60 protein-coding genes, 2 tRNA genes, 1 other RNA gene and 1 pseudogene (1 of these 64 only partly in view) are annotated in these 54,801 nt (G+C 69.1%); 33 read left to right on the top strand and 31 right to left on the bottom strand.

Annotated features, from left to right (window positions below):
- The 4 genes from ACFU97_RS22175 to ACFU97_RS22160 form a co-directional block, all read left to right on the top strand.
- On the top strand, window positions 1-126 hold the 3' end of the coding sequence (locus ACFU97_RS22175; RefSeq protein WP_384259068.1) for a glycosyltransferase. It extends 1,401 nt beyond the left edge of the window; 126 of the gene's 1,527 nt are visible here — the last part of the coding sequence; its start codon lies off the left edge, out of view; it ends in the stop codon at window positions 124-126.
- Window positions 123-2,339 (top strand): glycosyltransferase family 39 protein, encoded by a 2,217-nt coding sequence (locus ACFU97_RS22170; RefSeq protein WP_384259066.1) that lies wholly within the window; start codon window positions 123-125, stop codon window positions 2,337-2,339. Before ACFU97_RS22175 ends, ACFU97_RS22170 begins: the two co-directional genes overlap by 4 nt.
- A 65-nt stretch (window positions 2,340-2,404) precedes the next feature.
- Window positions 2,405-3,802, top strand: a complete 1,398-nt coding sequence (locus tag ACFU97_RS22165; RefSeq protein WP_384259064.1) for an MFS transporter — start codon at window positions 2,405-2,407, stop codon at window positions 3,800-3,802.
- 131 nt (window positions 3,803-3,933) lie between these two features.
- Entirely contained in the window at window positions 3,934-4,689 is a 756-nt protein-coding gene (locus ACFU97_RS22160; protein WP_384259062.1) for a TetR/AcrR family transcriptional regulator, read from the top strand.
- A gap of 26 nt (window positions 4,690-4,715) precedes the next feature.
- Here ACFU97_RS22160 and ACFU97_RS22155 read toward each other — a convergent pair whose 3' ends face one another.
- From ACFU97_RS22155 to ACFU97_RS22140, 4 genes are all read right to left on the bottom strand, one after another.
- A complete protein-coding gene (locus ACFU97_RS22155) occupies window positions 4,716-5,186 on the bottom strand; it encodes a PPOX class F420-dependent oxidoreductase (protein WP_384259060.1) in 471 nt (156 codons plus the stop codon).
- A gap of 48 nt (window positions 5,187-5,234) precedes the next feature.
- Complete coding sequence (locus ACFU97_RS22150) at window positions 5,235-6,056, bottom strand: YceI family protein (RefSeq protein ID WP_384259058.1); 822 nt, start codon at window positions 6,054-6,056, stop codon at window positions 5,235-5,237.
- Between the two features lie 98 nt (window positions 6,057-6,154).
- Window positions 6,155-8,701, bottom strand: a complete 2,547-nt coding sequence (locus tag ACFU97_RS22145) for an MFS transporter (RefSeq protein ID WP_384259056.1) — start codon at window positions 8,699-8,701, stop codon at window positions 6,155-6,157.
- Window positions 8,702-8,714: 13 nt separating this feature from the next.
- Window positions 8,715-9,215, bottom strand: coding sequence for a MarR family winged helix-turn-helix transcriptional regulator (locus ACFU97_RS22140; RefSeq protein WP_384259053.1), 501 nt, complete (start codon window positions 9,213-9,215; stop codon window positions 8,715-8,717).
- A gap of 205 nt (window positions 9,216-9,420) precedes the next feature.
- On the opposite strand from ACFU97_RS22140, the gene ACFU97_RS22135 reads away from it, so the two are divergent.
- Entirely contained in the window at window positions 9,421-9,624 is a 204-nt protein-coding gene (locus tag ACFU97_RS22135; RefSeq protein ID WP_384259051.1) for a hypothetical protein, read from the top strand.
- Between the two features lie 12 nt (window positions 9,625-9,636).
- Here ACFU97_RS22135 and ACFU97_RS22130 read toward each other — a convergent pair whose 3' ends face one another.
- The 9 genes from ACFU97_RS22130 to ACFU97_RS22090 form a co-directional block, all read right to left on the bottom strand.
- On the bottom strand, window positions 9,637-10,395 hold the full coding sequence (locus ACFU97_RS22130) for a hypothetical protein (RefSeq protein ID WP_384259049.1): 759 nt from the start codon (window positions 10,393-10,395) through the stop codon (window positions 9,637-9,639).
- A 54-nt stretch (window positions 10,396-10,449) separates the two neighbouring features.
- Window positions 10,450-11,340 carry an RNA polymerase sigma factor SigF gene (locus tag ACFU97_RS22125; protein WP_384259046.1) on the bottom strand — a complete coding sequence of 297 codons (891 nt, stop codon included), beginning with the start codon at window positions 11,338-11,340 and terminating at the stop codon, window positions 10,450-10,452.
- A 304-nt stretch (window positions 11,341-11,644) separates the two neighbouring features.
- The gene (locus ACFU97_RS22120; RefSeq protein ID WP_384259044.1) at window positions 11,645-12,496 is read right to left on the bottom strand and encodes an RNA polymerase sigma factor SigF; all 852 of its coding nucleotides are present in this window, start codon (window positions 12,494-12,496) and stop codon (window positions 11,645-11,647) included.
- 170 nt (window positions 12,497-12,666) lie between these two features.
- Window positions 12,667-12,960 (bottom strand): Dabb family protein, encoded by a 294-nt coding sequence (locus ACFU97_RS22115; protein WP_384259042.1) that lies wholly within the window; start codon window positions 12,958-12,960, stop codon window positions 12,667-12,669.
- A gap of 12 nt (window positions 12,961-12,972) precedes the next feature.
- Complete coding sequence (locus ACFU97_RS22110) at window positions 12,973-13,149, bottom strand: hypothetical protein (protein WP_384259040.1); 177 nt, start codon at window positions 13,147-13,149, stop codon at window positions 12,973-12,975.
- Between the two features lie 84 nt (window positions 13,150-13,233).
- A tRNA-Ser gene (locus ACFU97_RS22105) sits at window positions 13,234-13,318 on the bottom strand.
- Window positions 13,319-13,385: 67 nt separating this feature from the next.
- Window positions 13,386-13,811 (bottom strand): tRNA adenosine(34) deaminase TadA, encoded by a 426-nt coding sequence (gene tadA, locus ACFU97_RS22100; protein WP_384259359.1) that lies wholly within the window; start codon window positions 13,809-13,811, stop codon window positions 13,386-13,388.
- Window positions 13,812-13,870: 59 nt separating this feature from the next.
- Window positions 13,871-14,398, bottom strand: a complete 528-nt coding sequence (locus ACFU97_RS22095; RefSeq protein WP_384259357.1) for a hypothetical protein — start codon at window positions 14,396-14,398, stop codon at window positions 13,871-13,873.
- A 241-nt stretch (window positions 14,399-14,639) separates the two neighbouring features.
- The gene (locus tag ACFU97_RS22090) at window positions 14,640-14,834 is read right to left on the bottom strand and encodes a hypothetical protein (protein ID WP_384259038.1); all 195 of its coding nucleotides are present in this window, start codon (window positions 14,832-14,834) and stop codon (window positions 14,640-14,642) included.
- 96 nt (window positions 14,835-14,930) lie between these two features.
- On the opposite strand from ACFU97_RS22090, the gene upp reads away from it, so the two are divergent.
- A complete protein-coding gene (gene upp, locus ACFU97_RS22085) occupies window positions 14,931-15,566 on the top strand; it encodes a uracil phosphoribosyltransferase (protein WP_384259036.1) in 636 nt (211 codons plus the stop codon).
- Between the two features lie 93 nt (window positions 15,567-15,659).
- On the opposite strand, the gene ACFU97_RS22080 is transcribed toward upp, so the two are convergent.
- Together ACFU97_RS22080 and ACFU97_RS22075 are read right to left on the bottom strand one after the other, a co-directional pair.
- The gene (locus ACFU97_RS22080) at window positions 15,660-16,310 is read right to left on the bottom strand and encodes a LytR C-terminal domain-containing protein (RefSeq protein ID WP_384259034.1); all 651 of its coding nucleotides are present in this window, start codon (window positions 16,308-16,310) and stop codon (window positions 15,660-15,662) included.
- Window positions 16,311-16,422: 112 nt separating this feature from the next.
- Window positions 16,423-16,719, bottom strand: a complete 297-nt coding sequence (locus ACFU97_RS22075) for a type II toxin-antitoxin system VapB family antitoxin (protein ID WP_003999914.1) — start codon at window positions 16,717-16,719, stop codon at window positions 16,423-16,425.
- A gap of 104 nt (window positions 16,720-16,823) precedes the next feature.
- Between ACFU97_RS22075 and ACFU97_RS22070 the strand changes: the two genes are divergently transcribed.
- Window positions 16,824-18,425 carry a helicase HerA-like domain-containing protein gene (locus tag ACFU97_RS22070; protein ID WP_384259031.1) on the top strand — a complete coding sequence of 534 codons (1,602 nt, stop codon included), beginning with the start codon at window positions 16,824-16,826 and terminating at the stop codon, window positions 18,423-18,425.
- A gap of 21 nt (window positions 18,426-18,446) precedes the next feature.
- On the opposite strand, the gene ACFU97_RS22065 is transcribed toward ACFU97_RS22070, so the two are convergent.
- The 6 genes from ACFU97_RS22065 to ACFU97_RS22040 form a co-directional block, all read right to left on the bottom strand.
- The gene (locus ACFU97_RS22065) at window positions 18,447-18,572 is read right to left on the bottom strand and encodes a hypothetical protein (protein ID WP_384259028.1); all 126 of its coding nucleotides are present in this window, start codon (window positions 18,570-18,572) and stop codon (window positions 18,447-18,449) included.
- 48 nt (window positions 18,573-18,620) lie between these two features.
- On the bottom strand, window positions 18,621-18,935 hold the full coding sequence (locus ACFU97_RS22060) for a hypothetical protein (protein ID WP_384259026.1): 315 nt from the start codon (window positions 18,933-18,935) through the stop codon (window positions 18,621-18,623).
- A 72-nt stretch (window positions 18,936-19,007) separates the two neighbouring features.
- Window positions 19,008-19,679: an HdeD family acid-resistance protein gene (locus tag ACFU97_RS22055; RefSeq protein WP_384259024.1), complete on the bottom strand. Its 672-nt coding sequence runs from the start codon at window positions 19,677-19,679 to the stop codon at window positions 19,008-19,010.
- 60 nt (window positions 19,680-19,739) lie between these two features.
- Window positions 19,740-20,333, bottom strand: a complete 594-nt coding sequence (locus tag ACFU97_RS22050; RefSeq protein WP_384259021.1) for an HhH-GPD-type base excision DNA repair protein — start codon at window positions 20,331-20,333, stop codon at window positions 19,740-19,742.
- Window positions 20,334-20,358: 25 nt separating this feature from the next.
- Entirely contained in the window at window positions 20,359-21,849 is a 1,491-nt protein-coding gene (locus ACFU97_RS22045; protein WP_384259019.1) for an FG-GAP and VCBS repeat-containing protein, read from the bottom strand.
- Between the two features lie 75 nt (window positions 21,850-21,924).
- Complete coding sequence (locus ACFU97_RS22040) at window positions 21,925-22,635, bottom strand: siderophore-interacting protein (protein WP_384259017.1); 711 nt, start codon at window positions 22,633-22,635, stop codon at window positions 21,925-21,927.
- Window positions 22,636-22,713: 78 nt separating this feature from the next.
- Between ACFU97_RS22040 and ACFU97_RS22035 the strand changes: the two genes are divergently transcribed.
- From ACFU97_RS22035 to ACFU97_RS22005, 7 genes are all read left to right on the top strand, one after another.
- Complete coding sequence (locus ACFU97_RS22035) at window positions 22,714-24,843, top strand: penicillin acylase family protein (RefSeq protein WP_384259015.1); 2,130 nt, start codon at window positions 22,714-22,716, stop codon at window positions 24,841-24,843.
- Window positions 24,836-25,444, top strand: coding sequence for a GNAT family N-acetyltransferase (locus ACFU97_RS22030; RefSeq protein WP_384259013.1), 609 nt, complete (start codon window positions 24,836-24,838; stop codon window positions 25,442-25,444). The genes ACFU97_RS22035 and ACFU97_RS22030 overlap by 8 nt, the downstream gene beginning before the upstream one ends.
- The gene (locus ACFU97_RS22025; protein ID WP_384259010.1) at window positions 25,441-25,908 is read left to right on the top strand and encodes a cupin domain-containing protein; all 468 of its coding nucleotides are present in this window, start codon (window positions 25,441-25,443) and stop codon (window positions 25,906-25,908) included. The genes ACFU97_RS22030 and ACFU97_RS22025 overlap by 4 nt, the downstream gene beginning before the upstream one ends.
- Complete coding sequence (locus ACFU97_RS22020) at window positions 25,905-26,663, top strand: SDR family NAD(P)-dependent oxidoreductase (RefSeq protein ID WP_384259008.1); 759 nt, start codon at window positions 25,905-25,907, stop codon at window positions 26,661-26,663. The genes ACFU97_RS22025 and ACFU97_RS22020 overlap by 4 nt, the downstream gene beginning before the upstream one ends.
- Window positions 26,664-26,943: 280 nt before the next feature.
- Complete coding sequence (locus tag ACFU97_RS22015) at window positions 26,944-28,275, top strand: ABC transporter substrate-binding protein (RefSeq protein ID WP_384259005.1); 1,332 nt, start codon at window positions 26,944-26,946, stop codon at window positions 28,273-28,275.
- Between the two features lie 8 nt (window positions 28,276-28,283).
- The gene (locus tag ACFU97_RS22010) at window positions 28,284-29,261 is read left to right on the top strand and encodes a carbohydrate ABC transporter permease (protein ID WP_384259003.1); all 978 of its coding nucleotides are present in this window, start codon (window positions 28,284-28,286) and stop codon (window positions 29,259-29,261) included.
- A complete protein-coding gene (locus ACFU97_RS22005; RefSeq protein ID WP_384259001.1) occupies window positions 29,258-30,148 on the top strand; it encodes a carbohydrate ABC transporter permease in 891 nt (296 codons plus the stop codon). Before ACFU97_RS22010 ends, ACFU97_RS22005 begins: the two co-directional genes overlap by 4 nt.
- 36 nt (window positions 30,149-30,184) lie before the next feature.
- On the opposite strand, the gene ACFU97_RS22000 is transcribed toward ACFU97_RS22005, so the two are convergent.
- Window positions 30,185-30,670: a MarR family winged helix-turn-helix transcriptional regulator gene (locus tag ACFU97_RS22000; RefSeq protein WP_384258999.1), complete on the bottom strand. Its 486-nt coding sequence runs from the start codon at window positions 30,668-30,670 to the stop codon at window positions 30,185-30,187.
- Window positions 30,671-30,779: 109 nt separating this feature from the next.
- Between ACFU97_RS22000 and ACFU97_RS21995 the strand changes: the two genes are divergently transcribed.
- Window positions 30,780-32,144 carry a pyridoxal phosphate-dependent decarboxylase family protein gene (locus ACFU97_RS21995; RefSeq protein ID WP_384258997.1) on the top strand — a complete coding sequence of 455 codons (1,365 nt, stop codon included), beginning with the start codon at window positions 30,780-30,782 and terminating at the stop codon, window positions 32,142-32,144.
- Between the two features lie 39 nt (window positions 32,145-32,183).
- Here ACFU97_RS21995 and ACFU97_RS21990 read toward each other — a convergent pair whose 3' ends face one another.
- Both ACFU97_RS21990 and ACFU97_RS21985 read right to left on the bottom strand, forming a co-directional pair.
- Entirely contained in the window at window positions 32,184-32,342 is a 159-nt protein-coding gene (locus ACFU97_RS21990; RefSeq protein WP_384258994.1) for a hypothetical protein, read from the bottom strand.
- A 30-nt stretch (window positions 32,343-32,372) separates the two neighbouring features.
- Window positions 32,373-33,479 carry a glycosyltransferase family 2 protein gene (locus ACFU97_RS21985; RefSeq protein WP_384258992.1) on the bottom strand — a complete coding sequence of 369 codons (1,107 nt, stop codon included), beginning with the start codon at window positions 33,477-33,479 and terminating at the stop codon, window positions 32,373-32,375.
- A 538-nt stretch (window positions 33,480-34,017) separates the two neighbouring features.
- Here ACFU97_RS21985 and ACFU97_RS21980 point away from each other — a divergent pair.
- The 3 genes and pseudogenes from ACFU97_RS21980 (at window position 34,018) to ACFU97_RS21970 (ending at window position 38,736) form a co-directional block, all read left to right on the top strand.
- Entirely contained in the window at window positions 34,018-35,142 is a 1,125-nt protein-coding gene (locus ACFU97_RS21980; RefSeq protein ID WP_384258990.1) for an endonuclease NucS domain-containing protein, read from the top strand.
- A gap of 594 nt (window positions 35,143-35,736) precedes the next feature.
- Window positions 35,737-35,943: pseudogene (locus tag ACFU97_RS21975) on the top strand (helix-turn-helix domain-containing protein); the annotation flags it as partial.
- 207 nt (window positions 35,944-36,150) lie between these two features.
- On the top strand, window positions 36,151-38,736 hold the full coding sequence (locus ACFU97_RS21970) for a tetratricopeptide repeat protein (protein ID WP_384259354.1): 2,586 nt from the start codon (window positions 36,151-36,153) through the stop codon (window positions 38,734-38,736).
- Between the two features lie 102 nt (window positions 38,737-38,838).
- On the opposite strand, the gene ACFU97_RS21965 is transcribed toward ACFU97_RS21970, so the two are convergent.
- From ACFU97_RS21965 to ACFU97_RS21950, 4 genes are all read right to left on the bottom strand, one after another.
- Window positions 38,839-39,138, bottom strand: coding sequence for a hypothetical protein (locus ACFU97_RS21965; RefSeq protein WP_384258988.1), 300 nt, complete (start codon window positions 39,136-39,138; stop codon window positions 38,839-38,841).
- 51 nt (window positions 39,139-39,189) lie between these two features.
- Complete coding sequence (locus ACFU97_RS21960; protein ID WP_384259352.1) at window positions 39,190-40,383, bottom strand: IS110 family transposase; 1,194 nt, start codon at window positions 40,381-40,383, stop codon at window positions 39,190-39,192.
- A 694-nt stretch (window positions 40,384-41,077) separates the two neighbouring features.
- Window positions 41,078-41,581 carry a hypothetical protein gene (locus ACFU97_RS21955; RefSeq protein WP_384258986.1) on the bottom strand — a complete coding sequence of 168 codons (504 nt, stop codon included), beginning with the start codon at window positions 41,579-41,581 and terminating at the stop codon, window positions 41,078-41,080.
- 35 nt (window positions 41,582-41,616) lie between these two features.
- Entirely contained in the window at window positions 41,617-42,699 is a 1,083-nt protein-coding gene (locus ACFU97_RS21950; RefSeq protein ID WP_384258984.1) for a DUF1152 domain-containing protein, read from the bottom strand.
- Between the two features lie 81 nt (window positions 42,700-42,780).
- Here ACFU97_RS21950 and ACFU97_RS21945 point away from each other — a divergent pair, with 81 nt between their 5' ends.
- The 3 genes from ACFU97_RS21945 (at window position 42,781) to ACFU97_RS21935 (ending at window position 45,050) form a co-directional block, all read left to right on the top strand.
- Window positions 42,781-43,521 (top strand): GntR family transcriptional regulator, encoded by a 741-nt coding sequence (locus tag ACFU97_RS21945; protein WP_384258982.1) that lies wholly within the window; start codon window positions 42,781-42,783, stop codon window positions 43,519-43,521.
- Window positions 43,522-43,797: 276 nt separating this feature from the next.
- Window positions 43,798-44,235, top strand: coding sequence for an ATP-binding protein (locus tag ACFU97_RS21940; RefSeq protein ID WP_384258980.1), 438 nt, complete (start codon window positions 43,798-43,800; stop codon window positions 44,233-44,235).
- Window positions 44,236-44,321: 86 nt separating this feature from the next.
- Window positions 44,322-45,050, top strand: a complete 729-nt coding sequence (locus ACFU97_RS21935; RefSeq protein WP_384258977.1) for a GntR family transcriptional regulator — start codon at window positions 44,322-44,324, stop codon at window positions 45,048-45,050.
- Between the two features lie 87 nt (window positions 45,051-45,137).
- Here the strand turns inward: ACFU97_RS21935 and ACFU97_RS21930 are convergent, their stop codons facing one another.
- Window positions 45,138-45,656, bottom strand: a complete 519-nt coding sequence (locus ACFU97_RS21930; RefSeq protein WP_384258975.1) for a hypothetical protein — start codon at window positions 45,654-45,656, stop codon at window positions 45,138-45,140.
- A gap of 1 nt (window position 45,657) precedes the next feature.
- On the bottom strand, window positions 45,658-46,311 hold the full coding sequence (locus tag ACFU97_RS21925) for a hypothetical protein (protein WP_384258973.1): 654 nt from the start codon (window positions 46,309-46,311) through the stop codon (window positions 45,658-45,660).
- A gap of 298 nt (window positions 46,312-46,609) precedes the next feature.
- Here ACFU97_RS21925 and ACFU97_RS21920 point away from each other — a divergent pair, with 298 nt between their 5' ends.
- The 10 genes from ACFU97_RS21920 to ACFU97_RS21875 all read left to right on the top strand — a co-directional run bounded on the left by ACFU97_RS21920 (window position 46,610) and on the right by ACFU97_RS21875 (window position 52,841).
- A complete protein-coding gene (locus ACFU97_RS21920) occupies window positions 46,610-46,960 on the top strand; it encodes a hypothetical protein (protein WP_384258971.1) in 351 nt (116 codons plus the stop codon).
- 5 nt (window positions 46,961-46,965) lie between these two features.
- On the top strand, window positions 46,966-48,339 hold the full coding sequence (locus ACFU97_RS21915) for an FtsK/SpoIIIE domain-containing protein (protein WP_384258969.1): 1,374 nt from the start codon (window positions 46,966-46,968) through the stop codon (window positions 48,337-48,339).
- Between the two features lie 83 nt (window positions 48,340-48,422).
- Window positions 48,423-49,055: a DUF2637 domain-containing protein gene (locus tag ACFU97_RS21910; RefSeq protein ID WP_384258967.1), complete on the top strand. Its 633-nt coding sequence runs from the start codon at window positions 48,423-48,425 to the stop codon at window positions 49,053-49,055.
- Between the two features lie 19 nt (window positions 49,056-49,074).
- Window positions 49,075-49,269, top strand: a complete 195-nt coding sequence (locus ACFU97_RS21905; protein ID WP_384258964.1) for a hypothetical protein — start codon at window positions 49,075-49,077, stop codon at window positions 49,267-49,269.
- Window positions 49,266-49,457 (top strand): mobile element transfer protein, encoded by a 192-nt coding sequence (locus ACFU97_RS21900; RefSeq protein ID WP_384258962.1) that lies wholly within the window; start codon window positions 49,266-49,268, stop codon window positions 49,455-49,457. Before ACFU97_RS21905 ends, ACFU97_RS21900 begins: the two co-directional genes overlap by 4 nt.
- Window positions 49,458-49,467: 10 nt before the next feature.
- The gene (locus ACFU97_RS21895) at window positions 49,468-49,662 is read left to right on the top strand and encodes a hypothetical protein (protein WP_384258959.1); all 195 of its coding nucleotides are present in this window, start codon (window positions 49,468-49,470) and stop codon (window positions 49,660-49,662) included.
- A 14-nt stretch (window positions 49,663-49,676) separates the two neighbouring features.
- Complete coding sequence (locus ACFU97_RS21890) at window positions 49,677-49,922, top strand: SpdD protein (protein WP_384258957.1); 246 nt, start codon at window positions 49,677-49,679, stop codon at window positions 49,920-49,922.
- A gap of 130 nt (window positions 49,923-50,052) precedes the next feature.
- Entirely contained in the window at window positions 50,053-51,357 is a 1,305-nt protein-coding gene (locus tag ACFU97_RS21885; protein WP_384258955.1) for a replication initiator, read from the top strand.
- Window positions 51,350-51,583, top strand: coding sequence for an excisionase family DNA-binding protein (locus ACFU97_RS21880; protein WP_384258953.1), 234 nt, complete (start codon window positions 51,350-51,352; stop codon window positions 51,581-51,583). The genes ACFU97_RS21885 and ACFU97_RS21880 overlap by 8 nt, the downstream gene beginning before the upstream one ends.
- A gap of 10 nt (window positions 51,584-51,593) precedes the next feature.
- Window positions 51,594-52,841, top strand: a complete 1,248-nt coding sequence (locus ACFU97_RS21875; protein ID WP_384258950.1) for a tyrosine-type recombinase/integrase — start codon at window positions 51,594-51,596, stop codon at window positions 52,839-52,841.
- 79 nt (window positions 52,842-52,920) lie between these two features.
- On the opposite strand, the gene ACFU97_RS21870 is transcribed toward ACFU97_RS21875, so the two are convergent.
- Window positions 52,921-53,008 (bottom strand) — tRNA-Ser (locus tag ACFU97_RS21870).
- A gap of 73 nt (window positions 53,009-53,081) precedes the next feature.
- Between ACFU97_RS21870 and ffs the strand changes: the two genes are divergently transcribed.
- Window positions 53,082-53,176: signal recognition particle sRNA small type (gene ffs, locus ACFU97_RS21865), an RNA gene on the top strand.
- 71 nt (window positions 53,177-53,247) lie between these two features.
- Window positions 53,248-54,801, top strand: a 1,554-nt coding sequence (locus ACFU97_RS21860) for a DNA polymerase III subunit gamma and tau (RefSeq protein ID WP_384258948.1), incomplete at its 3' end; no start/stop codon positions are given.

The raw sequence follows: 54,801 nt of genomic DNA, 5'->3' as shown, positions 1-54,801 counted from the left end.
GCGCACCAGCACCACGAGACGACCCAGATCCGCGCCGGTGAAGTCGCGGACCGCAGCTGGGAGGACGCCACCCTGCACCTTCAGCCGGTGCGTCCGACCGAGACCGATCCGAAGGACCCCCGATGACCACCCACTTCGACCGGACGACCCACGACGGGGGACCCGCACCGTCCTCCTGGGGCCCGCCTCCCACGGCCGCCCCCTCTGCCACGGCCACCCCGTCCGCCCCGGCCACGGCGGAGCCGGTGTTCCCCACCGCGCCCCAGGCGGGCGAGCCCCGGCAGCCCTTCGTGCGCAGACTCTGGCGCGGCCGCCCCGAGGACCCGCGCTGGGTGCGCCCGGCCTTCCTCGGCCTGCTGGCCGCCACCCTCCTGCTCTACCTCTACAACCTGAGCGCCTCCGGCTACGCCAACTCCTTCTACTCGGCGGCCGTGCAGGCCGGCAGCACGTCCTGGAAGGCGTTCTTCTTCGGCTCGCTGGACGCCGGCAACGCCATCACCGTGGACAAGCCCCCGGCCTCCCTGTGGCCTATGGAGCTCGCCGTCCGGATCTTCGGCCTCGACTCCTGGGCGATCCTGGTCCCCGAGGTCCTGATGGGCGTCGCCACGGTCGCCGTCGTGTACGCGGGTGTACGGCGCCGGTTCAGCCCCGCCGCCGGTCTGATCGCGGGCGCGGTGCTCGCGCTCACTCCGGTCGCGGCGCTGATGTTCCGGTTCAACAACCCGGACGCGATGCTGGCGCTCCTGATGGCGGTCGCCTGCTACATGGTGGTCCGCGCGGTCGAGGACGGCCGGACGAAGTGGCTGGTGTGGGCCGGCGCCGCGATCGGCTTCGCGTTCCTCGCCAAGACCCTGCAGGCCTTCCTGATCCTCCCGCCGCTCGCGATCGTGTACGCGGTCTGCGCGCCGGTGCCGGTGAAGAAGCGGCTCGGCCAGCTGGCGCTCGCCACCGGCGCGCTGGTCGCGGCCGGCGGCTGGTGGGTCGCGATCGTCGAGCTGTGGCCGGCGTCCTCGCGCCCCTACATCGGCGGTTCGCAGAACAACAGCTTCCTCGAACTGACCTTCGGCTACAACGGGTTCGGCCGCCTGAGCGGCGACGAGACCGGCAGCGTGGGCGGCGGTGGCGGCGGCACCGGCTCCGGCATGTGGGGCGAGACCGGATGGAACCGGATGTTCAACTCCGAGATCGGCAGCCAGATCTCGTGGCTGCTGCCGAGCGCGCTGATCCTCCTGGCCGCCGGCCTCGTCGCGACCCGGAAGCTCGGGCGGACGTCCGCCACCCGCGCCTCGTTCCTGGTCTGGGGCGGCTCGCTGCTGATGACGGTGATCGTCTTCAGCTACATGGCGGGCATCTTCCACCAGTACTACACGGTGGCCCTCGCGCCCTACATCGCGGCCGTGACCGGCATGGGGTCCGCGCTCCTGTGGGAGAAGCGGCGCGAGACCTGGGCCTCGCTCACCCTCGCGGCCGCGGTCGTGGCCGGTGCCGCCTGGGGCTATGTGCTCCTCAACCGCACCTCGGACTACCTGCCCTGGCTGAAGTACCTGGTCCTGATCGGCGGTCTGGCCGCCGCGCTCGGCCTGATCTTCGCGGGCCGCGTCAGTCGCCAACTCGCCCTCGGGGCGGCGGCGGTGGGCCTGGTGGCCGCGCTGGCCGGCCCGACCGCGTACACCCTCAGCACCCTTCAGGAGGGCCACACCGGCTCCATCGTCACGGCCGGTCCGTCCGGCGCGAGCATGATGGGCGGCGGCCCGGGCGGCGGTGGCATGCGCGGCGGCTTCGGCGGCGGCGGAATGCCGGGCCAGAACGGCCAGAACGGCCAGAACGGCCAGAACCAGCAAGGCCGGCAGGGGCAGCAGAACGGCAACGGCAGCACCCGGAACGGCAACGGCTTCCCGGGTGGCGGCTTCGCCGGCGGCATGCCGGGCCAGAACCGGCAGGGCGGCCCTGGCGGCGGCGGTGGCGGCGGCCTGCTGAACGGCGCGAGCGTCAGCTCCCAGGCGAAGAAGCTGCTGGAGAAGGACTCCTCGCAGTACACCTGGGTCGCCGCGGCCATCGGTGCCCAGAACGCGGCGAGTTACCAGCTCTCCACCGGCGACCCGGTGATGGCGATCGGCGGCTTCAACGGCACCGACCCGTCCCCGACGCTGGCCCAGTTCAAGCAGTACGTGGCGGACGGGAAGATCCACTACTTCGTCTCGTCGGGCACCGGCGGCGGCATGGGCGGCAGCAGCAGCGGCAGCTCCTCGCAGATCACGTCGTGGGTCGAGAAGAACTTCAAGAAGGTGACGGCCGGTTCGGCCACCTTCTACGACCTGACGCAGAAGGCGAGCGGCTGACGCGGCGCACGAGCGGTCGGCAACGTTGTTGTACACCGTATGGCTAGTGCCATACGGTGTACAACATGTCCGCTCTCCAAGGCCACCCCCAACGCTGGCTGATCCTCGGTGTCATCTGTCTGGCGCAGCTGACCGTGCTGCTCGACAACACCGTCCTGAACGTGGCGATCCCCTCCCTCACCAGGGAGCTGCACGCCGAGACGTCCGACATCCAGTGGATGATCAACGCCTACTCCCTCGTCCAGTCCGGCCTGCTGCTGACCGCGGGCGGCGCCGCCGACCGCTACGGCCGCAAGAAGATGCTGATCGTGGGGCTGGTGCTGTTCGGCGCCGGTTCGCTGGTGGCCGGACTCTCCGACACCACAGGGCAGTTGATCGCGGCGCGGGCCGGCATGGGCGTGGGCGGCGCACTCCTGCTGACGACCACGCTCGCCGTGGTGATGCAGATCTTCACGGCCGAGGACCAGCCCAGGGCCATCGGCATCTGGGCCGCGGTCAACGCGCTCGGTTTCGCCGCCGGACCGCTGATCGGCGGCTTCCTGCTGAACCACTTCCGGTGGGGCGCGATCTTCCTGATCAACCTGCCGGTCGCGGCGCTCGCCCTGGTGGCCGTCGTGCTCCTGGTCCCCGAGTCCAGGAACCCCCGCGGCGACCGCCCGGACCTCCTCGGTGCCCTGCTCTCCACGATCGGCATGGCCTCGCTGGTGTTCGCGATCATCTCCGGCCCCGGGCACGGCTGGACGTCGGGACGCGTCCTGCTCACGGCGGCCGTCGCCCTCGTGGTCCTGACGGTGTTCGCGTACTGGGAGAGCCGCGTCCCGTACCCCATGCTCGACCTGCACTTCTTCCGGGACCGGCGGTTCACGGGCGCCGTCACCGGAGCGGTACTGATCACCTTCGGCATGGGCGGCGCTCTCTTCCTGCTCACCCAGCACCTGCAATTCGTCCTCGGCTACGGCCCCTTGGAGGCCGGTCTGCGCACGGCGCCGCTCGCGCTGACCGTCGTGGCCCTGAACTTCTCGGGCCTGTCGGCGAAGTGGTCGGCCAGGCTCGGCACGCCGGTGTCGATCGCGCTGGGCATGGTCCTGATGGCGGCGGGTCTGGTGTCCATCGCCGTACTGGACACGGGCCATTACGCCGGGACGCTGGTGGGGCTGCTGCTGATCGGCGGCGGCTGCGCGATCGCCAACCCGGCGATGGCACACGCCATCATGAGCGCGATACCTCCGGAGAAGGCGGGGGTGGGCGCCGGGATCAACGGGACGCTCGCGGAGTTCGGCAACGGCCTGGGGGTGGCGGTGCTCGGCGCCGTGCTGACGTCGCGGACACCCTCCGCGGGGCTGTCCGCGGGGCTGCGGACCGGTCAGCTGGTCGGTGCCGTCGCCGTGTTGCTCGGCGGGCTGCTGGCCGCGGCGTTGCTGCGTCGCGCGGAGCGGGCAGACTCGGGGGTGTTGGTCGCCTGAGAGCTCGGGCGGCGTCGACCGTCCGTCGGATGCGGACCGAACGGGGTTGCTCGCACGGTTCCCCGTGCCGCTATGGGTCGGCCGCCGCCTAGCATCTTGATCAGTGAACGGACGTCTAGGAAGGTGCGCCAATGGTGAGGGCAGCCGAGCGTGCGGCGCGGACCAGTGTGTGGCTGGAGGGCAAGGTCCGCCGGAGCGGTCGCGGTGGGCAGCCGTCGGGGCTGGACCGGGAGCGGATCACCGAGGTGACCGTCCGGCTCCTGGACGCCGAGGGGCTGGCCAAGTTCTCGATGCGCCGGCTGGCCGGCGAGCTGAACGTCACCGCGATGTCCGTCTACTGGTACGTGGACACCAAGGACGACCTTCTCGAACTCGCCCTGGACGCGGCGTTCGGCGAGCTGACCCTGCCGGACCCGGAGGCCGACGAGGACTGGCGCGACCAGCTGCGCGCGCTGACGAGGGAGTACCGCTCCCTGCTGGTCCGCCACCCCTGGCTGTCCCCGCTGGCCGGCACCTTCCTGAACATCGGCCCGAACTCGCTGGCCTTCTCCCAGTCGGTCCAGCAGATCATCCGCAAGACGGGCCTGCCCGTGCACGGCCTGTCCGGCGCCCTGTCGGCCGTCTTCCAGTTCGTCTACGGCTTCGGCACCATCGAGGGCCACTTCATCGCGCGCTGCGCCGCCGCCGGCATGACCCAGGACGAGTACTTCCAGCACGCCATGAGCGCGGTGAACCAGGCCCCCGGGGCCGCCGCGATCGTCCGGCAGAACGCCGACATCATGGCGGCCCGCGGCGGCGACACCGTGGAGGAGATGCGCGAGCGGGACTTCGCCTTCGCCCTGGACCTGCTGGTGGCGGGCATCGAGGCGATGGTGTCCCGCAGCTGACCACTGCTCGGTGGCCGGCCGTGCCGCTACTGCTCGGGCGCCAGCCGTGCCGGGAAGCCTCCGGTGGCCACCGGCCCCCACCGCACGGGCGTGACCCGGATGATCGACTTGCCCTGCTTGACCATCGCCTCGCGATACTCGTCCCAGTCCGGGTGCTCGCCGGAGATGTTGCGGAAGTACTCCACGAGCGGCTCCACGGACTCCGGGGAGTCGATCACCTCGGCGGTGCCGTCGATCTGCACCCACGGGCCGTTCCAGTCGTCGCTCAGCACGACAAGGCCGACCCGCTCGTCCCGCTTGGCGTTGCGGGTCTTGGCGCGCTCCGGGTAGGTGGAGACGACGATCCGGCCCGAGTCGTCCACACCGCAGGTCAGCGGTGAGGCCTGCGGGCTGCCGTCGGCGCGCCGGGTCAGCAGGATGGCGCGGTGCCGGGGCCGTACGAAGTCGAGCAGGTCGTCGCGGGAGACGGTCGTGTTCGTAGCGATGTTGGGTGCCATGCCGCCAGCGTAGGCGCCCGGTCCCCGCTCAGCCTGCTCCTGCCGTGCCTACGCCTGGGGCAGGGATTCGCCCTGCACCGCCTGGACGTCCAGCTCGACCTTCAGGGTGGTGCCGATCGCGGCGATGCCCGCCTGCAGCACCTGGTTGTAGTTCATGGCGAAGTCCTCGCGGCGCAGCTCGGTCGTCGCGCGGAAGGCGGCGCGCGTGCCGCCCCACGGGTCCAGGCCCGTGCCCAGGTACGCCAGGTCCAGGTCGACCGGTCGTACGACCCCGTGCAGGGTCAGCTCGCCGTGCACGGTCCAGCGGTCGGAGCCGGCCGTCGTCAGGCCCGTGGACCGGTAGGTGATCTCCGGGAACTTCTCGACGTCCAGGAAGTCCGCCGAGCGCAGATGGCCGTCGCGCATCCCGTTGCCCGTGTCGATGGAGGTCGCCTGGATGACCGCCTCCACACGGGACTTCTCCACCTCGTCCGGGGCGATCTCGATGCGCCCGGCGAAGTCGGTGAAGCGGCCGTGCACGCTGGAGATGCCCAGGTGCTGGGCGACCGCGCCCACCGACGAGTGCGCCGGGTCGATGGTCCACGGCCCGGGCGGCGGCAGCTCGGTGCCGCCCTGCCGGGACAGCGTCACCGCCCCGAGCTCGGCGCGCCCGCTCGCGGTGACGAGGGCGCTGGAGGCGACGGGCGCGTACCCGAGCGCCGTGACGATGACGGTGTACGCCCCCGGCGCGAGCGCGGTCGCGTCCCGCACGGCGCCGTCGGCGTCCGCCTCGGCGCGCAGCACCTGGGTGCCGGTCATGTCGGTCACCGTGACGACCGCGTGCGACACGGCCCATCCGTCCCGCGTACGGATCTTCGCGGACAGTCCCATCCCGTTTTCTCCCTGCACGTGCTTCTGGTCGTAAAGAGTCCGGCCCGTGGCAGGTGTACCGCCGCTCAAAGCGCACCTGCCACGGGCCGGAGGTCGAACTACTCGGCCGGGTGGGCCAGTTCGATGTCGTGGTCGTCGACGCCGCGGCCGTTGACCGTCAGGGCCGTCGCGACCGGCGCGTAGCCCGTCGCGATGACGGTGTACTCGCCGCTGTCGAGGTCGGTGAAGGCGTACGCGCCGTCCGCGCCCGTGGTCGCGGTGCCGACCACGTTGCCCGCCCCGTCCACGAGGGTCACCCGGGCGTCGGCCAGCGGACCGTGCGGCGCCCGGACGACGCCCTGGAGCTGGGCGCCCGAGTCGAGGTCGACCTCGATCCGGGTGACGCCGGTGCCGCCCACCTCGACGGGCAGCGCCCGCGGCCGGAACCCGGCGGCGTTGACCGCGATGGTCACGGCGCCCGGCACCAGCTCCGCGAAGGAGAACTCACCCTGCTCACCGGTGGCCTGGGTGGCCAGCAGATCACCGCGCACGTCGGTCACGATGACCATGGCGTCCTTGACGGGCAGCGCCGTCGCGGCGGCCCGCACCACACCGTTCAGCCCGCTGGTGCCGCTGAGCAGGATGTCGTACGAGACCGGCTCGCCGTTCACCACGACCGTGGACGCCTGCGGCTGGAAGCCGTCGGCGGAGGCGATCAGGACGTACGAGCCGGTGCCCGGCGCCTCGAGGGCGTAGGAGCCGTCGGCCTGCGCGACCGACCGGCCCAGCTGCCGTCCCGCGAGCGAGATCAGCGTGACCGCGGCCTGCGGCACGGGCGCGCTCTCGTTGCCGCGCACGAAGCCGCGCACCGGGGTGCCGCCGGAGGAGGCGGACTCCTCGGGCCGCGCGATGGTCGCGACCGCGGCGAGCCGCTGGGTGCCGTCGGCGGCGGCGGCCGTTTCCGAGATCGCCCAGCTCGGGAGCTTCTCGGTGACCGGTGCGGCGGCCGCGGCCTCGGCGGCGGCCGGAGCCGCCTCGGACTCGGCACCGGCGTCGGGGGCCTCCTCCGCGGCGGCGGCCTGCGCCAGCCCGCCCTTGGTGCGCAACGGGACCTCCTTGATGAACAGGCTGATCAGGAACGCGAGGGCCGCGAGGCCGCCGGCGATCATGAAGACATCGGCGATGCCGTGGCCGTAGGACGACTCCAGGAGCGTGCGCAGCGGCGTCGGCAGCTTGCTCAGGTCCGGGATGCTGTCGTTGGAGTTGCTCGAACCGGCCAGCGCGGCCCGGAACTTCGGGTCGAGGGCGGCGGCGCCCTCCTGGACGTAGTGCGTGATCCGGTGGGACATGACCGCGCCGAGCGCCGAGACGCCGACCGCACCACCGAGCGAACGGAAGAAGGTGACGGTGGAGCTGGCCGAGCCGAGGTCGCCGGGCTCGACCTGGTTCTGCGTGCACAGCACCAGGTTCTGCATCATCATGCCGATGCCGAGACCCATGAGGGCCATGAAGATGGCCATCTTCCAGTAGTCCGTGTCGTACCGGATGGTGCCGAGCAGGCCCAGGCCGGCCGAGACCAGCACGCCACCGCTGACCAGCCACGCCTTCCAGCGCCCGGTGCGGGTGATGAACTGCCCCGAGACGGTGGAGGAGACGAACAGACCGCCGATCATCGGGATCGTCAGGACACCGGACATCGTCGGGGACTTGTCCCGGGCCAGCTGGAAGTACTGGCTGAAGAAGACCGTGCCGGTGAACATCGCGACACCGACGAACAGCGAGGCCAGCGACGCGAGCGTGATGGTGCGGTTGCGGAACAGGCGCAGCGGGATGATCGGCTCGCCGGCCTTGGACTCGATCAGGATGAAGAGCGCGCCGAGCACGATCGAACCGCCGACCATGGTGTACGTCTGCCAGGACAGCCAGTCGTACTTGTCACCGGCGAAGGTGACCCAGACCAGCAGCAGCGAGACGGCGGCGGCGACGAAGGTGGCGCCACCCCAGTCGACCTTGACGTCCCGCTTCACGACCGGCAGGTGCAGCGTCTTCTGCAGCACGATCAGCGCGATGACGGCGAAGGGGACACCGACGTAGAAGCACCAGCGCCAGCCCAGCCACGAGGTGTCGGTGATGACACCGCCGAGCAGCGGGCCGCCGACGGTGGCGACGGCGAAGGTCGCGCCCAGGTAGCCGGAGTACCGCCCGCGCTCGCGCGGGGAGATCATCGCGGCCATCACGATCTGGGCGAGGGCGGACAGGCCGCCGACGCCGATGCCCTGGAAGACACGGCAGGCGATCAGCATGCCCGGGTTCTGCGACAGACCGGCCGCCATCGAGCCCAGCACGTAGATGATCAGGGCTATCTGGACGAGTGCCTTCTTGCTGTACAGGTCGGCGAGCTTGCCCCACAGGGGCGTGGTCGCGGTCATCGCCAGCAGCGAGGCGGTGACGACCCAGGTGTAGGCCGACTGACCGCCGCCGAGGTCGCTGATGATGTGCGGCAGCGCGTTGGTGACGATCGTGGACGACAGGATCGCCACGAACATGCCGAGCAGCAGCCCGGAGAGCGCCTCCATGATCTGCCGGTGCGTCATCGGGGCGTGCTCGGCGGAGCCTCCCCCGTGCTTGGCATGAGCCCGCACACCGGCTGGTGTGGTCGTTGCCATGGGCTTCCTTTTCTCAAGTGCTCGCGGGTGTACGGGTGGTCGGTTCGAGTGCGACGGCCGGCGGCGGCAGTCGCGGCGGCGCGGGGCGGCAGTCGTCGAAGCTGGCCCGCAGCCGGGTCATGAGCCGCGTGAGCTGGGCGACCTCCTCGTCGCTCCAGTCGGCGAGCCGCTCGGCGAGCAGCTGCGTGGTCCGCTCGGACAGCTCCTCCAGGCGGGCCAGGCCCGCCGGTGTGAGGTGCACGATCCGGGACCGTTTGTCCGCCGGGTCGGGGGAGCGGTCGATCCAGCCGCGGTCGGCGAGGTGTGCGACATGGCGGCTGGTGACCGACATGTCCACGGCGAGCAGCTCCGCGAGCTTGCTCATGCGCATGTCTCCGTAGCGGCCCAGGAGGGTCAGTACGGCGGCGCTGCCGCTCGGGCAGTCGGACGGCAGGATCCGGCCGAGCTCCCGCTTCACGGCACCGAAGGCGCTGAACTGCCTGATCAGCTCCTCGTACTGCGTCCGCTCGGCCATCCCACCTCCCACGTTCGTTGCTTAGGGCAACCATAAGAGTTGTTGGTTGCTGCAGGCAAACAAAATGGCCGGGTGTGGGACAAAAACTTGGCAAAGGCAAGTATTGCGAACGTAAACATGCAGGTGAGAGTGATTGTCGAGAGGCTGTAGAGGTCGGTCGCCCCCCACTTGGGCCGCACCCGGTGATTCGCTAGGGTCTCCTGCCATGGCTAACCCCCAGGGCCCCCAGGGCAACCACGACCCCGCTGGCAGCACCCAGATGTTCCGCGCGTTCGTCGACGAGGGCCCGCAGGGCCGGCAGGGCCGCCAGCAGGCCCCGGCGTCCTCCGGTCCCCGGATCGGCCTGATCGTCGGCATCGTCGTCGCGGTGGCGGTCGTGGCGGCCGTCGCCTGGCTCGCGATGATGTAGCGAGAGCTCAGGTCACTTCCACCGGACGGTGACGTCCCGCGTCTCGATGTGCATGCCCAGCGGCACGCGCCAGTCGTCCACGCACACCGTCCAGGTCTTCTTCCTGTCCGCCCCGGCGCCGATCGGCGCCGGGAGCGGTACGTCGGAGGTCCGCGTCGCCCAGTCGATGCCGAGCGCGCCGATGATGTGCGTGCCGAACGTGACCGTGCCCGAACGGACCGGCGTGCCGCCGGAGTTGGTGAAGGTCAGCGTCACGTCCTCGCACCAGCGCCGGTCCGTCGCCTTCCGCTTCGGCCCGCTCCAGCTCAGCTCGGCGGGCCCGGCGGGCGCCTCGGAGCCGTGAGGTGCCGTCGGCGACGGCGAAGCCGGGCTCCCGGAGCCGGACGTGGCGCCGCTGCCGGTGCCACTCCCGCTGCCACTGTGGCTCGCCCTGCCGCCGCCCGCCGACGCGGTCCCGGCGGCCGGGGCCGCTGCCGTTCCGGCCGGCAGACCGTCCGGCACACCGCGCGAACTGCCGCCCGCCGCGGGGGAGTCGCTGCCGTCCTGGGCCCCGTCCAGGGGTACGAGCGTCACCCCGCCCGTCGGAGCCGCCGCCGCGCCCGAGGCCCGGGGCGCGCCGCCGGCCGCTCCGGTGGCGACGTAGCCCTCGCCCGGACCGCCGCCCCCGCACGCCGCCAGTGCGGCGCCCAGGCAGACGACGGCCGCCGACGCGCCGATCAGGGCGCCTCGACGGCCACGTGTCCATGTCGTCCCAGTAGTCCCGCGCAGCATCGCGCCATGGTGGCTGACGCTCCGTCAAATAGGAACCCCCGGGCCGGGGTTCGCTCAGTCCGAGATGAGCCCCTCGCGCAGCTGCGCCAGAGTGCGGGTCAGCAGGCGGGAGACGTGCATCTGCGAGATGCCGACCTCCTCGCCGATCTGCGACTGCGTCATGTTGGCGAAGAAGCGGAGCATGATGATCTGCCGCTCGCGGGGCGGCAGCTTGGCCAGCAGCGGCTTCAGGGACTCGCGGTACTCCACGCCCTCCAGGGCGGTGTCCTCGTAGCCCAGGCGGTCCGCCAGGGAGCCCTCGCCGCCGTCGTCCTCGGGGGCCGGGGAGTCCAGCGAGGAGGCCGTGTAGGCGTTGCCGACCGCGAGGCCGTCGACCACGTCCTCCTCGGAGACGCCGAGCACGGCGGCGAGTTCGGGCACGGTCGGGGAGCGGTCGAGCTTCTGCGAGAGTTCGTCGCTGGCCTTCGTCAGGGCCAGCCGCAGCTCCTGCAGCCGGCGCGGCACGCGCACCGACCACGAGGTGTCGCGGAAGAACCGCTTGATCTCACCGACGACGGTCGGCATCGCGAAGGTCGGGAACTCCACGCCCCGCTCGCAGTCGAACCGGTCGATCGCCTTGATCAGGCCGATCGTGCCGACCTGGACGATGTCCTCCATCGGCTCGTTGCGCGAGCGGAAGCGGGCCGCGGCGTAGCGCACCAGCGGGAGGTTGAGCTCGATGAGGGTGTCCCGCACGTACGCGCGCTCGGGGCTGTTCTCGTCGAGTGCGGCGAGCCGCAGGAAAAGGGAGCGGGACAGGGTGCGGGTGTCGATGTTCTCCGGGGCCGGGATGGCCGGGGCGTCGGGCGCCTGAACCACCGGAGCTTCGTCGAGCACGGCGTCGGCGGGCGCGGAATCGCTCTTCGTGAGCGTGAGCACCTTCGAGCTGCCCTGATCTGCGGACATGCCACCCCCTCTGGGTCGCGGGACGGTCGCGGCCGAAGTCCCCTCGGCGAGGAGTTCAGCCTTCACCTGAATACCGGAGCCGAAGCCCCGGCAAACGCGCTTGGGGAAGAATGTCACATGTCGGCAACACGCTGTAGTGACATGTCGACACGTGAGATACGAATCGGCCCTGGAAAGAGGGGGTCTGAGGCTTTTTCGGCACAGAAACGTCAGGAACATCCCTGGTGAGCGATTCGCTCTCCCAGGTTACGCGTCGATCCTGTTTGCGATCTGCGGTGTTGCGGGGCGTGCGCCTGTGCGCCTCTTATGCCTCGATCCGATTGGCGGATCGCAGCCGCTGGAAGCTACGCGCGAGTAGCCGCGACACGTGCATCTGGGAGACGCCGAGTTCCGCGCTGATTTGTGACTGGGTGAGGTTGCTGTAGTAGCGCAGCAGAAGGATTCTCTGTTCCCGCTCCGGCAGTTGTACGAGGAGATGGCGGACGAGATCCCGGTGTTCGACGCCGTCCAGGGCGGGATCCTCGTAACCGAGCCGGTCGAGCAGGCCCGGCAGTCCGTCCCCCTCCTGGGCGGCCTCCAGGGAGGTCGCGTGGTACGAGCGGCCCGCCTCGATGCAGGAGAGGACCTCCTCCTCGGTGATGCGCAGCCGCTCGGCGATCTCGGCGGTCGTCGGGGTGCGCCCGAAGGCGGTCGTCAGGTCCTCGGTGGCGCTGTTGACCTGGACCCACAACTCATGGAGGCGGCGCGGGACGTGGACCGTGCGGACGTTGTCGCGGAAGTACCGCTTGATCTCGCCGACCACGGTCGGCATCGCGAAGGTCGGGAACTGCACGCCCCGGTCCGGGTCGAAGCGGTCGATCGCGTTGATCAGCCCGATGGTGCCGACCTGGATAACGTCCTCCATCGGCTCGTTGCGGGAGCGGAAGCGGGCCGCCGCGTAGCGCACGAGCGGGAGGTTGGCCTCGATCAGCGCCCCGCGCACCCGGATGTGTTCGGGGCTGCCCGGACTGAGCGTCTTGAGCTCGCCGAAGAGCACCTGGGTCAGCGCCCGGGTGTCGGCGCCGCGGCTGCGCGGCGGTGCGGCCTCGGTCGGGGCTGTCGCGGTCTCCGACGCGGCTTCCTGGGGCGGTGCTTGAGGCGCAGTACTGGCCGGCACGGTCAACTCCGCCTCGCAATCGATCAACTCATCCGTCAAAAGTGGTCATAGCATCACAAGAGATGTGGACTGTGTGCAAGCACCGCATTACGCCGTGTTGAGGGCAAGTTGGGGAAAAGCATGCGAAAAGGCCCCACACCGGTCCCGGTGCGGGGCCCTCGCGGGCCGGCTCAGTACTCGTAGTCGGCGATCACCCAGGTGGCGAACTCCTTCCACAGCGCCACGCCCGCCTGGTGCTCGGGGTGCTCGACGTAGCGCCGCAGCGAGGCCGCGTCCTCGAAGCCGGAGTTGATGGCGAAGTCGTAGGCGATGGGGCGGTCGCTGAGGTTCCAGCCCAGTTCCCAGAAGCGGATCTCGGGGATCTTCCCGTCCAGCGCCCGGAAGGCCTCCTCGCCCGCCGCGACGCGCGGATCGTCGCGCAGGACGCCCTCGTTGAGCTTGAAAAGGACGAGATGCCGGATCATGCGCGCTCCTAGCTAGTGGGCCCCGTTGGCCAGCCAGGTGAAGAAGTCGCCGATGGCCTTCGCGGCGTCCGAGATGCCCTCGAACCCTATCTGGACGTAGTCCGCGGCCTTGGCGGGGTCTGTGATGATCACGTACAGGGCGAAGACCACGAGCGCATAGACGGCGATCTTCTTCGCATTCACCGCCACCGCGGCCTCCCGAGTCACAAGTTGCCCAACGACCGCACATGATCGCACGAAGGGCCCCGTCTTTCGACGGGGCCCTTCTTCAAGCGGTAGCGGAGGGATTTGAACCCTCGGTGACTTGCGCCACACTCGCTTTCGAGGCGAGCTCCTTCGGCCGCTCGGACACGCTACCGAGGGAGACCTTACAGCACGCCGGGCAGTGCTCTGAAATCGGTATTCGGCGGGACAGGGGGCAGGACTCAGCGGGACCGGAAGAAGTCGGTGAGGAGGCGGGCGCACTCCTCGGCCAGGACTCCCTCGATCACTTCGGGGCGGTGGTTGAGCCGCCGGTCGCGTACGACGTCCCAGAGGGAGCCGGCGGCCCCGGCCTTCTCGTCGCGGGCGCCGTAGACGACGCGGTCCACCCGGGACTGCACGAGCGCGCCCGCGCACATCGTGCAGGGCTCCAGGGTGACGACGAGCGTGCAGCCGGACAGCCGCCACTCGCCGAGCTCGGCCGCCGCCCGGCGGATCGCGAGGATCTCGGCGTGCGCCGTCGGATCGCCGGTGGCCTCCCGCTCGTTGTGCCCGGCCGCGAGCACGGTCGAGCCGTCCGGGGCCAGCACGACGGCGCCGACGGGGACGTCCCCGCCGGCCCGTCCGGCCTCGTCCAGCGCGCGCCGCATCGCGGCCCGCCACGGGTCGCGCACCGGGTCCGGAGTTCCTCCTGCGGTCGCCGGTGCGGTCAGCGGACGGTCTCCAGGACCTCGGAGGCGCCCAGGGCCTCGGCGATCGCGCTCAGGGCGTCCTCGTCCAGGATGCGCAGCTCCTTGGCGCTGACACCCAGGTCGTCGAGGATCTCGACGTCGCCGACGGGGCTGTGCGGCACGGCCTCGGCGGACGGGCCGTCCTCGTCGCCGTCGTCCTCGTCCTCACCGTCCTCGGTGCCGTCGAGGTCGAGGGAGTCCAGATCGGCGTCGTCGTCGCCGGGCTCCCTCCCGAGCAGTTCGTCGGTGAGCAGGATCTCTCCATAACTGCTGCGGGCAGCGGCGGCGGCGTCCGAGACGTAGATACGAGGGTCGTCCTCGCCGTCGACGCGGACGACGCCGAACCACCCGTCTTCCTGCTCGATCAGCACGAGCACCGTGTCGTCCTCGGTCGAGGCTTCCCGGGCGAGGTCGGCCAGGTCCGACAGGGTCTCCACATCGTCGAGCTCTGTGTCGCTCGCTTCCCACCCGTCTTCGGTGCGCGCGAGCAGTGCGGCGAAGTACACCGTGACTCTCCCACTGGTCATAGGCGTGCCGGTTGGGGGTCCCCCCGGCGGAGGTTCTGGGCGGGGAGAGCTGTGCTCCGAGCCCCACCCACTCGGAATCGTGGCAGAAACAAGGCCTTCAGGGGACGTCTTCCGCTCCCTGTGTCCGCCCGTTTTGATCGACCACGAGCGGGATCGTACGCGGCGATCCTTGTCGGCGCGCAAAGGGCCGCCCTTCCACGCGCCTTGGGTTCGGCCGGAGTTACCAGCGGAAGGTGCGCATGCGCATGGCGTGGCGCAGCCGGGCGGTCTTGGCGCGGCGGGGCTGGACACGGTCGCGCAGTTCGCGTGCCTCGGCGAGATCACGCAGGAACTGGGCCCTGCGGCGACGGCGCTCCGCGTCGCTCTCGTCCGGCGACGCGTCCTTCTCGGCTTCGCTCTCAGGCAGGTCAGGCATAGGCTCACCACCCCCCGGTCCGTCCCTCCCACTTTCCCTCTGATGGGCGGTTTGATGCCAGCGCAAGGGTTACGGGGGCGCGGTTACTGTTAGGGCATGCGTCTCCACGTCGTCGACCACCCCCTGGTCGCCCACAAGCTCACCACCCTGCGCGACCGGCGCACCGACTCCGCGACCTTCCGCAGGCTCGCCGACGAGCTGGTCACCCTGCTCGCGTACGAGGCCACACGTGACGTGCGCACCGAGCAGGTCGACATCGTCACCCCGGTCGCCCCGACGACCGGCGTGAAGCTCTCCTATCCGCGCCCGCTGGTGGTGCCGATCCTGCGCGCCGGTCTCGGCATGCTGGACGGCATGGTCCGGCTGCTGCCGACCGCCGAGGTGGGCTTCCTGGGCATGATCCGCAACGAGGAGACGCTCCAGGCGTCCACGTACGCCTCCCGCATGCCCGAGGACCTCTCCGGGCGGCAGGTGTACGTCCTCGACCCGATGCTGGCCACCGGCGGCACGCTGGTCGCGGCGATCCAGGAGCTGATCAAGCGCGGCGCGGACGACGTGACGGCCGTGGTGCTCCTCGCCACGCCGGAGGGCGTCGAGCTGATGGAGCGGGAGCTGGCGGGCACGCCGGTGACCGTGGTGACGGCCGCGGTCGACGAGCGGCTCAACGAGCACGGGTACATCGTGCCGGGGCTGGGGGACGCGGGCGATCGCCTCTACGGCTCGGCGGACTAGCGTTCGCCGATGTCGCCGTCGGGGTGCGGGTGTGTCGGCGGCTGCCGGTCTCGTGCGGCTGGTCGCGCAGTCCCCGTGCCCCTCGGGGCGTTGCTAGCAAGCCTTCTTCGACGTCGGCGTCGGCTTGGGGTTCTGCAGGGCCGCCAGGGCCTTGTCCGCCGTCGGCTTGGCCGTCAGGGTCTTGAAGCCGTCGCCGATGACCAGGTCCACGTCGGCGCCCTTGCGGGCAGCGTCCGTGCGGCGTTCGGCGGTGGAGAGCTGTGTGGCGAGGACCGGCAGCGAGCTGTTCAGGGAGGACGCGGGGCCCAGCAGGACTCCCGTGCCCTTGACCTTCTTGTCGAACTCCTTGGACGCGTTGCCCACGTCGCCGATCTTGAAGCCGCGCTTCTTGAGCTCGTCCGCCGTGGTCTTGGCCAGGCCGCTGCGCGTGGTGGCGTTGTAGACGTTCACCGTGATCTGGCCGGGCCTGGGGGCGGCGGCGCCCTTGGTGCCGGTGGCGGCGGCCGACGGGCTCACCTTGGACCCGCAGTCCGCCTTGGTGCCGGCCGCCGAGGCCTTCTTGCCGCCGCCGGTGAAGACGTCGATGAGCTGCAGCGTGCCCCAGGCGACGATCGCGAGCGCGGCGACGGAGGCCACGACCGCGGCGACGAGCCTGCCGCGCCGACGGCGCTGGCGCATCCGGGGGTATTTGTCCCCCGTGATCTTGTACTTGCCGCCCATGCCCGGGGGAGTCAGCATGCTCATGGGCGCAGCGTAGTGCGCCTGAGCGGCAATGCCTACTAGATGATCATTGCAGTCCGCGCAGGTGAACCCAAAAGGGCCAAGCCTTTACCGGCGGGCCGCGCCGGGGCGGGGCTCAGTCCAGTTCGAGCACGCGCGCGTGCAGCACCTGACGCTGCTGGAGGGCCGCCCGCACCGCGCGGTGGAGACCGTCCTCCAGATACAGGTCGCCCTGCCACTTGACCACGTGTGCGAACAGGTCGCCGTAGAAGGTCGAGTCCTCGGCCAGGAGGGTCTCCAGGTCGAGCTGTCCCTTGGTGGTGACGAGCTGATCGAGGCGGACCGGGCGCGGCGCGACGTCCGCCCACTGCCGGGTGCTTTCCCGGCCGTGGTCGGGGTACGGCCGGCCGTTTCCGATGCGCTTGAAGATCACACGGAAAGCCTACCGGTCAAGACCTTCCGGGCGCAGCCATGGAGACGGAGTGCGACGCTGGAAAAGAAGTTTCATAACGGGGCAAACAGCAACAGGGGCCCGATATGAGTGACAGCGAGACCATGCGTCCGGCCACCGCTCCCGAGGCACCGGGAAGTGCTCCGGCCCTCCCGCGGGGGGCCCTGGAGATCGCCTCCGGATACGCCTTCACCGGGCCGGCGCTCGATCTGGGAGCCCTGCTGTGGGACGGGTCGTGCCTGCCGGACGCGCAGATCCGCATCCCGCTGCCCATGCTCAACCGCCACGGCCTGGTCGCGGGCGCCACCGGCACCGGCAAGACCAAGACGCTCCAGCTGATCGCCGAGCAGCTCTCGGCGCAGGGCGTGCCGGTCTTCCTGGCCGACGTGAAGGGCGACCTGTCCGGCATCTCGGCGCCCGGGCAGCCGAACGACACGGTGCGGGGGCGGGCCGCCGAGGTCCACCAGGAGTGGACGCCGGCCGGGTTCCCGGCCCAGTTCTACGCGCTCGGCGGCCTCGGGCACGGCATTCCCGTACGGGCCACGATCACCAGCTTCGGGCCGGTCCTGCTGTCCAAGGTGCTCGGGCTGAACCAGACCCAGGAGCAGTCCCTCGGCCTGATCTTCCACTACGCCGACACCAAGGGTCTGGAGCTGGTCGACCTCAAGGACCTGCGGGCCGTCGTCGCCTTCCTGACCTCGGACGAGGGCAAGGCGGAGCTGAAGAACATCGGCGGGCTGTCGACCGCCACGGCCGGGGTGATCCTGCGCTCGCTGACCGCCTTCGAGGCCCAGGGGGCGGCCGGCTTCTTCGGCGAGCCGGAGTTCGACACCGGCGAGCTCCTGCGGACGGCCGAGGACGGGCGCGGCACGGTCTCCGTCCTCGAACTGCCCGCCGTGCAGGACAAGCCGCAGCTGTTCTCGACCTTCCTGATGTGGCTGCTGGCCGACCTCTTCCACGACCTGCCCGAGGTGGGCGACGCGGACAAGCCGCGGCTCGTCTTCTTCTTCGACGAGGCGCATCTGCTGTTCAGCGACGCCTCGAAGGCATTCCTGGACTCGATCACCCAGACCGTGCGGCTCATTCGCTCGAAAGGGGTCGGCGTCTTCTTCGTCACGCAGACCCCGAAGGACGTACCGTCCGACGTCCTCGGGCAGCTCGGCAACCGGGTCCAGCACGCGCTGCGGGCCTTCACGCCCGACGACCAGAAGGCCCTGAAGGCGACCGTGAAGACCTTCCCGAACTCCTCCTACGACCTGGAGGAGCTGCTCACCGGGCTCGGGACCGGGGAGGCCGTGGTGACGGTGCTGAGCGAGAAGGGGGCCCCGACTCCGGTCGCGGCGACCCGGCTGCGCGCCCCCGAGTCCCTGATGGGGCCGGTCGAGGCCGGCGCCCTCGACGCGGCGGTGCAGGCCTCGCCGCTGCACGGCCGCTACGCACAGGCTGTGGACAGGGAGTCGGCCTACGAGAGGCTGGAGGCCGCCAGGTCGTCCGCAGGCGCCAAGGGGCCGGAGGAGATGGCGGCGCAGACCCGGCCCAGGTCCGCCCCGAAGGCCGAGGAGGAGCACTCCGTGGTCGAACAGGTCGTCGGCAGCGGCATGTTCAAGTCGCTGGCGCGGTCGGTGGGCACGCAGATCGGGCGGGAGATCACCCGCTCGCTGTTCGGGACGGCCCGGCGGAGGCGGTAGGCCCGCCTCCGCCGGGGGTGATCAGCGGCCCTGCTTGCGCGCGGGCTGCTGGGGTTGCGGTTTCTGCGCGTCCCGCCTCTTGGGCGCGCTGCGTGCGGCCTCCGCGCGCAGCAGGGCGCGCAGGACCGCGTACGGGTCGGTGGGCATGGCTGTGGTCCTCGTGTAGTGCCGACTGGTCCCGGGGAGCGGGGACGGTCAGCAGCGCAGGACCACGGTGCGCAGGGCGGGCAGGGGATGCGGCGGCCGTGGCGGCACGGGCAGGGCACCGCCGCGCGGGGCGGCGGGCGCCGGGGCGCCGCCCGGTGCGAGGGGCAGCGGTACGGCACTCCGGCGGACGACGTCGGACGGCGGGCGCACGGCCGCGTCCAGGACGTCGTACTCGACGATCTCGGCGGTCACGGCGGGCGTCGCGTGCACCTGGGAGTGGGCGCCCGGCACCAGCAGCGCGCACAGCAGCACGAGCGCCCGCAGCCAGGTGCGGCCGCAGGGCAGGCTTCGTGCGGTGCTCACGGGAGGTCGTCTGCCCACGACGCACCCGGTGTTCAGCACACCGGAGGCGAGATACGCCCGTATTGCGTACGGCTACACGGTGCGCGGCACCTGCTGGGCCCGGCCCCGCATACGGAGCGCCGTGACGATCTCGACGACACCGACCGCGACCAGCCAGATGCCGCCGACCAGGGTGAGGACGGCGACGGACTCGAAGGGCGAGTCGATCAGGACGATGCCGGCGACGAACGTGACGACCCCGAGGAGGATCTGCCAGCCGCGGGCCGGCATGGACGAGTCGTGGACGGCGGCCAGGGTCTGGGTGATTCCGCGGATCAGCCAGCCGATGCCGATCCACAGCGCGAGCAGCAGGGTCGACTGCATGGGCCCGCGGAAGCAGAACAGGCCCAGCATGATCGACAGGGCGCCGCTGATGAAGGCCAGCACGCGCAGCGAGGTCGTCCGGTGCGTGCCGAAGGCGGCGACCAGCTGGAAGACGCCGCTGCACAGCAGGTAGAGGCCGAACAGGACGCCGGCCGCGAACAGAGAGGCGCCGGGCCAGACGAGGACCAGGACACCGAGGATCAGCGAGGCGACGCCGGTGAGCAGGACGACCTGCCAGGCGGCCTGGGACAGGGCGTGCAGAGGGCCCTCGAAGGGCGGTTCCGGTGCGTGGGTGCCCGGCGCGGCCGCGCCGTGGACGGTGCCGGCGTGGACCTTGCGGTCGTCGTACTCCGGGCCCCAGGTGTTCGGTGGGTCGGTCATGCTCCATGCTCGGACCGGCGGCGCGCGCCCCGCCACCCCGGGGAGCCGGTCGGCTGACGCCTACTTCCCGGCGGCCTTCGCGGCCTTGGCGGCCGCCTTCGCCTCCTGCTTGAACGCCCGCACCTTGGTCAGCGACTCCGGCCCGGTGATGTCGGCGACGGAGCGGAAGGAGTCCACGTCGCCGTACGAGCCGGCCGCCTCGCGCCAGCCCTCCGGACGCACCCCCAGCTGCTTGCCGAGCAAGGCCAGGAAGATCTGCGCCTTCTGCTTGCCGAAGCCGGGCAGCTCCTGGAGCCGCTTCAGCAGCTCCCGGCCGTCGCTCACGCCTTTCCAGACGAGCTCGGCGTTCCCGTCGTAGTGCTCCACGAGGTACTGGCACAGCTGCTGGACGCGCTTGGCCATGGAGCCCGGGTAGCGGTGCACGGCCGGCTTCTCGGACAGCAGCGCGCCGAACGCCTCGGGGTCCATGGCGGCGATGTCGTGCGCGTCCAGGTCGTCGGCGCCGAGCCGGTCCGCGATCGTGCGCGGGCCCTTGAACGCCCACTCCATCGGGATCTGCTGGTCCAGCAGCATCCCGGTGAGCGCGGCGAGCGGGGAGCGCCCGAGGAGTTCGTCGGCCGCGGAGTCCTGGGCGAGGTGAAGGGTGACGTCCATGTCCCCGATCATGCCCCGGCGGGGGTCATTGCTCCACGTGAACGCCGGCGAGCGCCGCGCCGAAGTAGCCCTTGACGCCGTGGACGCCGATCCCGGAGCTCTTGCCGCACACGTTCACCGAGCCGTTCGGGACCGGGCCGGAGGCCGAGCCGCGGGCGATCCAGACGCAGCCGTCGGAGTTCTCGGTGGGCGCGCCGACGACCGTTTCCAGCTTGCCGTCCTTGTTCAGGTCGACGAGGTGCACGGCGGCGCCGAACTGGTCGCCGGTCTCGACGGAACCCGGCACGCCCGCCGTGTCCTGGGTGTAGCCGGCCGCCTTGGCGGTGGTCAGGCCGCCGGCGGAGCCGCGCAGCAGGACGGCGGTGCCGGCGGCCATGTGCGTGCCGACGGCCTCCCCGGGGGCGCCGACCAGTACGTCGGCGTATCCGTCGCCGTCCAGGTCGGCGACGGAGAGGGACTGGCCGAACTGGTCGCCGTCCTCCGCCGCGCCGGGCACGCCCGCCGTGTCCTGGTGGAAGACCTGCGGCTGCTGACCGGCGGTGATGCCCTGGGCGCTGCCGTAGAGGACCTGGATCTCGCCGCCGCGGCGGGCCCAGCCGGCCGGGCCGCCGGACATGGAGTCGTCGCTGGAGATGCCGGTGACGAGGTCGCCGTAGCCGTCGCCGTTGATGTCGCCGACCATGCCGGCGTGGCCGTCGGCCAAGGGGAGTTCGGTGCGCGGTGAGGCCGGCTGGGGCTCGCCCACCGGGGCGCCGTGCTGGACGAACACCGGTCCGCGCAGGTCGCCGTCGGTGGGGCCGGGCAGCCAGAACTGCTCCGCGTGCCCGTCGCCGTCGACGTCGCCCATCACGACACCGCGCGTCTCGCCGTAGAACCGGTCGAGGGCCGTCTGGGCCGCCTTGCCGGTGCGGGTGAACGGGCCCGTGTACGTGGCGGCGTCGCAGCCCGATCCGACGCTCAGCTCGGGGGCGCCGTCGCCGTTCATGTCGCCCGTGGCCAGGGACAGGCCGAAGCGGCAGTACGTCCTGCCGTCCCCGTAGCCGGTGGGCACGGAGATGTTCGTGCCGCCCTTGAGCCCGTCGGGCCCGCCCCAGACGACGGTCACCGAGCCCCGGGCGTCGTTGCTGCCGACGGCCTCGTCGGACGTGCCGACGATGAGGTCCGCGTATCCGTCCCGGTCCAGGTCGGCGCTGGTGACCGCCCGCCCGAAGCCGTCGTACTCCTCCGGGTCCCCGGGGATTCCCGCGGTCGCCTGGGTGAGGACCGTGCGCCGTGTCGCGCTCACCGACGACGACGAGCCGTACAGCACGACGACCGCACCGGCCGCGTCCACGGCGCCGTTGGCCGCGTAGGGCGCGCCGACCGCCAGGTCGCGGTATCCGTCGCCGTTGAAGTCGTCCTGCACGGCTGCCGCGTTGGCCCCCTTGTAGGGCGAGGCGGCCGAGGCCGGCACGGGGTTCAGCGGGACGGCGACGGCGGCGGCGAGCACGGCGGCGGCCGTGACGGCTCTGCGCAACGGGACTCCTCGACACGGGAACACAGGTCTGCGGACGGCCCATTGGACACACGAGCCGCACGAATGGTTGTGCGGTCAGTCGGCCCGCCAGTACCCCAGGGCGTGCACCCGGTCCTTCGGGACGCCGAGGTCCCTGCGGACGTAGGCGGACAGGGTCCGGGTGGTGCGGGTGTCGCAGGTGATCCAGACGTAGGGGTGCGCGCTGCCCGCCAGGATCGCGGGGAGTTCGGCGCGGACGCGGTCGACCAGTTCCCCGCGGGAGACGTGCCGCAGCTCGTGCCGGTCGGCGTCGGTGCGGAAGGGCGGATCGTCCTGGCCGCCCTCGAACCAGATGGTCGCGGGGACCGGACCGAAGGCGCCGAGCACGGAGTTGATGGCGGGCAGCGCGGCCGGGTCGCCCACGGCGAGCACGTGCGTGGGCGCGGGCTCCGGCTCGTCGAAGCGGGTGCCCTGGACGGTCGCCTCGATGGTGTCGCCGGGTCGCGCGGCCCGGGCCCAGTCGCCGGCGGCGCCCTCGTGCAGGGCGAACTCCAGCGTGAAGGCGCCGGTCGCGGGGTCCGGGTCGACCAGCGTGTACGCACGCTGGTGCGGCCTGCCCGCGTTGGTGAACCACAGCCGGACCCACATGGCGGGGTGGACGCCGGCCGCGGCGAGCAGACCGCCGTCGGTCAGCCGCAGCCGCCGGTAGAGCGATGTGACGTCCTCGGCCCGCGTGACGGTCAGGGTGAAGTCCTTCGCCCGCATCAGCCGGAGGACCGTGCCCTCCCAGCCCCGCCCCTGCGCCATGCCCTCTCCACCCCTCACGTACGATTCCTGCACCGATTACTTAGGTGAGGCTAACCTAAAATGCAGAGGGGTCACAGGGTGCCGACCGAGATCTACCGAGACGCATGGGGCATCCCCCACCTGCGTGCCGGCAGCGCCCGCGAACTGGCCCGGGCCCAGGGCCGCGTCACCGCCCGCGACCGTGCCTGGCAGCTGGAGGTCGAACGGCACCGCGCCCGGGGCACCTCCGCCTCCTTCCTCGGCACCGGGGCGCTGCCCTGGGACGTCTTCGTGCGCCGGGCCCGCCTCGACGACACCGCCCGCCGCTGCTTCGCCGCCCTGGAGCGGCGGGACGCGGAGACGGCGGACTGGGTGCGGGCGTACGTCGAGGGGGTCGACGAGGGGCTGGCCGAGGGGGCCGGCGGGGAGCAGCCGGCCGCGGGGGCCGGCGGGGAGCCGACTGCCGCCGCGGCGCCCGAGTTCGCGGCCGCGGGACCGACCCCCGGCGGGTGGGAGCCCTGGACCCCGCTCGGCGTCTGGCTCGCGACGCACATCCTGTTCGCGGGCTTCCCCGCAAAGCTCTGGCGCGAGGAGGCGGTGCGCCATCTGGGGGAGGAGGCCGTCGGCCTGTTCGCCACCGACGGACCGGGCACCGCCGGCTCCAACGGCTGGCTGGTGGGCGGCGAGCGGACCGCGACCGGGCACGCCGTCATCGCGGGCGACCCGCACCGCTTCATCGAGGACCCCGGCGTCTACCAGCAGATCCACCTCTCCTGCCCGGAGTTCGACGTCGTCGGCCTCGCCGTGCCCGGCGTCCCGGGCATCGCCCACTTCGGCCACACCGGCACCGTCGCCTGGGCCATCACCAACGCCATGGCCGACTACCAGGACCTGTACCGGGAGCGGCTGCGGCGCACGGGCGCGGGTGTCGAGGCCCTCGGCCCGGACGGCAACTGGCGCCGCGCCGCCCGGCACACGGAGACCGTCGAGGTGGCCGGCGAGGACCCGGTCGAGGTCGAGGTGATCGAGACGGACCGGGGGCCGGTGGTGATCGGCGGTCCCGAGGGCCTCGACGCGGGCGTCCCCGGCACACCCCCGGTCGCATTCAGCCTGCGCCACCCGCCCCGAGTCACCGCCGACCTCGGCTTCGGCGCGCTCCTGCCCCTGCTGCGCGCCCGCGGTGTCGCCGACGTCGACCGGGCCGTCGAGCGGTGGGTCGAGCCGGTCAACGTCGTGCTGGCCGCCGACACCGAGGGCGGGCTGCTGCACCGGGTCGCGGGGCGGGTGCCCGTGCGCTCCGAGGCCAACCGGACCCGGCTGGTGCCCGCCTGGGAGCCCGGGCACGCGTGGCAGGGCTGGGAGCGGATGCCGCGGGCCGACGTCACGGGCGGCGTCGCCGTGATGGCCAACCAGCGCGGCCTCGCCACGCCGCTCGGCGTCGAGTTCGCCCCGCCGCACCGCGCCGACCGCATCGCGGGCCTGCTGGCACAGCAGGACCACTGGGCGCCCGGCGACATGCCCGCCCTCCACATGGACACCCATCTCGCCTCCGCGGGCCCGCTGCTGGACCGTCTGGCGGCCCTGGAGGGCCTGTCTCCCGGGGCCGCCGCCCTGCGCGGTCGGCTGCTGCGCTGGGACCGCCGCATGGACGCGGACAGCGCCGACGCGGCCTGCTACGCGGCGGTGCGCGGCGCGGTCGTACGGCGCCTCGCCGCGCACCCGGCGTTCGCCGCGCTGGCCGTCCCGCCCGCCCATCCGGAGGTCTTCCTGCCCTGGCTCGCCCTCCTGCCCCGCATCGCCTTCGCGCTCGAACACCTGCTGAGGGCCGAGGAGTTGTACGGCGTCGACCGGGCGGGCGCGGTGCGGGCGGCCCTGGAGGAGGTGGCCGCCGAGCCGCCCGCCGGGACCTGGGGCGACGTCCACCGCCTCGCCCCCTGGCGGGCGCTGCCCACCGCCTCGTACGAGGAACCCGGTCTGTCCGGCGACCACGACTGCGTGCTGTGCACCTCCACCGTGCCCGGCCTGACCGCGCTGAGCGCGCGCGGACCGGCCGCCCGCTACGTGTGGGACCTGGCGCGGCGCGAGGACAGCCGCTGGGTGGTCCCGCTCGGGGCGTCCGGGGTGCCCGGCTCGCCCCACCACCGCGATCAACTCCCCTTGTGGCTCAAGGGGGATCTCGTCCCGGTCGTCACCGACTTCGGCCGGCTCACCAAGGAGAGCGATGTCTGACCCGTACGCCGACCGGAGCGCCGTCCACGCGCAGCACGTCGACGGCTTCGGCACCGTCCGCGTCCTGCCCCTCGACCCCCGGGCCGACGCGCCCGTGCTGCACCCCTGGGTGAGTGCGGAACGGGCCGTGTTCTGGGGCATGAACGGCCTCGGCCGCGACCAGGTCGAGGAGATCTACGGGCACATGGAATCGCTCGACACCCATCACGCCTTCCTGGTCGTCAAGGACGGGGCGCCGGCCGCGCTGCTGCAGACCTACGAGCCGGCGGCCGACCGCGTCGGCGAGTGCTACGAGGTGCGCGAGGGCGACATCGGCGTCCATCTGCTGATCGCGCCCCCGGGGGCGGCCGGCGCGCGCCCCGGCTGGTCCGCGGCGCTGCTGGCCGCCGTCGCCTCGTACGTCCTCGAGGTGCTGGACCGGCGCCGGGTGGTGGTCGACCCGGACGTGCGCAACGAGAAGGCGGTCGCCCGCTTCCTGCGCCAGGGCTTCGAGGCCGGCCCGGTGGTCGTGCTGCCCGAGATCGACGTCCCGGACGTGTACCTGCCCGAGAAGCGCGCTCAACTGGCGTTCCTGCGGCGGGAGGTAGCCTTCCCCGGATGACGCCCGATGACCTCGTCGCCCACTACGGACTCGAGCCCCTGCCCCGGGAGGGCGGCCTGTACCGCCAGACGTGGGCGGGCCCCGAGCGGCCGGACGGGCGACCCGAGGGGACGGCGATCGTCGCCCTGCTGACCGCCTCCGATTTCTCCGCCCTGCACCGTCTGCCCACCGACGAGGTCTGGCACCACTACCTCGGCGACCCGCTGGAGCTCCTGCTCCTCGCTCCCGACGGGACGTCGTCGGAGGTCGTCCTCGGGCCGGACGTCCTGGGCGGCCAGCGACCTCAGCTGACCGTGCCCGCCGGCACCTGGATGGGCGGCCGGACGGCCGGGGCGTGGACGTTCTTCGGCTGCACCATGGCGCCGGGATTCACCTTCGAGGGTTACGAGCACGGGGACGCGGCCGAGCTCACGGCGCGGTATCCGGACCGGGCCGCCCGGATCCTGCGACTCTCCCGGCCATGAGACTTCTCGACGGACAGACCGCCCTGGTCACGGGTGCGGGCGGTGGCATCGGACGCAGCATCGCCCTCAGGTTCGCGCAGGAGGGCGCCGCGGTCGCGCTGCACTGCCGCACCGCGCTCGCGCCGACGCGTGAACTGGCCGCGCGGATCGAGGAGTCGGGCGGCCGGGCCGTCGTCCTGCGGGCCGACCTCACCGACGAGGACGCCTGCCGCCGGGTGGTGGGGGAGGCCGCCGCGTGGCGCGGCGGACTGGACGCGCTGGTCAACAGCGCGGGGGTGCAGCCGACCCGGGAGCTGCCCGGGATGAGTGCGGCCGAGTGGCGGGCGGTCGTCGACACCAACCTGTCCAGCGTCTTCGCCTGCACGCAGGCCGCCGCCGAGGTCATGCGGGAGCGCGGCGGCGGCAGCGTGACGCACATCGCCTCCATCGAGGGACGCCAGCCGGCGGCCCTGCACGCGCACTACAGCGCCTCCAAGGCGGCCGTCGTGATGCACGCCCGGGCGGCGGCCCTGGAGTACGGCGTGTCAGGCATCCGCGTCAACACCGTCTCGCCCGGCCTGATCGGGCGCGACGGGTTGGAGGAGGCCTGGCCGGAGGGGGTGCGGCGCTGGCAGGAGGCGGTGCCGCTCGGGCGGCTCGGGCGGGCGGAGGACGTCGGGGACGCCTGCGTGTTCCTGGCCTCGCGGCTCGCGTCCTGGGTGACCGGCCACGATCTGGTGGTGGACGGCGGGGTGACCGCGCGCCCCACGTGGTGAGCCCACGCGATGATCCGCTCGACGCCAAGTCCCGGCAGCCGGGCGGCTGTTGGGGCGCTCCGGTAAGGCACCTTACGTAGCCGTATGTTCGGGTCCTCGAACGCAACGATCGCACGTGTGTCGGTTACGTTTCCACAAAGCTCATGGGCAGCTATTGACCGATGACCGGATATGGGGCTGTTATTACCGCCACGATGTTCGGTCGAGTTGATTTCTGGTCGGTTTCGAATGCTTTCGACATGGCGCAGCCGTGACCGAATCCCTGCCCTCAGGAGCCGTTATGTCAGACCTCTCCCCCTCGGGTCTCTCTCGTTCCAGCCGTGAGCTCCCTTCGCCCAGCCGCCGCAGCCTGCTGCGCGGTGCGGGCGGCGCCGCCCTCCTCGCAGGTGCCGGCATACCCCTGTTGAGCGCCTGCGGCGGCAGCGGCAGCTCATCCGACCCCAAGACCGTCAGCCTCGGCTCCAACGCCTCGGACGCGGTGCCGAAGAAGGCCTTCGCCGAGATCTACGCGGCCTTCAAGAAGCAGTCCGGCATCACGGTCGACGTCAACACCAAGGACCACAACACCTTCCAGGAGCAGATCAACTCGTATCTGCAGGGCACCCCGGACGACGTGTTCACCTGGTTCGCCGGCTACCGCATGCAGTTCTTCGCGGCCAAGAAGCTCGCCTCGCCCATCGACGACGTGTGGCAGAAGATCGGCGGCAACTTCCCCGACGCGATGAAGCAGCTCAGCAAGGGCGAGGACGGCAAGTACTACTTCGTGCCGCTGTACACGTACCCGTGGGCGATCTTCTACCGCAAGAGCGTCTTCCAGCAGCACGGCTACGAAGTCCCCACCACCTGGGACAAGTTCGTCGCCCTGTGCAAGCAGATGAAGAAGGACGGGCTGGTCCCGATCGCCTTCGGCGACAAGGACGCCTGGCCGGCGATGGGCACCTTCGACCAGATCAACTTCCGCCTCAACGGCTACGACTTCCACAAGTCGCTGATGGCGGGCAAGGCCTCCTGGACCGACACCAAGGTCAAGGCCGTCTTCGACCACTGGACCGAGATCCTCCCCTACCACCAGGACGGCTTCATGGGCCGCACCTGGCAGGACGCCGCGCAGGGCCTGGTGGCCAAGAAGTCGGGCATGTACGTCCTCGGCTCCTTCGTGGCCCAGCAGTTCACCAACAAGGCCGACCTCGACGACCTCGACTTCTTCCCCTTCCCGGAGATCAACTCCGCCTACGGCCAGGAGACCGTGGAGGCGCCCACCGACGGCTTCATGGTCAGCAAGTCCCCGAAGAACCACGCGGGGGTCGTCAAGCTCATGGAGTACCTGGGCACGCCGGAGGCCGAACAGATCTACCTCAAGGCCGACTCCAGCGTGGTGGCGGCCTCCAGCAAGGCGGACACCTCCTCGTACACGCCGCTGCAGAAGAAGGCGTACGCCATGATCAGCGGGGCCAAGAACCTCACCCAGTTCATGGACCGCGACTCCCGGCCGGACTTCACCTCCACGGTGATGCAGCCCAGCCTGCAGAAGTTCCTGCAGAACCCGAAGGGCATCGACAGCCTGCTGTCGTCCATCGAGCGCCAGAAGAAGACGATCTTCGCGTCGTCGTGAGCCACCCGATGAGCACCGACACCAACACGAAGAGCCCGGAGGCGGCAGCCGTGCCGCCTCCGGGCCGTGCGCCTGAGAAGCGGGTCGCGCGGGGGCACAAGCGCCTGCTGACCCGCCGCGACCGCATCACGCTCGCCGTCATGGCGGGCGTGCCCACGGTCCTGCACGTGGCCCTGGTCTGGGTCACCGCCCTCGCCTCGATCGCCCTTGCCTTCACCACCTGGGACGGCATCGGCTTCGACTCCATCAAGTGGGTGGGGCTGGACAACTTCAAGCAGCTGTTCACCGACAACCCGCAGTTCTGGCCCGCGGTCGAGCACAACATCATCTGGTTCGTCGTGCTCATCCTGATCCCGACGCCGATGGGCCTGTTCCTCGCCGTCCAGCTGGACAAGAAGATCCGGTTCACCCGCGTCTACCAGACCGCGTTCTTCCTGCCGGTCGTGGTCTCGCTGGCGGTCACCGGCTTCGTCTGGCAGCTCGTCTACAACCCCGACACCGGCCTGATCAACAGCATCATCGGGGCCAACAAGCCCGGCCACTACATCGACTGGATCGGCGACCCGCACCTGAACCTGTGGGCCGTCCTGGTCGCCGCCTCCTGGCGGCACACCGGCTACATGATGATCCTCTACCTGGCCGGCCTGAAGGGCGTCGACCCGTCCCTGCGGGAGGCCTCGGCGCTGGACGGCGCCAACGAGTGGCAGACCTTCAAGAACGTCATCTTCCCGACGCTGCGGCCCACCAACACCGTGGTCCTGGTGGTCACCATCATCGAGGCGCTGCGCGCCTTCGACCTGGTCTTCGTCTTCAACAAGGGCGCCCAGGGCACCGAGTTGCTGTCGATCCTGATCACCAACAACATCATCGGCGAGTCCAGCCGGATCGGTTACGGGTCCGCGATCGCCGTCGTCCTGCTGGTCATCTCCCTCGCGGTCATCATCCCGTACCTGATCGCGACCTTCCGGAAGGAGCGGCGCGCATGACCACACCCGCCGCCGCGCTCGGCCGGCAGCGCACCCCGGTCCGCCCGGCCCGCGTGCTGCTGCACGTGTTCCTCGTCGTCACCGCCCTCGCCTGGCTCGCCCCGCTGCTGTGGGCGGTCCTCGCGGCGCTGCGCCCGTACTCGGAGACCAGCACCAAGGGCTACGTCTCCTGGCCGGACAAGCTGAGCCTCGACAACTTCAAGAACGCGTTCGAGCAGTCGGACATGACGCACTACTTCGTCAACACGCTGATCATCGCGGTTCCGGCCGTGCTGCTCACGCTGCTGTTGTCGTCGATGGTCGCGTTCTACGTCAGCCGCTTCGACTTCCGGCTCAACATCTTCCTGCTGCTGGTGTTCACGGCCGGCAACCTGCTGCCGCAGCAGGTCATCATCACCCCGCTGTACCGGATGTACCTGCTGATCGACCTGCCGGGCGTCACGGCCAGCGGCAAGCTCTACGACTCCGCGCTCGGCCTGGTGCTCATCCACGTGGCGTTCCAGTCCGGCTTCTGCGCCTTCGTGCTGAGCAACTACATGCGCATGCTGCCGGACGAGCTGACGGAGGCGGCCCTGGTCGACGGCGCCTCGGTGTGGCGCATGTACTGGCAGATCGTGCTGCCGCTGTGCAAGCCGGCCATGGCGGCCCTGGCCACCCTGCTGTCCATCTGGATCTACAACGACTTCTTCTGGGCCATCGTCCTGATCTCCACCGGTGAGAACATGCCGATCACCTCGGCCCTGAACAACCTCTCCGGGCAGTACTTCACCGACCCCAACCTGGTCGCCGCCGGCGCCCTGCTCACCGCGATCCCGACCCTGATCGTGTACTTCGTCCTGCAGCGGCAGTTCGTCAGCGGCCTGACGCTCGGCGCCAACAAGGGCTGATCCCCGGGGCGGTCCGGCACGGGGCCGCCCCGGCTCTCAGGTCCCCTCGCGCAGCGCCTTGTCGATCCGGCCCAGCGCGCCGGTGAGGCGGGCGTAGTCGCCGGCCTCCAACGGCTTGACGAAGTACTCCTCCACCACGTGGGCGTGCACGGCGGCGGCGCCCAGGAACGCGGTGCGCCCCTCGGCGGTCGGCTCCACCAGGGCCACCCGCCGGTCGCCGGGGGACGGCACGCGCCGGACGAGACCGGCCTCCTCCATACGGTCGATCAGCCGCGTGGTCCCGCTGCTGGTCAGCGTGAGGTCGTCGGCCAGCTGCCGCTGCGAGACCTCCTCACCGGGCCGCCGGCAGAGCCGTATCAGCACCTCCAGCATGGTGTGGCTGATCCCGCACTCCCGCCGCAGCGCGCTGTCGATGCGCTGTTCCAGACGGGTCGCGGACCTGATCAGCAGGCCGAAGTCCCGCACGAGCGGGCTGTTGGCGGCCCGGGCGGCATCGTCGTGGTGATGGGAAGTGTCGTTCATCGCGGCGACCCTACTTCACCCACTGCCGTCTCAATTGCTGACCAGTCAATTGCTGAGTAGTCAATGAAATCCTACGGTGGACGCCACAGCCGCGAGCGAGGGAGACGCCATGGATCTGCAGCACTGGCTCGGCCGGGCCACCGACGCGATACAGGACTGGGCCGATACCTTCGGCCCCTACCAGGCCCACCCGTCCCTGGAGGTGGACGACGCCCGCTTCGCGCGGGCCTTCGAGGAGTTCACGGCGCGGCTCGCGGACAACTACCCCTTCTTCCACCCGCGTTACGCGGGCCAGATGCTCAAGCCCCCGCACCCCGCCGCGGTGGTCGGCCACCTCACGGCGATGCTGATCAACCCCAACAACCACGCCCTGGACGGCGGTCCGGCCACCGCCGCGATGGAACGCGAGGCGGTCGCCGAGCTGGCCACGATGTTCGGCTACGACATCCACCTCGGCCACCTCACCACCAGCGGCACGATCGCCAACCTCGAGGCGCTCTTCGTCGCCCGCGAGCTGCACCCCGGCCGCGGCGTCGCCCACAGCGCCGACGCCCACTACACGCACGGCCGCATGTGCCATGTGCTGGGCATGCGGAGCCATCCCGTCCGCACCGACGCCCAGGGCCGTATGGACCTCGACGCGCTGGAGGACGTCCTGCGCACCGGCGAGGTGGGCACGGTCGTCCTCACCACCGGCACCACCGGGCTCGGCGCCGTCGACCCCGTCCACGAGGCCCTGCCTCTGGCCGAGCGGTACGGCGTCCGCGTCCATGTCGACGCCGCCTACGGGGGATTCTTCACCCTGCTCGCCGGCGCCGACGGCCCCGAGGGCCTGCCGCCCGAGCCCTGGCGCGCGGTCGCCCGCGCCGACTCGATCGTGGTCGACCCGCACAAGCACGGCCTCCAGCCCTACGGCTGCGGAGCCGTCCTCTTCCGCGACCCGGAGGTGGGCCGCTTCTACCTGCACGACTCGCCCTACACCTACTTCACCTCGACCGAGCTGCACCTCGGCGAGATCAGCCTGGAGTGCTCGCGCGCCGGGGCCGCCGCGGCCGCCCTCTGGCTGACCTTCCGGCTGCTGCCGCCCACCCCCGACGGGCTCGGCCGCGTCCTCGCCGCGGGCCGCCGGGCCGCCCTCGCATGGGCGGAGCTGATCGAGGCGTCCGACGCCCTGGAGCTCTACCAGCCGCCCCAGCTGGACATCGTCACCTGCTTCCCGGTGGTGGAGCCCGCGACGCTCACCGGCATCGACGCGGCCTCCGCCCGCATCCTGGCGGACGGCATGACCGGCCCCGACCCCGTCTTCCTCAGCACCTTCAAGGCGGACCGTGAGGCGTTCACGGCCCGCCGTCCGAAGGTCACCGCGGACGCCGACGCGGCCCGCATCCTGCGCAGCGTCCTGATGAAGCCCGAGTCCGAGGACTACGTGCCGCACCTGCACGACCGCGTCGAACGGCTCGCCCGCACCGCCTGACCGGAGCGGGCGTACCGGGCGCGCGCCGGCCGCGGGAGGTCACCGCCTGCGCGGCGCCAGCTTGAACAGGGCGACCCCCGCCGCGACCAGCGTCGTGGCCGCCACCATCATCGCCATGCTGTTGACCCACAGCCCGGTGGCGGCCAGGGTCGCGCCCCCCGCACCGGTCGTGCCCACGCCTATCACTCTGCCGTACATCGCTTCTCTCCTACGAGGGTTGAGGGTTTCTCATGTCGCCACCCACTTCTCCTCGCTGCGGCGCACCAGGCCCCACAGCGAGGTGAAGTAGACGGCGTGCTGGAAGAGGTCGTAGAGCATCTCCGGGACCATGAGCCCGGCGACCAGGACGGCTTTCGGTCCCGCCCGCCGTACGGAGACGGTCTTCTCGACCAGGAAGATCAGGCCTATCGACGTCCAGAACGGCGACAGGCCCGGCCAGCCGTACAGCGAGGTGTAGGTGGCCATGAAGGTCAGGTAGACCAGGAAGGAGAGGGCGCCGAAGCCCATCAGGAACTGCTGCAGGAAGTAGCGGGCGGTGACCCGGGTCCAGCCGTAGTCACGCAGGTTCTCCAGGGCGCCGCGCTGCCAGCGCAGCCGCTGGTGCCACAGCTTGGGCAGCGTCGGCATGACCTCGGTGGTGACCGCGCAGCCGGCCGGGGACATGGTCCGGTAGCCGAGCGTCTTGACCGCCTTGGTCATCTCGTCGTCCTCGGTGAGCGAGGCGAGGCTGTAGTAGCCGGTGCCGCCGCCGAGCCGGCCGGCCCGGCGGGCCGCGCGCACCTCGCGCAGCACCCGGGCGCGGAACATCGTGCCGGTGCCGGTGAGGACCTGGGCCTTGCCGCCGTTGCGTTCCAGCTCCCAGGCGTAGCGGTGGAACTCCATGCGCTGGAGCAGGCCGAGGAAGCCGCCGCCGTCCTCGCCGTAGAAGACGCCGCCGACGGCGCCGACCTTGCGGTTGAAGGTGGCGAGCGCGGTCTCGACGAACGAGGGGTTCAGCACGGTGTCCGCGTCCTGGACCAGGACCAGGTCCCGCTCGTCCAGGTGCGGCAGCACCCAGGAGATGGCCTGGTTGAGGGCGCCGGCCTTCTTGTGGGTGTTCCCGCGGGTGTGGAAGACCTGTGCGCCGTGTGCGGCGGCGACGCGGGCGGTGCCGTCGGTGCAGTTGTCGGCGACGACGACGATCAGATCGGGGCGCCGGGTCTGCTCCAAGAGGCCGAGGATCGCGTCGGCGACGCGGTCCTGCTCGTTGTGCGCCGGTATCAGGACGGCGAGCCTCGGTCTGGCGTACGGCTGTTCGGGAGCGGCGTGCGCGCGGCGCGCGGCATGACGACGCACGACTCGTCCCCCCGTTGCAAACGTCGCGGTCGGCCCGGATGGCGATATTCCGGACCCATCAGTCGTCCACAGTCTTCACCAGATCACCACAACTGGAACAGTTGAAACTGGTAACAAACAGCTCACGGTTGCCTGTGGCGGTCCTGTGGCGCCTTGAGGCGGGAGAGCGGTGCCCTTGAAGCGGGGGAAACGCCAGAGGGCCGGACCGCTGATGCGGTCCGGCCCTCTGGGCTGGCGGAGGATACGAGATTCGAACTCGTGAGGGGTTGCCCCCAACACGCTTTCCAACTGTGGTGGTGGGGTCTTGGCCTAGGTTCGGGGGCGTTCACCTGCGTTCACGGGCGGATGGTCGCCGATGCTGGAAGGGCTGCTGGTCTCCCCTGAACGCCCGTGAACGGGGCTGAATGAGACGGAAAGTGAGACGGGGCGCGGGTGATCCGCCTCAGCGTGGGCTGTCGACTCGCTGCCCGGTGTTCCGCATGGTTCCCCGCTTCCTCAGGGTCTGCTTGACTTCAGATCTGGGCGGAGGGGGACGGACATGCCGCTGGAATTCGGGCTGTGGCGGGTGGACGACAAGCCAGTGCGGGTCACTACGCGACCGATGCCGCTGGAGTCGCGGCTGGAGGAGCTCATCGAGGCCGATCCGGGAATCCTGGGGCAGCCGTTGCTGCTGATCGGTCGGCAGGTGTCCACGCAGTATGGCAAGGTCGTCGACCTGCTCGGCATGGATGCCGAAGGGGGTCTTCATGTTCTTGAGCTCAAGCGGGACCGCACCCCCCGTGAGGTAGTGGCACAGGTTCTGGACTACGGCTCCTGGGTCCTGGAGCTCACCAACGAGCAGATACGCGACATTTACAGCGCGTACGCCCGCGGCAGAGGACTGGCAGAGGAGCTGGACGAGGCGTTCGCGCTGCGGTTCGGCGGCAGTCCGCCAGAAGCCCTGAACTCCACTCACGCCCTGACCATCGTCGCGAGCGAGATCGATGCGGCGACCGAGCGGATCGTCACCTACCTGGCATCCGGGTTCCAGGTGCCGGTCAACGTGCTCTTCTTCCGCTACTTCGAGGACGAGGGACGCTCGTATCTGGCACGCACCTGGCTGATCGATGAGGTCGAGGCAGTGGTGCCGTCGGCGGGAGCGAAGGGACGCGGGAAACAAGAGCCGTGGAACGGGACGGACTGGTATGTGTCGTTCGGTGATGAGTCTGGCAGCCGTAGTTGGGACGACGCGCTTCGCTACGGATTCGTGTCGGCCGGTGGCGGGGAGTGGTTCTCCCGCACGATCCGATCCTTGCCGCTTGGAGCGCGCGTGTTCACCCACATCCCCAAGGTGGGATACGTAGGCGTCGGCACGGTGGCCGGCGAGCCGCAACCGTTTGAGGACGCCGCCCTCACCATTGACGGTAAGAGCCGACGGATGGCTGATCTGTCCCTGGCGGGCACCTACCGACGCGCTGAGGAGAGCGCAAAGAGGGATGGGGAGGATCATCGGGAGTGGATCGTCCCGGTCACTTGGGAACATGCTGTGCCCCGCGAGGAGGCGTTGTGGCGCCCGGGCTTCTTCGCCAACCAGAACTCTGCCTGCAAGCTCCGTGCCCGCTTCACGATCGATGAGGTCTCTCGTCACTTCGGCATCGTTGACGGCGGCTCCACCGATGCCTGAGAAGGCCTGAGCGCTGAGCTTGGGAAGCTCAGGTGATTCCGAAGCGAAAGGCATGCTGGCCTGCGGTGGAAGAGCGCTGGCGCCTGATGGTTGATGACTAGGTTCCCCGGTGTTCCCCCTGGTTCCCTGCACGATCTGGCACGGGTCTGGCACGACGCCTACTGACGGTCGAGACCGGCACCGCCCTGGCCGGGTGCCGGTCTCGTGGGGCGCTGTGGACCCGATTCAGACCTCAAGGTCCGTGAGGATTTATTTTTCAGTGCGATCATTACGGCGCTTTGCCAAGTATCGGAAAAGAGAGCAACTTTCCCGCCCGATGTCGACCATTAGCCGGATCGCCGAAATGGTCACCGAAAGCTCCATTCCGTGATCTTGAATGAACTGGAACATGGCCATCCGTGTTTCTCCTTCACAGACCTAGACGCGGGATCGCGCCGTGATTGAGGTCTACGAGGAGCACCTACCGTCCAGTAGCTTGTTCGGACAGCAGTCGGACGATCAAGCTCTCACCTGCAGGTTTCTCTGATGTCCGCTGTCCAGAGGACGTCCCGTCGGACATGGGAATAAGCTGGTGCAGAGCGAGGGGGAGGCTGAATGAGCGTAGGTTTTGGACCGATCGATGACGCGGCGCCTCAACTAGCGCGAGACTTCGCCGAGCGACTTCGGCACGTTGCCGAGAGGGCTGGGTACGTCGGAGTCAGGGAACTAGCTGCGGCAACAGGTGTGGGCCGTACAACTGTCTCCGATGCACTGACTGCCCGACGGATTCCTTCATGGGCCAAGGTGGCGGCCCTGCTGCGGGGTTGCGACATAGCTCCTAACAAGAATTGGTCAGAGGCTCATCAGGCTGCAACAGCGGCGATAGAACAAGAGAGAACGGCTGTTAGGTCGCCAAGCGCGCCCGCTGGACTTCGAACGGAGTCTTCTCGGCCGGCCAGTCCTGGAATGTTCTCCATTCGTCCACCGTACGGGGACCTTCCGCCAAGGTTGAGGGGGCGGGACGAACTATTGGACAGCCTCGAAGCTAAGTTCGCCAACGGTGAGAGCCGAGTGCAAGTAATCGGTGGTCTGGGAGGCTGCGGTAAAACCACCATTGCACTTCACCTTGCGCGTCAAGCCCGAGACCGTGGCTATGAAGTCTTCTGGCTTTCTGCATCTAGTTCCGACCGATTGGTAACCGGAATGCGCGAGGTTGCGCGCGAGCTGGGCGCCGATGAGGATGAACTTGAGGCGGCTTGGAATGGAAGAATCAGCGCCACTGACCTGGTGTGGCGCCATTTGGATACGGCCGAGCAACCGTGGCTGATGATCATCGACAATGCTGATGAACCGGCTTGGTTGGCCGCGCAAGGTGGTACACCCGGTGACGGGACTGGGTGGCTCCGGTCCAGTCACGCTGGCATGTGTCTAGTTACTTCTCGAATTAGCAACCCGAACTATTGGGGCCATGAGGCTGACACGCATCGCATCGGAGTTCTTTCGCCCTCTGACGGAAAGGACGTACTTCTCGATCTAGCGGGCGAGGCAGGTGATCCGGCGGATGCGTTGATTCTTTCTGAACGCCTTGATGGACTTCCGCTAGCGCTGAAGATTGCCGGTTCTTATCTTGCTCGTTCAGTTCGTGGTGCTGGACTTCTTCGGCGACACGGACGCCATTTCGGAAGAGTTCGTGGATTTGCGGAGTACACGCAGGCGCTTGAGCACGCTGGAACCGACTTTTTAGATCAGAATGGACGCTGGGAGTCCAGTGATTCCGACACCGAAAGTTCGCATCGTCGATTGATCGGACGTACGTGGGAAATCTCTTTGGATTTGTTGGATGAGCAGGAGCTTCCAGAAGCTCGTGCTTTGATGCGCGTGTTGTCGTGCTGCGCGTCGGCCCCATTGCCTGTCGATTTACTTGACCCCGAGACGCTGTGGGGATCGGCATTCCGGGACGAGCTTGAGCTGGAACGTGCCGACCGAGCGCTAGAGGCCCTGATTGATCTGAGTCTAATCGACGTAGTGGAGGTGAATCCCACGGGGAACTCATCTGCATGCGATCCCATCCCATGCTTGGTGAGTCACAGGCTAGTCTTGGAAGCGAACGCGCTACGCCTATCTAGCAGTGACGAGCGTGAGCGTGAAGAGGTGTGGAAGTCCATTGCTCGCGCCATGGAGAAGGGATCGGAGCCGGCGCCGGAACAGCCTCGAAATTGGCCTTGGTGGCGCCTATTCTCGCCGCATGTGGCAGCCTCGCTAAGTGGGGCACCAGACAGTCCAGAAATTGTCCGACCATTGCTCCGTGTCGGCCTTTCCAGCTACGCCTATCACGCTTTCAGTAATGGATTTGACGACGCCGAGAAGATGGCCAAATTGCTCATTCGGCGAAGTGATTTCTTGAGTGAGGGCGACCCTCTACGACTCTCTATTAGGCACAGGGCGATGCTTTCTCTACTCGATGGAGAAGACCAAGTCGTGGAGGGCGAAAGAATTCTCTCGGCGCAACTAGAGACTCTTGGCGAAGAACATCCAGAAACACTCATCACCCGTCACGATCTGACGATGATGCAGAGTAGACATGGGCGGATATCCGAGTCTGCCGAAGAGGCAGAACTTCGTTCCATCCTGGATGCGCGACGGCGAGTTCTTGGTCACGATAGCCCATACACAATTTTGACTCACAGTGTACTGGCCTCCCTTATGAGGGAGCGTGGTCAAGAGGTTGAAGGCGAGTATCGTGCCCTAATTGAGCATGTTCACAGTTTGAGTCCAGAAGATCATAAATTCCTGCCACTTCACGATCGGCATCAAATGGCGCATGCCCTGGATGCGCTTAATCGCCTGGCTGAAGCTGAGGCTGAGTATCAATCAGTGCTGGAAGACCTGGAAGGGCATGGCGGAGAGGCGACTCGCCTGTATCGAGATATGGCTAATTGTTTGGCGAAGAATCTTGCACGGCAGCGGAAGTATGCTGATGCCCTGAGGGTCATGGAAAAGCTCTTGGGTTGGTTCGATGAGAGTGATGATGAACATTCGTCGGCAACTAAATGGGGCCTTTATGTCCGTCACCGGCGCGCTGACATGATGCGCCGTTGTGGGCGGCCAGCTGAAGCTGCTACGGAAATTCGCTCCGTACTGTCTGAGAGGCTAGGCTCGGCAGATGCCTCTGACTCTATTGTGCTGCAGGAGCGCCATTGCCTGGCTCATGCACTGGACGACCAGGGAGAGTTTTCCGAGGCTCGTAGCGAACTGCAGGATGTAGTCCTCGCTTACTCGGATATTCTAGGTCCCAATGACAGTCAAACCCGCGAGGCTCGTTTTTGTCTAGCCAGGATGTTTGTCCGTCAAGGTCTTTTTGTGGAAGCCCTGCAGCACTTCGAGCAGGTCCTGGCAGCGGAAAGTGCCGAACTCGGGGAAGATCACACTGATTACTGGCGCACACTGTTCCGAGTGAAGCAATGTCAACGCCATTTGGGCATCATTGATGAGCCGGAGACTCTGCGAGCATTTGAGGAGATTGCGGCTAAGCAAATGGCCCTATTGGACGATTCGCATGACCGTGTATCTGCCGTTCGTAAAGCGATATCCGAACTAAGGGCTTCTACAGGTTGATGGAAGAGGAGGAGGCGAATTGGGGAAGAATCTAGGTCGGTGGAGTCTTAATGACCGAGTCAAGCGAGGCGGTCTCGCGGTCGGCGGGGGGACCGGCGTTCCCTAGTCGGTGATCCGGTAGTGGATGGCTTGCTGGCGTGTCGCTTCTGCGAGTTGGCGGGCCATCTCGGCCACGATCAGGTCGGCGGTTTCTGGGGAGGGGGCGTCCTCGACATTGACGTACCAGGTGCCGAGCAACTCCCACGAGGCGCTGACGGTTGCTGTACCAGTGCGAAAGGTGAGTACGTCGGAGTCTTCGAGGATCTCGCATTCGAAAGATCTTGGCTGCAGAGCGGCTGCGAGGCTGACGCCGAGGGCTGGCCAGTCGTCGCCGTCTGCTGTGCTGATCGTGTACTCGGGCATGGAGGCATCGTGTCAGCTCGGGTGGGCGGAGTTGGCGGCCTAGTGACCGAGTCAGGCCGCTGCGCTGGTTGTTGGTGGGCTCGTGCTGAAGGGGCGGTTGTCGCGTAGCAGGGCCCAGAGGACGTCGACGCGGCGGCGGGCGAGGGCGATGACGGCGGGGATGTGTTTGTGGCCCTGGGCTCGTTTCTTGAGGTAGTAGGTGCGGTTGGGGCCGTCGCGGATGATGCTGGTCTGAGCGGAGAGGTAGAACACTCTGCGCAAGCGGCGGCTGTAGCGCTGGGGCCGGTGGAGGTTTCCGGTGCGGCGTCCGGAGTCTTTGGCGACGGGGACGAGGCCGGCGGCGGAGGCAAGGTGGCCAGCGTCCGGGTAGGCGGCGAGGTCACCCGCCGCGACAAGGAATTCGGCACCCAGGATGGGGCCAATGCCGGGCATCGACTCGATGACGGCTGCCTGCGGATGGGTGCGGAAGGCATCGCTGATCCGCCGGTCGAGTTGCTTGAGGCGTTCGTCCAGGGCCAGTATCTGCGCGGCGAGTTCTGCGGTGATACCCGCGACCGTGTCCTGGCCGGATAGTTGGATGTGCTGGGCGTGCGCGGCGGTGGCGGCGACCGTTTCGGGGTGGCGCACGCCTCGGGTGGCGAGCCAGCGGGTCAGCCGGATCTGGCCGCAACGTCGTAGGGCGGCGGGGGTCTGGTAGCCGGTGAGCAGCACCAGGGCGCCCTTATGGTCGGCGTAGTCGAAGGCCGCTTCCAGGGCGGGACTGATGCCAGTGAGCACGTCGTGGAGACGGTTGAGTAGACGGACCCGGTCGGCGATGAGGTCGCAGCGGTGGGTCGTGAGCAGTGCCAGGTCGGCAGCCAGCTCTGTGGGGATCTCGACAGGGGCGAAGTCTCGTCGCAGGCGGGCCGTGTCGGCGATGACGTAGGCGTCGCGGGCGTCGGTCTTGGCCTCGCCCCGGTAGGCGGCGGACATGCGGTTGACCGTCCGGCCGGGCACGTAGACGACCGGCTGACCGTGCTCGGCGAGCAGGGCTAGCAGCAGGGCGGGTGCAGTGTCGGTGAGATCCACTGCCCATCGGACCTCGCTGGCCAGTGCAAGGACCTCGCTCAGGCAGGCGAGGATAACGGCCTCGTCGTTGCTGACTTTCCGGCTCCAGACAGTGGTGCCTGTGTCGTCGATGGCGACCCACCAGTGGTGGGCCTTGCTGGCGTCGATACCGACCCATAAACGGGGCGCCTGCGTGATCATGTGGCGGTCTCCTCGGGCTTCGGACAGCGTGCCGTCGGTCCGAGGACGCCCCGCCGTCAGCTCCGTAAACAGCGACCGATCCGCACATCTCAATCAGCGGCCTGGGCGTCCAGAAGAGTGGGGCGGCCACTCCACCGGAGCCACCGGGGGCAAGCGACTTTAGAGCCACACCCCACTCTTCCGGACCGCCCAACAACTTACGGAGCGGCTTTGGGCTGGAGCTGCTTTGGCGCGAGTGATCATGGCCCCGTAAGCTTCCGGCGCGTCGGGCAGTCTGTGGACCTGCCCGGTAAAGCACGACGTTGGGGCCATGATCTTCGAGGCTCGCGCCAAAGTGGCTGCCTAAAGCCGCGGAGCCGACCGCCCCAGCCACGACGTACCCCTTCTCTGGCATTAGGCCGCTGATCGCCATGAGCGCGACCCGGGCGCCGGCCGGGCTGGAGCGGGGCGGAGACAGGAGCGCAGGCCCGGCCGGGGGCCGGGCCGCGCGCGGTGAGCGGAGCGAGCCGCCTTGAACCCGTAGAGAAAGTTGTAACTCAGTCGGTCCGGCGGGCTTTGTCTTGTCTCGGTTGACGCTTGACGCTTGACGCAGTGTGACCTCACCTGGTGGTTGCACCGTTTGTCCCGCGGCTTGGCTGTGCGTGTCCGATTGGGGTGCGCAAGGATGGCTGGGTCGTGCTGGTGGAGTTCGTCAGCGGCGTCCCGCCGCTGCTTTGTGAGCAGCTTCCAGATACCCCTTAAACGCCTCATGGTAAGGGACCATCAGTGTTTCCACGTCGGTGCCAAGTGTCTCGAAAAGGACGCCAGCTCTATACTGCTTGAGTAACATGGTATTTGCTTCCATGGCATCCATGCATTCCAAACACCTTCGTGCTACTTCACTGTTTGGGCCATATCGAATGCAAAGCTTGGCATAAGTGCTCTTGAGGCCCTCGTCTGCATTACTGCGGGCCTTGAGGGTTTCTAGCGTCTCTGCATCCGTATCGCTGACACCTCGGCTCCACTGGCTCAGGCAATACCCACTTGATCGGATATGCTGACCGACATATTGGGCCGTATCGTCAAGTACTTGACGCCTGTCTCGGAAGTGATCATCACGGGCAGTGCGATCTACTTGCATTCGCGTCGATATAGCTAAGATCAGCGGTGAAACAATGCCGGTCGTGATGACGCTTGTCATAGCGACGACGTCCACCAGAGCACCCTTCCGGCAAGATTCGCATCGTATCTTCAAAGGCGCCAGAGGGGCGCGTCGTATTGCTCCGGGCGGCTGTTGATCAGCAGTTCACGTAGGTCCTGGCGCTGGCTGCCGTTGAGGTTCAGGGCTTCGGTGATGTGGCGGAATGTCGTGTGTGTGACTCCGCAGTTCCGGGCATGGGCCTCGAACTGTTCCAGCTCGGCCAGGACCGTCTTCGTGACCAGGTCCATTGGCGGCTGGTCCTTGAGCCAAGCGGCCTTGTTGCGCTCGTAGTCGATTTCCGAGTAGCCGCAGATTTCGCGGCTGTGGGTCTCGACCTCGTCCAGGGACGTCGTCGTCACGACCGCGCGGGCTAGTTCGTTCCGGCTCAACGCCTCGTCCAGGTCGACATGGTGGACGGCGGGGCCCTCGTCCGTGAGCGGTACGGGAAGGCCCGCGTCCCGCACTTCGCACATGCCGCGTATACCTCGGGCTGTCGCTGCGAGCATTGCCGTCGCCTCGGAGGGGTGCCACTCCAGGACCGAGTTGACCGGCTCGGTGTCCTTGGCCGTGAAGGTGTGGACGATCGGGCCGAGTATGTCGTGCAGGTCGTCGAGCGGGAGTTCACCGTCCAGGCCGGGGCCCGCCACCAAAAGGCGTATGGGTGCGTCCACTTGGCAGCATGCCGCCAGCGTGAGGGCGTCTGCGAGAGGGCTCTTCAGCGTGGGCTCGTCGCCGCGGGCCAGGATGTCGCCGCCCACGTCCAGGAGGTCGATCGACTCGGGTCGCAAGTGGCCAACCAACTCTTCCAGTTGGCGTGTCACGCCCTCGGCGCCGTGGTGCGGGTCCAGCAGTGTGAAGGTGTGCGGGAGTTCTTCCGCGAGCCGGGGGAGCGTTGATCCCGCCGGAGGGATCGGGCGAGCGTCCGCCGGCACTGACCAGACGGCAGGGGTGATGGGTTCGAGTCCCGTGAAGTTCTCGGCGCCCCGGGGCCCTGGCACCGGGTCAACGAGTAGGCGGTCCCACGCGTACGTGAGGATCACCGCCTGGCCGTCGTCGCCGTATAGGGCGGCGTCAAGCATTGCGGCGGCGACTGCGTCGCCCCCTCCTCCTGCTGCGACGATCAACCGCGTCATGTCCCCAAGGTTACGGGTTCGAATATTGGCCACTCACCCTATAGTGGCTAGAGGCCATAGCCACTTGGACCAGGAGGGAACATGCCACAGATCGAGGAGGCTCAGCCGAAGTATCTCCAGATCGCGCACTTCATCCGTGATCAGATCCTTCGGGGTGACCTGCGGCCGGGAGACGAAGTTCCCTCGGAACGCCAACTCGCCGCCGACTGGAAGGTTTCCAGGCCAACGGCGGCGCGGTCGCTCGAAGCGCTGAGCCATCAGGGCCTGGTCGAGAAGCGCCAAGGATCAGGCACGTACGTGCGGAGCCTGGAGGTCAACCGGCGGGCCCGTGAGCTATACGGCCGGGCACGCCAGACAGGCAAGATCTACACGCCGGGTGAGTACGCCGTGATCACGTCTGCAGGGTGGCTGGAGGCGCCGGATCACGTCGCTGAGGCGTTGGGCCTGATGCGGGATCGTCGGGCCGTTCACCGCCGGCGCGTGACCAACAACCAGGACGGGCCAACCACCTTGTCCACCTCGTGGTTTGCTCCGGACGTCGGTGAACGGGCGCCCAAGCTCATGGACCCCGAGCGGATCCAAGAGGGGACCCTGATGTACGTCGAGAATATGACGGGGCGTCAGGGAAGCTACGCGGAAGATCGTATGTGCGCTCGTGCTGCCACCGCCGAGGAGGCTGAAGATCTCCAACTAGAGGCCGATTCAGCTGTGTTGGTCGTCCATCACGTCGTCTACGACCTCCAGGATCGTCCGCTGGAGTTCGCCGAAGCCACGTACCCGCCGCACCGTTGGGCGTTCGAGCAGGGCTACCCACTCGCCTGACTGAGGGCAGTTCTGCCGAACCGCTTGCATCGACAGAGTGGCTAATGCCACTATCCAGTTAGTGGCTAAGGCCACTTACTGGGAAGGGGGCACGGCGTGACGAGTCGGCGGCCGGATCAGCGTGCGCGATTAGTCTGCCGGGGATGCCGGGGGCGCGGCTGGAAGCGTGTCAGCTCGCGCACGACACTGGCGCTCTCCACCGCCAACGACCGCGGCCGTGCCACATCGAAGCGACGGTGCCTGGACTGCGACGGCGCCGGCAAGGAGTGAGCGCGGATGGCATACACACTCGACCGCGATCCCACCCCGGAGTCGCCGCGTCTCGGGGCGATGACCTTGCACCCGGCTCCGGAGTCCGTACCACGGGCCCGGCGCTGGTTTCAGAAGTTCATCGCCCCGTACAACCCGGCCTGTTCGGTCGACGACTGCGCGCTGATGATCTCGGAGCTGGTGACCAACGCCATCGTCTACGGCAGGTCGGAAGAGCCGTGGATGGTGCGGGTGGAGTGGTTCCGCGACGGAACGTCGCTCCGGGTAGAGGTGCACAACCCTGGGTTCCCCGCCAACGTGCGGCTCCGGCGTCCGGACGCGAATGATGCACACGGCCGCGGACTGCTCCTGGTCGACTCCATTGCCGACACATGGCACTCCGGGCCCAGTCGCTTCGGCGGGACGATGGTCGCCTTCATGGTGGCCGATGCCTGGCCGAGCTGACGGACCCCCCTGCGCCTATTGCGTACGCAATAGAGACGCTAGTCTGGTTGACCAGTTGACTTGGCCAATCTCACCGGGCGGCGTTCATGGCGTATGAAGTCGAGCCACCGAAGTACGTGCGTCTCGCGCAGACCCTTCAGCGTCGCATCGAGGACGGCACGTACCCGCCCGGCACCCGTGTTCCCAGTGAGAATCAGCTGGTGCAGACCTTCGGGATGTCCCGCCCTACCGTCGTGCGGGCCCTGGAGCTGCTGAAGCGGGATGGGTGGCTGGAGTCCCGGCAGGGATTCGGCACCATCGTCCGGGGGCGTCCCGAAGTCGTCGAGCAACAGGACCGGCGGGGACGTGAGGCGTTGGAGCGCGACGAGTCGCAGGCTCCGGGCCGGCTGGTTGAAGTCGGTGAAGTCCCCGTGCCCGCTCGGATCGCCTCGGCCCTCGGCTTGCCCAGACGGGCCAAGGTCCTCGTGCGCCGTTTCCTCGTCGAAGGGGATGGCGAAGCAGTCGAGTTGGTCTCGTCGTACTTCCCTGCCGGCCTGCTCGAAGGAACCGAGCTGGACAGCCCCGAGCTTCTGAGCGGCAGCATCCGCGAACACCTCGAAGCCCGGAAGAAGCTCCGCTTCGACCACGTGACCGAGCGGATTTCCGCGCGGCTGCCTGAGGCAGGCGAAGCTGAACTTCTTGGCATGCCGGACGGCGTACCTGTTCTCAGTGTCCTGGTCGTCGCCTGTGACGCTTCGGGCCAAGCCCTGCAAGTCTCTGACGTGCTGCTTCCTGCTGATCGGCAAGAGTTGGAAGACACCTATCGCTTGAGCTGAGTGTTATAGCTTTCCCGCCCGCTGCCCGTCAGGGGCGGCCTGACGGGCAGCGGCATCCGGGCCGGTGGTGACCAAGTGCCAGGGCACTCAGCCAATTCCGGGCGACTCCTCCTGTGCCGGTGTTCCACGGCCAACAGTCAGGGACCAGCGCACGGTTGAGGGTGCCTCGACGGAGACGACTCCGCTGTGGTCCACACCTGAGACGCCCACCTGGTTGTAGGTGGTGCTGACTTCGCTGGCGAGGCATTTCAGTGGGAAGGAGACGTGTACGGATTGCACCGCCACTTTGATGGTGCCCTCGCCCTGGCAGCGCACCGCGACGATGAGTGCGTCGCCCTTCTTTCCCTTGCTGAACTCGATGCTGGCGTTCCCCGTGGTGGCCTTCTGGCGGCCGGCCAGCGTCTCGTCGGGGTCCAGCTCCGGCGGCTTCTGGACCGGAGGGTTTGTGCTGCTCGGGGTGGCGGTGACGGTAGCCGAGCCCGATCGGGCGGTGCTGGTGGATGGTGAGGGCTGCTGGGCGTCGGTGTGATCCGACGTGCAGGCAGCGACCGAGAGGAACGCAGCGGTACACGCGATGCCCAGCACCGCAAGGGTTCGGCGCGACATGTCACTTCTCCCAGATGGCCCAGCCGACGCGGTGCGGTGTGTAGATGGTGACGTCGTGCTTGCTGCCCCTGCCGCAATTCACGTAGACGTACTGGCTGTAGCCGTAGCTCTTCAGGCGGTAGACGCCATAGCGAGCGTAGGTGGTCTTGTGGGACGGGGTGTCCACGCTGATGCTGTTGCCGATCTTCGCGGTGAGCGATGCGGACACCGTCACGCCGAACTTGCCCTGGATCTCGACGACCGCCACGCTGCCCTTCACCTGGAGCTCGCCGGTGTAGGCGATGCCGATAGTGCCGGTCACCTCGGAAGTGAAAGTGGACTTGGCGGTGCGCGACGTGCCGTTCCAGTTGGCCTGTTCGGCGCCTACGCCTTTGTGGTAGTCCTTGGCCTTCGTCGTGGGGTGGTAGTACCAGCCCTGCTCACAGCCTCGGCCGTCGGGTGAGTTGCCTGTGTGGTTGGCCGCGTCGGAGGGTGCGGGGGCATCGGTCTCGGGGGCGCCTTCGGTGAGGTTCGTCTCCTCCGGCTGCTCGGGCGGGGCCGTCGCTGTGGTCTCGGTCGGCGTCGGAGCCGAGTCATCCGCCAGAGCGGGGCCGGCGCCAGCCAGAATGGCCAGGGCGACGGTAGGAGCGAGCAGGGCCCGTCTGGGCATGCGCATGTAAGTCTCCTTGGTCAGGGGAGGGATTGGCGCAGTGGGATCAATTGCTTATCCACAGCTGACGGGATCATGTCAGCCCATCTGAGCGGACTGCCAGCTTCCGGTGCCTTTCCTGAGCAAGATGTGAGCTTCGCGGTATCAAAAGGGATTAACCAGGAAATATGGGCCAGGGATGTCGAAGGAAGGGAGTGTCCGAGGCCGGATCCCACTTGACAAGTCAACTTGGCATCTCTAGCTTCAAGCTTGCTAAGTCAACTTGTCAGGTGGCAGGTTGATTAACTCAGAAGGAGAAATCTCTGTGCGTGTGATCCGCATTGACGCCTCGTCCGCCACGATCTTGCTCACCGAAGCTCCGGCGCCGAAGGTGCGCGACCGGCAGACCGGTGAGATCGCCAAGGACGCGGTGAGCAACGAGGTACTGATGACCATCGGCGTCGTCTACATCGAGGACGGCGAGTCGTCACTGATCAAGGTCACCGTCCCCGAGAGCGGTGTCACCGACGGCCTGACGCTCGGTGCTCCGGTCTCGCTGGTGGGCCTGGTGGCTCGCCCGTGGGAAAGCGTCTTCAACGGCCAGCAGCGGCACGGCATCGCCTACCGGGCCACCGCCGTTGCGCCGGGCGCCTTCCCGATGGCTGAGGCGGTCTGATCGACGTGACCGACCTCGTGACGCTGGCCGAGCTGGGCGGTCCGCTCGCTGCGATAGGCGGCGCGGCCTATGCCCGGCACGCCCACCCGGCGGCGTACTGGTCCACGGTCGGGCTGCCCGTCTCGGTGGCCCGGCTGCTCGCCTCGTACACGTCGACTATGGATGCCTGCGGTCTGACGGTCGCGCCGCCCCGGTGGCGGGCGCTGGCCATCAAGGCGACAACTCGCCGTGAGGTTCGACCGGTCCCGCCCCGCCGGGGCTTAATCCGGCCCACTTCGACCGGGCTTCGGGTCCGGCTGCGGCTGGCTCCAGGACAGGAACCGGCGGACGTCGCGGCCTCGGCGGAGCGTCTGCGCCATGCCTGGGGCGTACATGCCGTGTACGTCCGGGACGTCAAGCCCGGTGTGGTGGAACTGCGGCTCGTCGGCTTTGACGTTCTGCGCAAGGTGCGGATGCCTCGTCGGGTCTCCGGTGATCTGTTGCGGGTGCCCGTGGCTGTGCGGGAGGACGCGACCGCGTTCGTACGCGACTACCGGACCGTTCCGCACGAACTCGTCCTCGGCGCAACGCTGTCGGGCAAGTCCATGTTTCTACGGAACCTGCTCACCAGGCTGGCCACTCAGCCGGTCGTCCTGGTCGGCATCGACTGCAAGCGCGGTGTAGAGCTGGCGCCGTTCGCCGCCCGGCTCTCCGCGCTGGCGACGGACTCGGACCAGGCGGCCGAGCTGCTTCCCGTGCTCGTCCGGGAAATGGAGGACCGATACGACCTGATCAAGGCCCGGCAGGGCATCGCGCCCGGCACACCGGAAGAACTGATCACCTCGGACATCTGGGGCCTTCCCGAGGATGAACGCCCGGCTCCCATCGTGCTGTTCATCGACGAGGTGGCCGAACTCTTCCTCGTGGCGACGCGCAAGGAGGAGGAACGGCGGGACGAGATGGTCACCCAGCTCATCCGCCTCGCCCAACTCGGTCGCGCCGCCGGCATCTACCTGGAAGTCTGCGGCCAGCGCTTCGGCGCCGAACTGGGCAAGGGCGCCACGATGCTCCGGGCCCAGCTCACGGGCCGTGTCTGCCACCGTGTCAACGATGAAGCGTCCGCGAAGATGGCGCTGGGTGACATCGCTCCAGAGGCGGTCTACGGCGCCTGCGCCATCCCCGCCGAGGTGCCCGGCCTGGCCGTCGTCGGCGACACCTCCGGCGGCTGGTCCCGCATCCGCACCCCGTACCTCTCACTCGCCGATGCTGCGGCCGCCTGCCGCGCAATGGCCCACCTTGCCCCCGACCTACCGGCGCTCACGCCCTTCCGGCCGTACGTCCCGCCCGTATCGGTAGAGGACTCCAGGCCGGTCGTGGCTCCACAACCGGCCACCAAGTAGCCGAACCCACTCGAACGGTCGGCGCGGCCGTCCCGCGCCAAGCCCCTACCCCTGCCATGCCTGGAACAGGAAGGAGGCGTGCGGTGCGTTCCCTCCCCGTCCGACTCGACGCCGTACTTGTCCAAGCGCTGATCGCTGCCGCGCTGTCCTTCGCGCACCTGCACGACGTTGCCTCGGCCGCCGGACAGCACGGCTGGAAGGCATGGGCCTACCCGGTCTCCGTCGACCTGCTGTTGGTGGCGGCCTGGCGGCGCCTCCGTTCCGGCGGCTCGAAAGAGGCCGGGTGGTGTTGGTTCCTCGTCGCGCTGACCGCCTCGCTGGGTGCCAACGTCGCCACCGCCGGACTGCTCGACCTGAACGCCGTACCCGCCTGGCTGCGCATCCTCGTCGCCGGATGGCCTGCCGTCGCCTTCCTCGGCGGAACGCTGCTCGCCCATGAGTCGCCGAAGCCGCAAGAGGTGCCGGAACCCCATGAGGCGCCGGTGAGGGACGAGGACGCTGTCCCGTCTCGCTCGGCCCCCGAACTGCCCGCCGCGGAACCCGAATCGGCCCGGCCCGCCACCACGGCCGTACCGCCGGCCCTCGCCGCCCTGGCTCGCAAGGTCGCCGACGACCACCGCGCCCGGACCGGAACCGCCATCGACACCTCGACCCTTCGCGCCCGGCTCGGCGTCCCGATGCCGCTCGCCGAAGTCATCGCATCTCAACTCACCTGATCCTGGAGGACTTTCCCCCTTGCGCCCGTCCACGCTCCGCACGCTCAAGCGCGCCGCCGAGCTGACCCGACAGAACCGCCTCACCGAAGCCGTGCTGATCGCCGAACCGGTGATCCTCGCCGCCGACAGCTACGAGGGTGACGAGATCTTGCGCTGGCTGGCCGACCACGTCACCGACTTCACCGGCGAGACCGACAAGGAGACACACCCATGACCGCCAACCGACGCTTCCGCAACGTCGTCCGTATCGGTCCCGTCCAGGTCGGCACGTACTACGACGGCCGGGCCCACGAGAAGCACACCGCCGCCTGCACGGCACCGCGCTGCGGCTTCTCCACGGACTACGACAGCCGCGCCGCTGCCGAGCTGGCCGCCCGCACTCACCGCTGCTCCGTCCGCTGAGGAGATCGCCGTGACCGTCTCGCTGCCCCTGGTCTTCGTCCTTGGCGTCATCGCCTGGGCCGCGATCAAGTTCCTCGGCATCCGCGTCTGGATCGCCGTAGTGATCGCGCTGTTCGGCTTCTGGCTCTCGCACACCTTCCTCGCCCCCGCCATCGAATCCGGCACCCGCTCAGGGGTCGGCGTCGTCAACGGCACCCACAAGTGACAAGGAGGCTCGCCATGTTCCGCCCCAAGCTCCCCGACATCCCGACGCTGCCGACGACACCTGTCGTCCCTCAGCAGACGCAGGCTCCGTCGCCCTCCCAGGTCCGGTCGCTCACCCCCACCGCGGGCGCGGTCGCCGCCGTGGTCGTCGTCGGGGTCGTCCTCACCGCACTCCTGGCGGCCGTCGCCGTATCGGCCGTGTCCGTGGCCATCGCCGCCGTGGTCCTGCGCTCCCTGTTCAACAGCGCCAACAAGCGCTGACCGGCCGCCGGGGCGGCAAAAGCCGCCAAGCATCCCGCTGCCCCGGGGCCGTCCCTCCCAACCGCCGAAACAGTCGAAAGGAACGCCCATCATCACCCGGCAGACTCCGCCCCCGGTGGCGGAACTCTCCATGCTGGCCTCACTCGGCACCATGCCCGAGCTGGCCCACCAGCTTTCCGGCCTGGGCGGCTGCACCCGCCCTGTCCGCCTCGACGGCCACCGCACCGAATACGAAGTCGACACGGCAACCGGCGAGATCGGTCGAGTCCTGCGGCACCTGGACTCCGCCACCCTCCCCGCCGGACAGCTCCTCGTCCGCTGCAACAACCGCCGTGCAACACGGTGTGCGGCCTGCGCGGAGACATACCGCCGTGACACCTACCACCTGATCACCGCTGGCCTCCGGGGCGGCAAAGGTACGTCAGACCGAGTCGCCACCCACCCGCGCGTCTTCGCCACGTTCACCGCCCCGGGCTTCGGGCCGGTCCACAACCGCCCGTCCGGCGGACGCGACTGCCGCTGCGGCATTCGCCACGACGAGCAGGACCCCGCCCTGGGCACCCCGCTCGACCCGGACACCTACGACTACGAGACGGCCGTGCTCTGGAACGCCCACGCCGGTGCCCTGTGGAGGCGCTTCTCCATCTACCTCCGCCGGGAGGTCGCCAAGCGCGCCGGCCTCACTCAACGCACCTTCCGCGACCACGCCCGGATCTCCTTCGCAAAGGTGGCCGAGTACCAGAAGCGCGGGGCCGTCCACTTCCACGCTGTCATTCGTCTCGACGGCCCGGACGGTGGAGACAGCGCGCCTCCGGCGTGGGCTTCGGCCGAGCTGCTGACGGACGCCATCCGTGCTGCTGCCATTGCCGCTCGGGTCGACGGACCGGAGATCGACGGCCGGGCCCACCGCTTCGTCTTCGGCCGACAGCTCGATGTCCGCCCGATTCGTTCTGCCGACTTCGACGACGGCCAGGAGCTGACCGAGCGTGCCGTAGCGGCGTACATCGCGAAGTACGCCACCAAGGGCGCCGAGACCGCGACTGGCACGCTGGATCGCCCGATTCGGTTCCTCGCCGAACTGGCACAGGCCCGGCTCCCGGATCACGCCCGGCGCATGATCCGTACCGCGTGGGCTCTTGGCGCTCGCCCCGAGCTGGCGGACCTCCGGCTTCGGGCCTGGGCTCACATGCTCGGCTTCCGCGGCCACTTCTCGACCAAGTCCCGCCGCTACTCGACCACGCTCGGCGCTCTCCGAGACGCCCGTGCCGACTGGCGCCGGGCCCAAGCGACTCCGGGCGTCCCGCAGGACGGCGAAACCACGCTCGTGCTCGCCCACTGGGTGTTCGCCGGAACGGGGCTCAGCACCGCTGAGACGTGGCTGGCCGCCTCACTCGAACCCGCCCCCGGAACGGAAGGAGAGCCCACACATGGTTGAGCGCCGAGCAGCAGCGAGCGTGCCGTATGCCAGTGACGCCACCTTGGCTCTCCTGACAGTGGAAGAGGCGGCGCGGCGGCTCCGCATCGGTCGTACGACGTGCTTCCGGCTCGTGCGCGCCGGAGAGATCGAATCCGTCACCGTCGGGAGGCTGCGCCGAGTTCCAGCCGACGCCGTGCCCGCCTACGTGGCCAAGCTCCGTAACCGACCCGCCGAAGCGGCCTGAGGGGGACGTCATGGCAGACGCAGACAAAGAGAAGCGCACTCGACAGCCCAATGGAGCCTCCTCGATCTACTTCGGCAAGGACGGCAAATGGCACGGGCGAGTGACGGTGGGCGTTCGTGACGACGGCAAGCCGGACCGCCGTCACATCGAGCGCAAGACCAAGGCCGAGGTGACCAAGGCCGTCCGCGAGATGGAGCGGGCGCGCGATGAGAAGAAGCTCAGGAAGCCGGGTCAGGGTTGGACCGTCCAAGCCTGGCTTGAGCACTGGGTCGAGAACATCGCCAAGCCGTACGTGTCCGAGAACACGTACGACGGATACGAGGTCGACGTGCGCGTTCACCTCGTCCCCGGTCTCGGTGCCCACAAGCTCGACCGCCTGGAGCCCGAACACCTGGAGCGCTACTACCGGAAGATGCAGGAGGCTGGGAGCTCCGCCGGCACCGCTCATCACGCTCACCGAACCATCCGAGTCGCCCTTGGTGAAGCCAAGCGGCGTGGGCACATTGCCGTCAATGTGGCCGAGATCGCCAAGGCTCCGCGTCTCGAAGAAGAGGACATCGAGCCGTTCACGATCGAGGAGGTGCAGAGCCTGCTCGTGGAGGCGGCCAAGCTCCGCAACAGCGCTCGCTGGGTCGTCGCCCTGGCCCTTGGCCTCCGCCAGGGGGAAGCGCTCGGGCTCCATTGGGAAGACGTCGATCTGGACGCTGGGTACGTCCGCATCCGCAAGAACCGTCTGCGTCCCAAGTACGCCCACGGCTGCGCAGACAGTCCGTGCGGTCGAAAGGCCGGCTACTGCCCTGAGAAGCAGCAGGCCCGCCGGGAGCACAAGTCCACCAAATCCCGTGCCGGACGTCGAACCATCGGTCTGCCCGACCCCCTGATCAAGCTCCTCCGCCACCACCAGGAGGTACAGGAGAAGGAACGGGTCGCGGCCGGTGCCGAGTGGGAGGGCAAGGGATACGTCTTCGCCTCCCCGACTGGCGGGCCCCTGAGCCCGAACACCGACTTCCACGTCTGGAAGCGGCTGCTTCGAGACGCGGGCGTTCGGGACGGCCGTCTTCGTGACGCTCGTCACACTGCCGCGACCGTGCTTCTGATCCTCGGCGTCCCCGACGTCGTGGTCGACGCGATCATGGGTTGGGAGCCTGGGGGAGCGGCCCGGATGCGCGCCCGGTACATGCACGTCACTGCGACACTGCTGCGGAAGGTCGCCCAGCAAGTCGGCGACGCCCTCTGGGAGCCGCCGAAGACGAACTGAGACGGAAACTGAGACGGAAACCGTCGAAGGGCCCCACCGCGAACGGTGGGGCCCTTCGACATCGTGCCCGGTGAGGCACTGGCGGAGGATACGAGATTCGAACTCGTGAGGGGTTGCCCCCAACACGCTTTCCAAGCGTGCGCCCTAGGCCTCTAGGCGAATCCTCCGCCGGAAACATTACATGACCGAGAGGAGTGCTAGCGAACTCGTTCCGACCCGCCGCGATCAGGTACTCTGTGCGGAGCCCCTCACGCGGCGCTATCTGACTGAACTCCCCCAGGGCCGGAAGGCAGCAAGGGTAGGTCGGCTCTGGCGGGTGCGTGGGGGGCGTCTGCGTTCCCGGGAGCGGTCCCGGCCGGTACCGGGCCGGGACCGGATGTCAGTGCGCGCCTATAACCTCGTATGCGTGTCGTCTCTCGCGCTGTACCGCCGCTATCGCCCGGAGTCGTTCGCCGAGGTCATCGGGCAGGAACATGTAACCGACCCGCTGCAGCAGGCGCTGCGGAACAACCGGGTCAACCACGCGTACCTGTTCAGCGGTCCGCGCGGCTGCGGCAAGACGACCTCCGCCCGCATCCTGGCGCGCTGCCTCAACTGCGAGCAGGGACCGACACCGACCCCCTGCGGCGAGTGCCAGTCCTGCCGCGACCTGGCCAGGAACGGCCCGGGCTCCATCGACGTCATCGAGATCGACGCCGCGTCGCACGGCGGTGTGGACGACGCCCGTGAGCTGCGCGAGAAGGCCTTCTTCGGCCCCGCCGCCAGCCGGTACAAGATCTACATCATCGACGAGGCCCACATGGTCACGTCGGCCGGCTTCAACGCCCTGCTGAAGGTCGTCGAGGAGCCGCCCGAGCACCTCAAGTTCATCTTCGCGACCACCGAACCCGAGAAGGTCATCGGGACGATCCGCTCGCGCACGCACCACTACCCGTTCCGCCTGGTCCCGCCCGGGACCCTGCGGGACTACCTCGGGGAGGTGTGCGGACGGGAGGAGATCCCGGTCGAGGACGGCGTGCTGCCCCTCGTCGTGCGGGCCGGCGCGGGTTCCGTGCGTGACTCCATGTCCGTCATGGACCAGCTGCTCGCCGGTGCGGCGGAGAGCGGTGTGACGTATGCCATGGCCACCTCCCTTCTCGGCTACATCGACGGCTCGCTGCTCGACTCCGTCGTCGAGGCCTTCGCCACCGGGGACGGCGCCGCCGCCTTCGAGGTCGTCGACCGCATCATCGAGGGCGGCAACGACCCGCGCCGCTTCGTCGCCGACCTGCTGGAGCGGCTGCGCGACCTGGTGATCCTCGCCGCCGTGCCGGACGCCGCGGAGAAGGGGCTCATCGACGCCCCCGCCGACGTCATCGAGCGGATGCAGGCGCAGGCGAGCACCTTCGGCGCCGCCGAACTCAGCCGCGCCGCCGACCTGGTCAACGAGGGCCTGACCGAGATGCGCGGAGCCAACTCGCCGCGCCTGCAGCTCGAGCTGATCTGCGCCCGCGTCCTCCTGCCCGCCGCCTACGGCGACGAGCGCGCCGTGATGGCCCGCCTCGACCGCCTGGAGCGGGGCGTGAACTTCTCGGGCGCCGCCGCGGCGCCGGCGATGGGATACGTGCCGGGTCCCGAGGCCCACGGGGTGGCGGTGCCCGCTCCCGGCCCGGCCGCCGAGCCGGTCCCGCCGGGCGGCGGCCCCGCCGCGGCCCGCGCGGCGGTACGGACCGCGGGGGCACCGTCCGGCGCCCCGACACCGCCCGCCGGTCCTGGCCCTGGTCCTGGTCCCGGTGCAGCCACGCGAACCGGCGAACCGCCCGCGGCCGCCGCATCAGCATCCGCCGCCGCGCCCACCGCCCCGCCCGTGGCCGCGCCCACGACTCCGCCCGTCTCCGCGCCCGCCCCGTCCGCGCCCTCCGCCCCCGGTGCCTGGCCCACCGCCGCCCCGGCCGGTGGCGGCCGGCGTCCCGGCGGCTGG

Origin of the sequence: Streptomyces sp. NPDC057616, from assembly GCF_042800575.1 — a bacterium.
Lineage (GTDB): Bacteria > Actinomycetota > Actinomycetes > Streptomycetales > Streptomycetaceae > Streptomyces.
This window is presented reverse-complemented; position numbering and strand designations above follow the sequence as displayed.

Coding starts and splice junctions, on each gene's coding strand:
- ACFU97_RS22170 (WP_384259066.1), top strand. CDS start 123: ATGACCACCCACTTCGACCGGACGACCCACGACGGGGGACCCGCACCG.
- ACFU97_RS22165 (WP_384259064.1), top strand. CDS start 2,405: ATGTCCGCTCTCCAAGGCCACCCCCAACGCTGGCTGATCCTCGGTGTC.
- ACFU97_RS22160 (WP_384259062.1), top strand. CDS start 3,934: ATGGTGAGGGCAGCCGAGCGTGCGGCGCGGACCAGTGTGTGGCTGGAG.
- ACFU97_RS22155 (WP_384259060.1), bottom strand. CDS start 5,186: ATGGCACCCAACATCGCTACGAACACGACCGTCTCCCGCGACGACCTG.
- ACFU97_RS22150 (WP_384259058.1), bottom strand. CDS start 6,056: ATGGGACTGTCCGCGAAGATCCGTACGCGGGACGGATGGGCCGTGTCG.
- ACFU97_RS22145 (WP_384259056.1), bottom strand. CDS start 8,701: ATGGCAACGACCACACCAGCCGGTGTGCGGGCTCATGCCAAGCACGGG.
- ACFU97_RS22140 (WP_384259053.1), bottom strand. CDS start 9,215: ATGGCCGAGCGGACGCAGTACGAGGAGCTGATCAGGCAGTTCAGCGCC.
- ACFU97_RS22135 (WP_384259051.1), top strand. CDS start 9,421: ATGGCTAACCCCCAGGGCCCCCAGGGCAACCACGACCCCGCTGGCAGC.
- ACFU97_RS22130 (WP_384259049.1), bottom strand. CDS start 10,395: ATGCTGCGCGGGACTACTGGGACGACATGGACACGTGGCCGTCGAGGC.
- ACFU97_RS22125 (WP_384259046.1), bottom strand. CDS start 11,340: ATGTCCGCAGATCAGGGCAGCTCGAAGGTGCTCACGCTCACGAAGAGC.
- ACFU97_RS22115 (WP_384259042.1), bottom strand. CDS start 12,960: ATGATCCGGCATCTCGTCCTTTTCAAGCTCAACGAGGGCGTCCTGCGC.
- tadA (WP_384259359.1), bottom strand. CDS start 13,811: ATGCGGCGCGCGCTGGACGAGGCCGGACGGGCCGGCGGGGACGTCCCC.
- ACFU97_RS22090 (WP_384259038.1), bottom strand. CDS start 14,834: ATGCCTGACCTGCCTGAGAGCGAAGCCGAGAAGGACGCGTCGCCGGAC.
- upp (WP_384259036.1), top strand. CDS start 14,931: ATGCGTCTCCACGTCGTCGACCACCCCCTGGTCGCCCACAAGCTCACC.
- ACFU97_RS22080 (WP_384259034.1), bottom strand. CDS start 16,310: ATGAGCATGCTGACTCCCCCGGGCATGGGCGGCAAGTACAAGATCACG.
- ACFU97_RS22070 (WP_384259031.1), top strand. CDS start 16,824: ATGAGTGACAGCGAGACCATGCGTCCGGCCACCGCTCCCGAGGCACCG.
- ACFU97_RS22065 (WP_384259028.1), bottom strand. CDS start 18,572: ATGCCCACCGACCCGTACGCGGTCCTGCGCGCCCTGCTGCGCGCGGAG.
- ACFU97_RS22055 (WP_384259024.1), bottom strand. CDS start 19,679: ATGACCGACCCACCGAACACCTGGGGCCCGGAGTACGACGACCGCAAG.
- ACFU97_RS22050 (WP_384259021.1), bottom strand. CDS start 20,333: ATGGACGTCACCCTTCACCTCGCCCAGGACTCCGCGGCCGACGAACTC.
- ACFU97_RS22040 (WP_384259017.1), bottom strand. CDS start 22,635: ATGGCGCAGGGGCGGGGCTGGGAGGGCACGGTCCTCCGGCTGATGCGG.
- ACFU97_RS22030 (WP_384259013.1), top strand. CDS start 24,836: ATGTCTGACCCGTACGCCGACCGGAGCGCCGTCCACGCGCAGCACGTC.
- ACFU97_RS22025 (WP_384259010.1), top strand. CDS start 25,441: ATGACGCCCGATGACCTCGTCGCCCACTACGGACTCGAGCCCCTGCCC.
- ACFU97_RS22020 (WP_384259008.1), top strand. CDS start 25,905: ATGAGACTTCTCGACGGACAGACCGCCCTGGTCACGGGTGCGGGCGGT.
- ACFU97_RS22015 (WP_384259005.1), top strand. CDS start 26,944: ATGTCAGACCTCTCCCCCTCGGGTCTCTCTCGTTCCAGCCGTGAGCTC.
- ACFU97_RS22010 (WP_384259003.1), top strand. CDS start 28,284: ATGAGCACCGACACCAACACGAAGAGCCCGGAGGCGGCAGCCGTGCCG.
- ACFU97_RS22005 (WP_384259001.1), top strand. CDS start 29,258: ATGACCACACCCGCCGCCGCGCTCGGCCGGCAGCGCACCCCGGTCCGC.
- ACFU97_RS22000 (WP_384258999.1), bottom strand. CDS start 30,670: ATGAACGACACTTCCCATCACCACGACGATGCCGCCCGGGCCGCCAAC.
- ACFU97_RS21995 (WP_384258997.1), top strand. CDS start 30,780: ATGGATCTGCAGCACTGGCTCGGCCGGGCCACCGACGCGATACAGGAC.
- ACFU97_RS21990 (WP_384258994.1), bottom strand. CDS start 32,342: ATGTACGGCAGAGTGATAGGCGTGGGCACGACCGGTGCGGGGGGCGCG.
- ACFU97_RS21980 (WP_384258990.1), top strand. CDS start 34,018: ATGCCGCTGGAATTCGGGCTGTGGCGGGTGGACGACAAGCCAGTGCGG.
- ACFU97_RS21965 (WP_384258988.1), bottom strand. CDS start 39,138: ATGCCCGAGTACACGATCAGCACAGCAGACGGCGACGACTGGCCAGCC.
- ACFU97_RS21950 (WP_384258984.1), bottom strand. CDS start 42,699: ATGACGCGGTTGATCGTCGCAGCAGGAGGAGGGGGCGACGCAGTCGCC.
- ACFU97_RS21945 (WP_384258982.1), top strand. CDS start 42,781: ATGCCACAGATCGAGGAGGCTCAGCCGAAGTATCTCCAGATCGCGCAC.
- ACFU97_RS21940 (WP_384258980.1), top strand. CDS start 43,798: ATGGCATACACACTCGACCGCGATCCCACCCCGGAGTCGCCGCGTCTC.
- ACFU97_RS21935 (WP_384258977.1), top strand. CDS start 44,322: ATGGCGTATGAAGTCGAGCCACCGAAGTACGTGCGTCTCGCGCAGACC.
- ACFU97_RS21930 (WP_384258975.1), bottom strand. CDS start 45,656: ATGTCGCGCCGAACCCTTGCGGTGCTGGGCATCGCGTGTACCGCTGCG.
- ACFU97_RS21925 (WP_384258973.1), bottom strand. CDS start 46,311: ATGCGCATGCCCAGACGGGCCCTGCTCGCTCCTACCGTCGCCCTGGCC.
- ACFU97_RS21900 (WP_384258962.1), top strand. CDS start 49,266: ATGACCGCCAACCGACGCTTCCGCAACGTCGTCCGTATCGGTCCCGTC.
- ACFU97_RS21890 (WP_384258957.1), top strand. CDS start 49,677: ATGTTCCGCCCCAAGCTCCCCGACATCCCGACGCTGCCGACGACACCT.
- ACFU97_RS21885 (WP_384258955.1), top strand. CDS start 50,053: ATGCTGGCCTCACTCGGCACCATGCCCGAGCTGGCCCACCAGCTTTCC.
- ACFU97_RS21880 (WP_384258953.1), top strand. CDS start 51,350: ATGGTTGAGCGCCGAGCAGCAGCGAGCGTGCCGTATGCCAGTGACGCC.
- ACFU97_RS21875 (WP_384258950.1), top strand. CDS start 51,594: ATGGCAGACGCAGACAAAGAGAAGCGCACTCGACAGCCCAATGGAGCC.